51 protein-coding genes, 1 pseudogene and 2 riboswitches are annotated in these 47669 nt (G+C 39.4%); of the genes and pseudogenes, 41 read left to right on the top strand and 11 right to left on the bottom strand.

Annotated elements, in window-relative coordinates; translation table 11 throughout:
* Positions 1 to 217: 217 nt before the first annotated feature.
* Complete coding sequence (locus tag BN2425_RS16600) at positions 218 to 1000, bottom strand: undecaprenyl-diphosphate phosphatase (RefSeq protein WP_042461805.1); 783 nt, start codon at positions 998 to 1000, stop codon at positions 218 to 220.
* 207 nt (positions 1001 to 1207) lie between these two features.
* On the opposite strand from BN2425_RS16600, the gene BN2425_RS16595 reads away from it, so the two are divergent.
* The 3 genes from BN2425_RS16595 (at position 1208) to BN2425_RS16585 (ending at position 3552) form a co-directional block, all read left to right on the top strand.
* On the top strand, positions 1208 to 1981 hold the full coding sequence (locus BN2425_RS16595; RefSeq protein WP_042461803.1) for a DUF4931 domain-containing protein: 774 nt from the start codon (positions 1208 to 1210) through the stop codon (positions 1979 to 1981).
* A gap of 132 nt (positions 1982 to 2113) precedes the next feature.
* Positions 2114 to 3283, top strand: coding sequence for an FtsW/RodA/SpoVE family cell cycle protein (locus tag BN2425_RS16590; RefSeq protein ID WP_042461801.1), 1170 nt, complete (start codon positions 2114 to 2116; stop codon positions 3281 to 3283).
* Positions 3284 to 3300: 17 nt separating this feature from the next.
* A complete protein-coding gene (locus BN2425_RS16585) occupies positions 3301 to 3552 on the top strand; it encodes a DUF2573 family protein (protein WP_042461799.1) in 252 nt (83 codons plus the stop codon).
* Positions 3553 to 3576: 24 nt separating this feature from the next.
* On the opposite strand, the gene BN2425_RS16580 is transcribed toward BN2425_RS16585, so the two are convergent.
* Positions 3577 to 3708, bottom strand: a complete 132-nt coding sequence (locus BN2425_RS16580; RefSeq protein WP_074433077.1) for a YuzL family protein — start codon at positions 3706 to 3708, stop codon at positions 3577 to 3579.
* Between the two features lie 519 nt (positions 3709 to 4227).
* Here BN2425_RS16580 and BN2425_RS16575 point away from each other — a divergent pair.
* The 8 genes from BN2425_RS16575 (at position 4228) to BN2425_RS16540 (ending at position 11855) form a co-directional block, all read left to right on the top strand.
* Complete coding sequence (locus BN2425_RS16575) at positions 4228 to 6615, top strand: 3-hydroxyacyl-CoA dehydrogenase/enoyl-CoA hydratase family protein (RefSeq protein ID WP_042461797.1); 2388 nt, start codon at positions 4228 to 4230, stop codon at positions 6613 to 6615.
* An 81-nt stretch (positions 6616 to 6696) separates the two neighbouring features.
* Positions 6697 to 7872, top strand: coding sequence for an acetyl-CoA C-acetyltransferase (locus BN2425_RS16570; RefSeq protein ID WP_042461795.1), 1176 nt, complete (start codon positions 6697 to 6699; stop codon positions 7870 to 7872).
* Between the two features lie 60 nt (positions 7873 to 7932).
* The gene (locus tag BN2425_RS16565) at positions 7933 to 9714 is read left to right on the top strand and encodes an acyl-CoA dehydrogenase family protein (RefSeq protein ID WP_042461793.1); all 1782 of its coding nucleotides are present in this window, start codon (positions 7933 to 7935) and stop codon (positions 9712 to 9714) included.
* Positions 9715 to 9888: 174 nt separating this feature from the next.
* Positions 9889 to 10248: an arsenate reductase family protein gene (locus BN2425_RS16560; RefSeq protein WP_042461791.1), complete on the top strand. Its 360-nt coding sequence runs from the start codon at positions 9889 to 9891 to the stop codon at positions 10246 to 10248.
* Between the two features lie 58 nt (positions 10249 to 10306).
* Positions 10307 to 10690, top strand: coding sequence for a glycine cleavage system protein GcvH (gene gcvH / locus BN2425_RS16555; protein ID WP_042461789.1), 384 nt, complete (start codon positions 10307 to 10309; stop codon positions 10688 to 10690).
* A 128-nt stretch (positions 10691 to 10818) separates the two neighbouring features.
* Complete coding sequence (locus BN2425_RS16550) at positions 10819 to 11058, top strand: YusG family protein (RefSeq protein WP_042461787.1); 240 nt, start codon at positions 10819 to 10821, stop codon at positions 11056 to 11058.
* Between the two features lie 125 nt (positions 11059 to 11183).
* Positions 11184 to 11543 carry a toprim domain-containing protein gene (locus BN2425_RS16545; protein ID WP_042461785.1) on the top strand — a complete coding sequence of 120 codons (360 nt, stop codon included), beginning with the start codon at positions 11184 to 11186 and terminating at the stop codon, positions 11541 to 11543.
* Between the two features lie 3 nt (positions 11544 to 11546).
* Complete coding sequence (locus BN2425_RS16540; protein ID WP_042461783.1) at positions 11547 to 11855, top strand: thioredoxin family protein; 309 nt, start codon at positions 11547 to 11549, stop codon at positions 11853 to 11855.
* Positions 11856 to 12208: 353 nt separating this feature from the next.
* Here the strand turns inward: BN2425_RS16540 and BN2425_RS16535 are convergent, their stop codons facing one another.
* The 3 genes and pseudogenes from BN2425_RS16535 to BN2425_RS22320 all read right to left on the bottom strand — a co-directional run bounded on the left by BN2425_RS16535 (position 12209) and on the right by BN2425_RS22320 (position 13116).
* Positions 12209 to 12715 carry a hypothetical protein gene (locus BN2425_RS16535; RefSeq protein WP_052352916.1) on the bottom strand — a complete coding sequence of 169 codons (507 nt, stop codon included), beginning with the start codon at positions 12713 to 12715 and terminating at the stop codon, positions 12209 to 12211.
* A 30-nt stretch (positions 12716 to 12745) separates the two neighbouring features.
* A pseudogene (locus tag BN2425_RS23560) lies at positions 12746 to 12892 on the bottom strand (nuclease-related domain-containing protein); the annotation flags it as partial.
* Positions 12889 to 13116, bottom strand: coding sequence for a hypothetical protein (locus tag BN2425_RS22320; RefSeq protein WP_052352915.1), 228 nt, complete (start codon positions 13114 to 13116; stop codon positions 12889 to 12891). The gene BN2425_RS22320 and the pseudogene BN2425_RS23560, both read right to left, overlap by 4 nt.
* A gap of 191 nt (positions 13117 to 13307) precedes the next feature.
* Between BN2425_RS22320 and BN2425_RS16530 the strand changes: the two genes are divergently transcribed.
* The 10 genes from BN2425_RS16530 to sufB all read left to right on the top strand — a co-directional run bounded on the left by BN2425_RS16530 (position 13308) and on the right by sufB (position 23706).
* On the top strand, positions 13308 to 13658 hold the full coding sequence (locus tag BN2425_RS16530; protein WP_042461781.1) for an SCP2 sterol-binding domain-containing protein: 351 nt from the start codon (positions 13308 to 13310) through the stop codon (positions 13656 to 13658).
* Positions 13659 to 13736: 78 nt separating this feature from the next.
* A riboswitch (SAM riboswitch) is annotated at positions 13737 to 13838 on the top strand.
* Positions 13839 to 13908: 70 nt separating this feature from the next.
* The gene (locus BN2425_RS16525; protein WP_042461779.1) at positions 13909 to 15225 is read left to right on the top strand and encodes an O-acetylhomoserine aminocarboxypropyltransferase/cysteine synthase family protein; all 1317 of its coding nucleotides are present in this window, start codon (positions 13909 to 13911) and stop codon (positions 15223 to 15225) included.
* Positions 15226 to 15349: 124 nt separating this feature from the next.
* Positions 15350 to 15454: riboswitch (SAM riboswitch) on the top strand.
* Positions 15455 to 15565: 111 nt separating this feature from the next.
* A complete protein-coding gene (locus BN2425_RS16520) occupies positions 15566 to 16591 on the top strand; it encodes a methionine ABC transporter ATP-binding protein (protein ID WP_042461777.1) in 1026 nt (341 codons plus the stop codon).
* Positions 16584 to 17258 (top strand): methionine ABC transporter permease, encoded by a 675-nt coding sequence (locus BN2425_RS16515; RefSeq protein WP_042461775.1) that lies wholly within the window; start codon positions 16584 to 16586, stop codon positions 17256 to 17258. The genes BN2425_RS16520 and BN2425_RS16515 overlap by 8 nt, the downstream gene beginning before the upstream one ends.
* A 15-nt stretch (positions 17259 to 17273) precedes the next feature.
* The gene (locus BN2425_RS16510; RefSeq protein ID WP_042461773.1) at positions 17274 to 18113 is read left to right on the top strand and encodes a MetQ/NlpA family ABC transporter substrate-binding protein; all 840 of its coding nucleotides are present in this window, start codon (positions 17274 to 17276) and stop codon (positions 18111 to 18113) included.
* 362 nt (positions 18114 to 18475) lie between these two features.
* Positions 18476 to 19261: a Fe-S cluster assembly ATPase SufC gene (sufC, locus tag BN2425_RS16505; RefSeq protein ID WP_042461771.1), complete on the top strand. Its 786-nt coding sequence runs from the start codon at positions 18476 to 18478 to the stop codon at positions 19259 to 19261.
* A 22-nt stretch (positions 19262 to 19283) separates the two neighbouring features.
* The gene (gene sufD / locus BN2425_RS16500) at positions 19284 to 20594 is read left to right on the top strand and encodes a Fe-S cluster assembly protein SufD (RefSeq protein WP_042461769.1); all 1311 of its coding nucleotides are present in this window, start codon (positions 19284 to 19286) and stop codon (positions 20592 to 20594) included.
* Positions 20595 to 21824: a cysteine desulfurase gene (locus tag BN2425_RS16495; RefSeq protein WP_042461767.1), complete on the top strand. Its 1230-nt coding sequence runs from the start codon at positions 20595 to 20597 to the stop codon at positions 21822 to 21824.
* A complete protein-coding gene (gene sufU / locus BN2425_RS16490; protein WP_042461765.1) occupies positions 21814 to 22251 on the top strand; it encodes a Fe-S cluster assembly sulfur transfer protein SufU in 438 nt (145 codons plus the stop codon). Before BN2425_RS16495 ends, sufU begins: the two co-directional genes overlap by 11 nt.
* Positions 22252 to 22308: 57 nt before the next feature.
* On the top strand, positions 22309 to 23706 hold the full coding sequence (sufB, locus tag BN2425_RS16485; protein WP_042461763.1) for a Fe-S cluster assembly protein SufB: 1398 nt from the start codon (positions 22309 to 22311) through the stop codon (positions 23704 to 23706).
* Between the two features lie 90 nt (positions 23707 to 23796).
* Here sufB and BN2425_RS16480 read toward each other — a convergent pair whose 3' ends face one another.
* Together BN2425_RS16480 and BN2425_RS16475 are read right to left on the bottom strand one after the other, a co-directional pair.
* Positions 23797 to 24960 carry a tyrosine-type recombinase/integrase gene (locus BN2425_RS16480; RefSeq protein WP_042461761.1) on the bottom strand — a complete coding sequence of 388 codons (1164 nt, stop codon included), beginning with the start codon at positions 24958 to 24960 and terminating at the stop codon, positions 23797 to 23799.
* A 16-nt stretch (positions 24961 to 24976) separates the two neighbouring features.
* Positions 24977 to 25381: a helix-turn-helix domain-containing protein gene (locus tag BN2425_RS16475; protein WP_052352914.1), complete on the bottom strand. Its 405-nt coding sequence runs from the start codon at positions 25379 to 25381 to the stop codon at positions 24977 to 24979.
* Between the two features lie 162 nt (positions 25382 to 25543).
* Here BN2425_RS16475 and BN2425_RS16470 point away from each other — a divergent pair, with 162 nt between their 5' ends.
* The 6 genes from BN2425_RS16470 to BN2425_RS23360 all read left to right on the top strand — a co-directional run bounded on the left by BN2425_RS16470 (position 25544) and on the right by BN2425_RS23360 (position 30045).
* Positions 25544 to 25834 (top strand): helix-turn-helix domain-containing protein, encoded by a 291-nt coding sequence (locus BN2425_RS16470; RefSeq protein ID WP_042461759.1) that lies wholly within the window; start codon positions 25544 to 25546, stop codon positions 25832 to 25834.
* A gap of 370 nt (positions 25835 to 26204) precedes the next feature.
* Complete coding sequence (locus BN2425_RS16465) at positions 26205 to 28025, top strand: DUF5906 domain-containing protein (RefSeq protein ID WP_042461757.1); 1821 nt, start codon at positions 26205 to 26207, stop codon at positions 28023 to 28025.
* 709 nt (positions 28026 to 28734) lie between these two features.
* Positions 28735 to 28923, top strand: coding sequence for a hypothetical protein (locus BN2425_RS16460; protein WP_042461754.1), 189 nt, complete (start codon positions 28735 to 28737; stop codon positions 28921 to 28923).
* Positions 28910 to 29446, top strand: a complete 537-nt coding sequence (locus BN2425_RS16455; RefSeq protein WP_042461752.1) for a hypothetical protein — start codon at positions 28910 to 28912, stop codon at positions 29444 to 29446. Before BN2425_RS16460 ends, BN2425_RS16455 begins: the two co-directional genes overlap by 14 nt.
* Positions 29447 to 29554: 108 nt before the next feature.
* On the top strand, positions 29555 to 29905 hold the full coding sequence (locus tag BN2425_RS16450) for a P27 family phage terminase small subunit (RefSeq protein WP_042461750.1): 351 nt from the start codon (positions 29555 to 29557) through the stop codon (positions 29903 to 29905).
* A gap of 14 nt (positions 29906 to 29919) precedes the next feature.
* Positions 29920 to 30045 carry a hypothetical protein gene (locus BN2425_RS23360; RefSeq protein ID WP_264757813.1) on the top strand — a complete coding sequence of 42 codons (126 nt, stop codon included), beginning with the start codon at positions 29920 to 29922 and terminating at the stop codon, positions 30043 to 30045.
* A 312-nt stretch (positions 30046 to 30357) separates the two neighbouring features.
* Here BN2425_RS23360 and BN2425_RS16445 read toward each other — a convergent pair whose 3' ends face one another.
* Positions 30358 to 31746, bottom strand: a complete 1389-nt coding sequence (locus tag BN2425_RS16445) for an MrcB family domain-containing protein (protein ID WP_195891960.1) — start codon at positions 31744 to 31746, stop codon at positions 30358 to 30360.
* A gap of 209 nt (positions 31747 to 31955) precedes the next feature.
* On the opposite strand from BN2425_RS16445, the gene BN2425_RS16435 reads away from it, so the two are divergent.
* The 5 genes from BN2425_RS16435 (at position 31956) to BN2425_RS16415 (ending at position 36787) form a co-directional block, all read left to right on the top strand.
* Positions 31956 to 32576, top strand: coding sequence for an MrcB family domain-containing protein (locus tag BN2425_RS16435; RefSeq protein ID WP_042461748.1), 621 nt, complete (start codon positions 31956 to 31958; stop codon positions 32574 to 32576).
* 168 nt (positions 32577 to 32744) lie between these two features.
* Positions 32745 to 33083, top strand: coding sequence for a nucleotide pyrophosphohydrolase (locus tag BN2425_RS16430; protein WP_042461746.1), 339 nt, complete (start codon positions 32745 to 32747; stop codon positions 33081 to 33083).
* Positions 33084 to 33086: 3 nt separating this feature from the next.
* Positions 33087 to 34847, top strand: coding sequence for a DUF2075 domain-containing protein (locus tag BN2425_RS16425; RefSeq protein ID WP_042461744.1), 1761 nt, complete (start codon positions 33087 to 33089; stop codon positions 34845 to 34847).
* A gap of 115 nt (positions 34848 to 34962) precedes the next feature.
* The gene (locus BN2425_RS16420) at positions 34963 to 35301 is read left to right on the top strand and encodes a YolD-like family protein (RefSeq protein ID WP_042461742.1); all 339 of its coding nucleotides are present in this window, start codon (positions 34963 to 34965) and stop codon (positions 35299 to 35301) included.
* Between the two features lie 82 nt (positions 35302 to 35383).
* Positions 35384 to 36787, top strand: coding sequence for a PDDEXK family nuclease (locus BN2425_RS16415; protein ID WP_052352912.1), 1404 nt, complete (start codon positions 35384 to 35386; stop codon positions 36785 to 36787).
* 97 nt (positions 36788 to 36884) lie between these two features.
* Here BN2425_RS16415 and BN2425_RS16410 read toward each other — a convergent pair whose 3' ends face one another.
* Entirely contained in the window at positions 36885 to 37181 is a 297-nt protein-coding gene (locus BN2425_RS16410; RefSeq protein WP_042461740.1) for a hypothetical protein, read from the bottom strand.
* A 148-nt stretch (positions 37182 to 37329) separates the two neighbouring features.
* Here BN2425_RS16410 and BN2425_RS16405 point away from each other — a divergent pair, with 148 nt between their 5' ends.
* The 3 genes from BN2425_RS16405 to BN2425_RS16395 all read left to right on the top strand — a co-directional run bounded on the left by BN2425_RS16405 (position 37330) and on the right by BN2425_RS16395 (position 39171).
* Positions 37330 to 38301, top strand: a complete 972-nt coding sequence (locus tag BN2425_RS16405; protein WP_042461738.1) for an HNH endonuclease domain-containing protein — start codon at positions 37330 to 37332, stop codon at positions 38299 to 38301.
* Positions 38302 to 38314: 13 nt separating this feature from the next.
* Positions 38315 to 38632 (top strand): nucleoside triphosphate pyrophosphohydrolase, encoded by a 318-nt coding sequence (locus BN2425_RS16400; protein WP_074433076.1) that lies wholly within the window; start codon positions 38315 to 38317, stop codon positions 38630 to 38632.
* A gap of 287 nt (positions 38633 to 38919) precedes the next feature.
* Complete coding sequence (locus BN2425_RS16395) at positions 38920 to 39171, top strand: hypothetical protein (RefSeq protein ID WP_042461735.1); 252 nt, start codon at positions 38920 to 38922, stop codon at positions 39169 to 39171.
* Here the strand turns inward: BN2425_RS16395 and BN2425_RS16390 are convergent.
* On the bottom strand, positions 39168 to 40211 hold the full coding sequence (locus BN2425_RS16390; RefSeq protein ID WP_042461733.1) for a hypothetical protein: 1044 nt from the start codon (positions 40209 to 40211) through the stop codon (positions 39168 to 39170). The two genes, BN2425_RS16395 and BN2425_RS16390, sit on opposite strands and share 4 nt — an antisense overlap.
* 607 nt (positions 40212 to 40818) lie before the next feature.
* Here BN2425_RS16390 and BN2425_RS16385 point away from each other — a divergent pair.
* The 5 genes from BN2425_RS16385 to yunB all read left to right on the top strand — a co-directional run bounded on the left by BN2425_RS16385 (position 40819) and on the right by yunB (position 45176).
* Complete coding sequence (locus tag BN2425_RS16385) at positions 40819 to 41670, top strand: DUF72 domain-containing protein (RefSeq protein ID WP_042461731.1); 852 nt, start codon at positions 40819 to 40821, stop codon at positions 41668 to 41670.
* Positions 41671 to 41713: 43 nt separating this feature from the next.
* Complete coding sequence (locus BN2425_RS16380; protein ID WP_042461729.1) at positions 41714 to 42538, top strand: sulfite exporter TauE/SafE family protein; 825 nt, start codon at positions 41714 to 41716, stop codon at positions 42536 to 42538.
* Between the two features lie 6 nt (positions 42539 to 42544).
* Positions 42545 to 43894, top strand: a complete 1350-nt coding sequence (locus BN2425_RS16375; RefSeq protein ID WP_042461727.1) for a bifunctional metallophosphatase/5'-nucleotidase — start codon at positions 42545 to 42547, stop codon at positions 43892 to 43894.
* Between the two features lie 66 nt (positions 43895 to 43960).
* The gene (locus BN2425_RS16370) at positions 43961 to 44263 is read left to right on the top strand and encodes a YunC family protein (RefSeq protein WP_042461725.1); all 303 of its coding nucleotides are present in this window, start codon (positions 43961 to 43963) and stop codon (positions 44261 to 44263) included.
* Positions 44264 to 44384: 121 nt separating this feature from the next.
* Positions 44385 to 45176 (top strand): sporulation protein YunB, encoded by a 792-nt coding sequence (yunB, locus tag BN2425_RS16365; RefSeq protein ID WP_042461722.1) that lies wholly within the window; start codon positions 44385 to 44387, stop codon positions 45174 to 45176.
* A 290-nt stretch (positions 45177 to 45466) separates the two neighbouring features.
* Here yunB and BN2425_RS16360 read toward each other — a convergent pair whose 3' ends face one another.
* On the bottom strand, positions 45467 to 46405 hold the full coding sequence (locus BN2425_RS16360) for a M23 family metallopeptidase (protein ID WP_319922083.1): 939 nt from the start codon (positions 46403 to 46405) through the stop codon (positions 45467 to 45469).
* A gap of 290 nt (positions 46406 to 46695) precedes the next feature.
* On the opposite strand from BN2425_RS16360, the gene lipA reads away from it, so the two are divergent.
* Positions 46696 to 47613: a lipoyl synthase gene (lipA, locus tag BN2425_RS16355; protein WP_042461718.1), complete on the top strand. Its 918-nt coding sequence runs from the start codon at positions 46696 to 46698 to the stop codon at positions 47611 to 47613.
* The last annotated feature ends 56 nt before the right edge of the window (positions 47614 to 47669 follow it).

Raw genomic sequence — 47669 nt, 5'->3', positions numbered from 1 at the left:
CGCCGAGGAGGCTCCCCGGCACGCCCGCGGAAAGCGAAGCACCTGGAGCGGAAATCAATAGGCCCCATTGCAGGCGATAATCAATTCTAAAAATCATATTTTAATTCAAGTAAAATGAAAAATTGCCGAGAAAAATAACCTTTCTCGACAATCTGACGGCTCGAACTAGTTGTTCGAGCCGTTTTTTCGTTTACCCAAATTTCAACTGAAATGGCCATTAGAATTTACCGGTGAATTGGAAGAATAAAACGACAAGACCCAAAATCCAGACATAGACGGCGAACGGCTTTAATGAATGCTTCTTCAAATAGCCGACCATCCATTTGACAGCCACATAACCGAAGAAAGCAGAAGAAATAATTCCCACCAGCAACGCTGACAAGGAAATTTCCTCTCCGCCGCCGCCTAACAAATCCTTTGCTTGCAGGACAATTGCACCGGCAATCGCTGGAGTGGATAAGAGAAACGAAAAATAGGCTGCCGTCTCACGGTCTAGTTTTCGCCAGAGAGCGGCAACAATGGTCATCCCTGACCGGGAAATCGCTGGCATGATGGCAACTGCCTGAAATGTTCCAATCACGAAAGCATCCTTGTAGCTGATATCATCCATTTTCTTATAACCGTTTTTTGCTGAATCCGCGAGCCACAAGAATAAACCAGTGACTAAGAATTCCCAGCCAATTGTCACACCAGTTTTGGAGATTTCGTCAATATAATCTTTAAAGGCAAGTCCAAAAATGACAGCGGGTATCGTTCCAACAATTAATAAAAAAGTCAATTTACTGAATGGCTTTTTGATAATCTTAATAAATTCATCCTTGTAAAAAACAAATACCGCAAGCAGCGTTCCGACATGAAGCATGGTATCCAGCAAAAGTCCTGCTTCCTGCAATCCAAATAAGTTTCTCCCGAGATATAGATGACCAGTGCTGGAAATCGGCAAAAACTCTGTCAGCCCCTGAATGATCCCAAGGATAAATGCTTCTAGTTTCGTTAACATACTTTCCCTCACATTCTCCAATTTTTTGGCAGTCTGTCCTATGATAAAAATATGCCATCATTTACAAAATCATGTACATCTCTCAATTTTAGGTAACTGCTTCAAAATCGGTCAATTAAAATTGAAGTCTATTAGAACAAAAAAGGTGCAATCGCGGTAAGGCCTGCCATAAAATAGAAATATACGCATTTGAGGGGAGAAACGGGTTTGGAAAATAAACATCTTCATTTTAATACAGCTATTGGTGTCAAAAAACCTGAGAACTATCGTAACAAACAGACGGCATGTCCATTTTGTGAAACGGATAAACTGACAGATTTAATTGAAGTCGACGGCCCAATTATTCTATTGAAAAATAAATATCCAGTATTAGAAAATGCGTATCAAACGGTACTTATTGAAACTGACGATTGTCATGCTGAATTATCGACTTACACAAAAGAGCACCTGCATAGACTGATTCAATTTGGCATCCGACATTGGCTGGAAATGGAGCAAAAGGGAGAATATCGCTCGGTTATCTTTTTCAAAAATCACGGCCCGTTATCAGGAGGCACAATTGCCCATCCACATATGCAGATTGTCGGATTAAAAGACCTCGACTACATGGAACATGTGGTGCAAGATATGTTTGAAGGAATCCAGATTGCCTATGAAGAGGGTGTTAGGTTTACATTATCAAGCAAACCAAAGGTGGGATTCTATGAATTTAACATTAGTATGGAAGACAACCTTTATCAGCCAAAGTTTGCTGAATACCTACAAACAGCAGTCCATTATATATTGAACCATTTTCCTTTTAAGGCTTCGAGTTATAATGTATTTTTTTATCATGTAAGTAAAAAGATTTATGCAAAAATTGTTCCCCGATTTGTTACTACACCGCTATACATCGGATATGGCTTGCCACAGGTGCCTAACAATTTGAATTGGATGGCAGAAGAAGTGGAAAAATTATATTTCAAAAAAGAGGTTATATAAGGTGTGTTATGCCATGGAGGGAACTTCCATTAATATGTAATTCCATCCATAGGCCTTTTTGAAGTTGTGATTTTGTTTGTAAAAAAATATAATGAAGGAATGTACAAGTTTAATGTAAGGTGGAGACTTCACATGACTTCCAATAAAACGACAACTTCCAAACTGGATTATAGTCTCGTTCTCATAGTATTATTACTGTTTTTAGCAAGCTGTCTAGCGATTTATAGTGCCCAGACAACTGGGCAATATGACCGTAATTTTTTAATTATGCAAATTGCCTGGTATGGTGTTGGCTGTGGCATTATCGCAGGAGTAATGACATTGGATTCCGACCAGCTCCGGAAAATCTCCTGGTACGCTTATGGATTGGGGCTTGTGCTCCTGATCTTGTTGATTCTTGCGCCTGAATCGATTGCACCAAGAATCAATGGGGCAAAAAACTGGTTTCGGCTTCCCGGGGTTGGGACGATCCAGCCATCGGAATTTGTGAAAGTATTCCTGATTTTAACCTTGTCACGGGTTATAGAGGATCACCAGCAAAAAAATTTGTTAAAAACGGTTCAAACTGATTTCTGGCTGTTAATAAAGTTAGGATTGGTTACTCTCGGCCCATTGGTACTGGTTATTAAAGAGGACTTGGGAACATCACTCGTGTTTTTAGCCATTTTATTAGGCATGATTTTTATCTCGGGAATTACTTGGAAGCTGCTAGTGCCAATTTTTTCTGCCGGCATCCTCCTTGTTTCCACAATTTTTTATTTTGTATTATGGCAGCCTGATGTGCTGGAAAAATATTTGGGTGTAAAGCAGTATATGTTCGGGCGGATTTATTCCTGGCTTGATCCGTATAACTACCAAAGCTCAACCGGGTTTCAGTTAACGAAGTCAATGCTGGCTATCGGATCGGGCCAAACAAGCGGAAAAGGTTTTGGCAACCGTGAAGTGTATCTGCCAGAAAGCCAAACAGACTTTATTTTTAGTATTGTTGGCGAGGAATATGGATTTATTGGCGCCAGTGTGCTGATTAGTTTGTTCTTCCTATTGATATACCATATTACCAAAGTAGGCATGGAAACCAAAAATCAATTTTACACCTATATTTGTGTCGGCGTAATCAGCATGATTACCTTCCACGTGTTCCAAAATATCGGGATGACCATTGGCGTTTTGCCAATCACAGGGATTCCGCTGCCGTTTATAAGCTACGGAGGAAGTTCCTTAATGGGGAATATGATGGGACTGGGCTTAATCTTCTCAATCCGTTACCATTATAAAAAATATATGTTTTCGACAACTGCATAGGGATGGAAGGTGGCACCATGGAAGATCAATTTGTTGAGCAATTCGAGGCATTACTCGAAAAATATAGTGAATTATTAGTTGGTAAAGCAGATAAAGAAACAGTACAAAAGGTAAAAGCTTGGGCGCTTTATACGCATATTGCGAAAACCATGCCGGCGTTAATCAGTCATTGGAGTGCGCTTTATCCGGATGCCAGAGCTGAAATGAAGGAGCTAATCCAGGAAATTAAGGTCCTCAATGAACAACATCGAAATCAACAGAAAAAATAAAAACAGGCATCCCAGCCTGTTTTTTTAGCGTTTATACTGACTGTTTTGGCTGTTTTGTTTATCGACACCGCTTGCTTCACGGCCAGGACCTGCATTCCCTTTCACACTGGCTGCACTAACCCCAGCTTTAGAAGGGTTCTTCTTCATTTTCGCCATTATTATCACCTCATCTTGTAGATTGCCCATTACTATTGGACTTTATATATTGACTTTAAGAATTGTCCTGCACCAAGGGAAGCTTGGCAGCTTAGAATTGCACGAAGAAAAAGCGATAGCTATTTCGAGGAACGCCCTAGCGTCCTTCGGTCTCCGTCCTACGATAAGTCAAGTACGAATGCACCTTCTGCTCTTCGTGTTTCCTTTAGCTAAATAGGAGTTTTTTTCTCAAAAATTCCGAACACATAAGTTCAACTAACTACGCCTCTGCATTCGCCTAACGGGTTGCCAGTCAGCGAGCTTTCACTTATCAGAGTTGGAGCCCTCCAGCTCATACGGCGCTGACCGGAGCGTTTCCGCTTTTCTTGCATTTGTCAAAAAAATTTCAATTTTCCACATTTACCGATTGCACAATTTTTTGAAATATTTTATAGTTATTAGTAGTAAAACTCATTCAGCTTATTTTTTTTAAGTAAAAAATGAATGAGTATTCATTCAAAAATTCTGAAGGGGGAGACAATGTTGAACCAACTAATTAAAAAAGCGGCTGTACTAGGATCCGGCGTAATGGGATCAGGAATTGCTGCCCATCTGGCCAATATCGGTATTCCGACACTGCTGCTCGATATTGTTCCACGGGAATTGACAAAAGAAGAAGCGGCAAAAGGACTCACTTTGGAGGACAAACAGGTACGCAATCGTATCAGTGCCGCCAATATTCAAAAACTATTGAAGCAAAAGCCTGCACCCCTGACATCAAAGAAAAATATTGCCCTAATTGAAGCAGGCAACCTGGAGGATGACCTAGTTAAGCTGAAAGATGTCGACTGGGTAATCGAAGTGGTGGTTGAAAACCTAAATGTAAAAAAACAAGTATTTGAGAAAGTAGACCAATTCCGGAAACCTGGAAGTATTATAAGCTCCAACACCTCTGGAATTTCAGTGGAAGCAATGGTGGAAGGCCGTTCCGAAGACTTTCAAAAGCACTTCCTTGGCACACACTTCTTTAATCCACCACGCTACCTAAAATTGCTTGAAGTAATCCCAACTCAATACACAGACCCGGAAGTTCTATCCTTTATGAAAACCTTTGGTGAAGATGTATTAGGTAAAGGAGTAGTTGTAGCAAAAGATACACCAAACTTCATAGCGAACCGCATCGGTACCTATGGTCTTCTTGTCACTGTTCGAGAGATGATGAAAGCCGAGCTAAGTGTAGGTGAAGTTGATTCGATTACAGGCCCGCTGATCGGCCGTGCAAAAAGTGCTACCTTCCGAACATTGGATGTAGTCGGGTTAGATACGTTCTATCATGTCGCCGGCAACGTATACGAAAAGGTTGAAGGCGAAGAAAAAGAAGTCTTTAAGGTACCGGAATTTTTAAATAAGATGATTGAAAATGGCTGGCTGGGAAGCAAAACTGGCCAAGGATTCTTTTTGAAAAAAGGCAAGGAAATTTTAGAACTAGATCCAAATACATTAGAATATGGCCCTCGTAAAAAACTGTCTGCACCTTCCATTGAGCTTGCCAAGCAAGAAAAAGGTACAGCCAATAAATTGAAGGCGCTTGTTTATGCAAATGATAAGGCTGGACAATTTTTATGGACTACATTTACGCAAAATATCGTTTACTCAGCAAAGCTGTTAGGCGAAATCGCTGATGATATCGTCGCCATCGACCGCGCTATGAAGTGGGGCTTTGGCTGGGAGATGGGTCCATTTGAAACATGGGATGCGATTGGTATAGAAAAGTCAGTCCAAAAAATGCAGGAATCGGGTATAGATGTTCCAGCCTGGGTTTTAGAAATGCTGGAAAAAGGTTTTACTTCCTTCTACAAAGAAGAAGATGGTGAGCTTTACTTCTACGATCACGGTGAATACAAGCTGGTCGAATTTAATCCAAAAGTCATTGATCTTAAAAAGCTTAAAAAGCAAAAAGGGGTTATTAAAAAGAACAGCGGTGCGAGCCTTATTGATATTGGCGACGGTGTAGCGCTGCTTGAATTCCATTCCCCTAACAATGCGCTTGGTTTCGATACGATTCAAATGATTAACTTTGCCATTGATGAAGTAGAGAAGAATTATAAAGGCTTGGTTATTGGTAATCAAGGCAAAAATTTCTGTGTCGGTGCTAACCTGGCAATGATGCTGATGGAAGCCCAAGACGACAATTATGACGAGCTCGATATGGTTGTACGCCAGCTTCACAGTGCGATGCTGAAAGTAAAATACAGCTCAAAGCCGGTGGTTGCAGCACCATTTTCCATGACACTCGGTGGCGGTGCGGAAGTATGTCTGCCAGCATCCAAAATCCAAGCTTCCTCCGAAACCTACATGGGTCTTGTCGAAGTTGGAGTTGGATTGCTTCCGGGCGGCGGTGGAAACAAAGAATTATATATTAAACACTTAGAAGGCCTTCCAAACGGAGTGCAGGTTGACCTGCAGGCAGTCGCCAACAAAGTATTTGAAACGATTGCTACAGCTAAGGTTTCCACTTCAGCAGCAGAAGCACGGGATAATAATTTCTTAAGTGCTGCTGATGGAATCAGCATCAACAGCGATCATCAGCTATATGATGCCAAGCAAGCTGTACTTGCCTTACATGAACAAGGCTATAAACCAAGAGTACGCCGAAAAGTTCCTGTTGTTGGTGAACCAGGTTATGCAACCCTGCTGTTAGGCGCGGAAGGAATGCGGCTTTCAGGATATCTATCCGATCACGATATGAAAATTGCTAAAAAGATTGCCTATGTCATTGCCGGCGGTAAGGTCCCATATGGCACTGAAGTCGATGAGCAGTACTTATTGGATCTCGAAAGAGAAGCATTCCTAAGCTTAATCCGTGAGCCGAAGACACAGCAGCGGATGCAGCACATGCTGTTAAAAGGCAAACCGTTAAGAAACTAGGTCAGGTCAGGGGCAGTAAATTGCCCCTTTTGAAAAATAGATTTGTATTTTTTAAACATGATAGAAAGAGAGGGAACTTTCATGAGAGAAGCGGTAATCGTTGCCGGTGCAAGAACCCCGGTCGGCAAAGCGAAAAAAGGATCGCTTGCGGCGGTCCGTCCTGACGACCTCGGTGCATTGGTCGTGAAGGAGACGTTGAAGCGTGCCGGAAATTACGAAGGAAATATCGATGATTTAGTCATAGGCTGTGCCACCCCAGAAGCTGAGCAGGGGATGAACGTAGCCAGAAATATTGGGGCCCTTGCAGGACTGCCTGATACAGTTCCCGCCATCACGGTAAACCGATTCTGTTCCTCCGGCCTGCAGGCCATTGCCTATGCAGCGCAAAGCGTCATGTTGGGCCATACCGATACGGCAATCGCTGGCGGGGTTGAATCGATGAGCCTGCTGCCAATGGGCGGACACGTACTTCGGCCAAATGCAAAATTAGTAGAAACAGCTCCCGAATATTATATGGGAATGGGGCATACAGCCGAAGAAGTGGCAAAAAGATATGGCATCAGCCGTGAAGAACAGGATGCCTTTGCAGTAAGAAGTCATCAGCGCGCCTATAAAGCGATTCAAGAAGGGAAATTCGTAGATGAAATTGTCCCGGTTGACGTGACCATCCGCTCGGTTGGAAGGGACAACAAGCTGGTTGAAAAAACATTCCAATTTTCACAGGATGAAGGGGTTCGTCCGAACACCAACCTGGAAACGTTAGCCAAACTGCGCCCGGCCTTCTCTGTAACAGGCTCCGTAACAGCGGGTAACGCCTCGCAAACAAGTGACGGTGCTGCAGCTGTGATGGTCATGGACCGAGAAAAAGCCGAATCGCTTGGTTTGAAGCCATTAGCTCGATTCAGATCCTTTGCCGTTGGCGGAGTGCCGCCTGAAGTAATGGGAATTGGACCAATCGTAGCCGTGCCAAAAGCATTGAAGCTTGCTGGACTCGAGGTTTCCGATATCGATTTATTTGAATTGAACGAAGCCTTTGCTTCCCAATCTATTCAAGTCATTCGCGAATTGGGACTGGATGAGGAGAAAGTCAATGTCAATGGCGGTGCCATCGCTCTAGGTCATCCGCTAGGATGTACGGGAGCGAAGCTGACCTTAACACTTCTTCATGAATTAAGACGCAGACAACAGCAATTCGGTGTGGTCACCATGTGTATTGGCGGCGGAATGGGTGCCGCTGGCGTATTTGAATTATTGTAAGCCTGGAGGGGTGTTCCTCTGAGGAGCGCCCCAATCTAAATAAATTAGGAGGAATTATTCATGACAGAAACAAAAAAAGTTGTCAAAGGCGGAAGCTTTTTAGTTGAGGATATTACGTGCGATCAACTGTTTACTCCAGAAGATTTCACTGAAGAACATTTAATGATTGCCAAAACGGCAGAAGATTTTGTTGAAAAAGAAGTCCAGCCCGTGCTTGAAAAATTAGAAAACCATGAGTTTGACATTACGGTTAAACTTCTAAAAGAAGCTGGAGAACTTGGCCTCTTAGCAGCCGATGTTCCAGAAGAGTACGAGGGATTAGGTTTAGATAAAGTTACTTCTTCTCTTATTACTGAAGCAATGGCTGGCGGCGGCGGTTTTGCCCTGTCCCACGGCGCTCATGTAGGAATAGGTTCCCTGCCTATCGTTCTTTTCGGAAACGAGGACCAAAAGAAACGCTACCTTCCAAAGCTTGCTTCTGGTGAAAAATTAGCAGCTTATGCATTGACCGAGCCAGGTTCCGGTTCAGATGCACTTGGCGCTAGAACGACAGCTAAATTGAATGCAGAAGGCACACACTACATCTTAAACGGTGAAAAACAATGGATCACCAATGCTGGCTTCGCTGATGTTTTCGTTGTTTATGCAAAAATTGACGGCGAACAATTTACAGCGTTCATTGTTGACCGTGATCTTCCTGGCGTATCGACTGGTGCTGAAGAGAAGAAAATGGGGATTAAGAGCTCCTCTACTCGCACACTTATTTTAGAAGATGTCCCTGTGCCTGTAGAAAACCTATTAGGTGAAATCGGCAAAGGCCACGTCATTGCTTTTAACATCTTAAATATTGGTCGTTATAAGCTAGCTGTCGGTGCTGTCGGCGGTTCTAAAAAAGCTCTTGAAATGACGATTAAATATGCCAATGGCCGTCAGCAGTTTAAAACACCTATTTCACAATTCAATTTAACAAAAGAAAAATTCGGTACACTGGCATCCGAAATATATGCTGCTGAAAGCTCTGTTTACCGGACAATCGGTTTATATGAAGAAAACCAAGGCAAGCTTTCAACAGAAGAAACAAAAGACATTAAGAAACTGGCTAATTCTATTGCCGAATATGCAATTGAGTGCTCGCTCAATAAATTCTTCGCCAGTGAAGTATTAGCTCATGTTGTGGATGAAGGCGTGCAAATTCACGGCGGATACGGCTTTATGCAGGAGTATCCAATCGAAAGAGCCTACCGTGACGCCCGCATTCAGCGTATTTTTGAAGGAACAAACGAAATCAACCGCCTGCTTGTTCCTGGCACACTTGTGAAAAAGGCAATAAAAGGTGAGCTTCCACTATTCCAAAAAGCAATGGCACTTCAAGAAGAGTTGATGATGATGATGCCAGAAGAGCCAGGCGATGAGCCGCTGGCACAAGAAAAATATCTTGTAAGAAATGCCAAGAAAATTACCTTACTTGCAGCAGGTCTTGCTGCCCAGAAATATGGCAAAAAGCTAGAGCAAGAACAAGAAGTCTTGGCTAACATTGCCGATATTACATCCTTTGTCTATGCTATGGAATCTGTTGTGTTGCGGACGGAAAAAGCGATTGCCAAAGATGGATTAGATAAAAATAAACAAAAGCTTCTTTACACACAAATTTTCTGCCAAGAAGCTTTTAATAATATTGAGGCGATTGCCAAAGAATCTCTAGTAGCCGTTGAGCAAGGCGACACATTAAGAATGATGTTGACTTCATTGCGCAAATTTACCCGCCATACACCAATTAATGTAATTGCTAAGAAACGCGAAGCAGCTGATGTATTAATCGAAGCTGAACGCTACATCGTTTAATTGATTACGGTCCCTTTCCATGTGAAAGGGACTTTGTTCATTTTGAATAGAGGGATTTTTAATGATATTGTCGAAAAATAATCATAGAACAAGTTTTGTTGAATAGGAATTTGCAAATCGTTGTGGTAAGATTTTAGTGTTGTAGGTGATAAAAGGTAAAAGGCGGTGAACGAATTGTCTTTGACGTTTTACTGGTATCCGAAGTGTGGCACATGCCGAAACGCTAAGAAGTGGCTGGATGAGCATCAACTGTCATATGAGGCTATACATATTGTGGAGAATCCGCCATCCCGAGAGAAGCTACAAGAGTTCTATCAAAAAAGCGGATTGGAACTGAAAAAGTTTTTTAATACGAGCGGTTTAAAATACCGTGAACTTGGTGTAAAGGACAAACTCAAGACCGCTTCTGAAGATGAATTGCTCGATTTACTTGCCTCCGATGGGATGCTAATCAAGCGACCAATTGTAACAGATGGAAACAAGGTCACTTTAGGTTTTAAGGAAGAAGAGTTTGAAAAAAACTGGTTACAATAACGATGGTTATTTTTAGATATCGTTTTAGATATCTTATTTATAATGGAGGGATCAACCAATGAGTGTACCAAAGGACTTACGTTTTTCTGAAGAACATGAATGGGTAAAAGTGGAAGGAAACCGCGTCCGTATTGGAATTACCGATTTTGCCCAACATGAATTAGGAGACATTGTTTTCGTTGAGCTTCCTGAGGCCGGTACGGAATTAAAAGCAAACGAACCGTTCGGAAGTGTAGAGTCTGTTAAAACGGTATCCGAGCTATATGCTCCAGTAAGCGGCAAAGTTGTGGAAGTGAATGAGGAGTTAAATGACAGCCCAGAATTTGTCAACGAATCTCCATACGAAAAGGCATGGATGATTGTCATAGAGCCAGCTAACACCAGCGAAATTGACCAACTGCTAACTCCTGAACAATATGAGGCAATGATTAACGAAGAATAACCCTGCCCTTGAGAAAAGCGTCCTTTTAGGCGCTTTTTTCTTTTGCCGTTGATAGGCTTTATTTTCCACGTTTTCTCCAGTTATTCTGGGAAACCTAAGGATAAACATGCTTTAGGAAGGTGGAAAAAATGGTGTTAAAACAACAGAAGAAGGATGTAACGAATCAGGTTGTCGGGAAGCTGCGAAATGGTGAAATAGAGCTGTTTTTGGATAATGAGTCAATTGGCAAGATTAAGTTGCAAGAGAACCTTGATGCTGAATTGTCACATCATTTTGAAGTGGACCAGAATAAAATTTATCAGCATGTTACGGTAACCGAGGGCCGTGATGCAAAATATACAGACTGTGATGATGGTGGCTGGTGCTAGTCTGAGCAAAATCCTATTTTTTACCAGACAATAATGATATAGTTAACATACTTAGAAGAAGGCACACGATAATATATCTTTTCGAATATGTTAACAGTAAACCACTTCTTTTACAGGTGATGGAAATGAATGATGCGTATGTTGACAAAGTTCTTATTGTCGAAGGAAAATCAGATAAAAACAAAGTAATGAGCATTATCAAAGAGCCATTGGACATAATTTGCACGAACGGAACAATTAGTCATTCCAAGTTGGATGAGTGGATTGATCTCCTTGAAGACAAGGATATTTATATACTGGTGGATGCGGATGAATCGGGTGAGAAGCTCCGCAAGTTGTTTAAACGCGAGTTTCCGAATGCAGAGCATTTATATATTGACCGGATGTATCGCGAGGTGGCAACGGCCCCAGTGCAGCATCTGGCAACTGTGTTATTGGGCGCAAATATTGACGTCCACAAGGAATTTTTAGAAATGGGATTATGATGTATGAATGAATGGAATCGAAATAACTTGGAATTGTTCTTCGATGATAAGGGGACGGGATTAGTTTATTTTTATACTCCAATGTGCGGGACTTGCCAGTTAGCCGGTAAGATGCTCCGAGTAGTCGAGGAACTGGTGAATACCGAAATGGGAAAAATGAACCTGAACTTTTACCCGGACTTGGCAGAGCAATTTAGGATTGAAAGCGTCCCTTGCCTGCTGTTTGTAAAAAAGGGAGAGGTCATTGAAACCTTATACGCATTTCATTCAATTCCTTATTTATTGGAACGAATTCAGCAGAATTTTCATTAGTAAAGCAGATGCTCGAGGGGCATCTGCTTTTTATAATTTATTTGAAAAAACTAACTAAAAAAGCATAATGACGGCAGTCAATGGAGAAGTTTAAAATACCCGTGAAAGAGAAAATGCGGGTCACGCGGTAACTAAGAAGGGCTCTAAATGCCCGCGAAGGAAAAAATACGGGTCTCGCAGTAACTAAGAAGGGCTCTAAATGCCCGCGAAAGAGAAAATGCGGGTCACGCGGTAACTAAGAAGGGCTCTAAATGCCCGCAAAGGTGAAAATGAGGGTCTCACAGTAACTAAGAAGGGCTCTAAATGCCCGCGAAGGAGAAAATGCGTGCCACGCGGTAACTAAGAGAAGTTGTTTACTCAAAATAGGACCATCTCCTTTTATTTATGAATGTATTGCTACTTTGCTTCAAAACTCTTCTAATAGTCTTTTTCGAGACGGTTTCCCCACACCACTGATAAACCCCAATTGTTGTAATTATTAAATCAGGAAACAGCAATCTAAGCTCTTCAATGCTCCTTAAAACAGCAGAATCAATCTCTTCTTTGTAGCCACACTTTGTACAAGTGCAAAACCCATCGGAAATTACGATAGCTAATGACCGGCAACATGAACTTACAATCCCTTTTTCCAATATAGAGAAATCATAAAAAGTTAAACGAGAATATGGGTCTTCTTCTTTATGCAGAGACATTAATAAATCAGCAAGCTTTTTATCAGAAGCAGTCAACTTGGCAGGTGTCGCAGCCAATTTGCGAATAAAAGGGTTTACCTGTGTTGGGAGGATAATCGATTTGTGAGGCTTTGGAAGATAAAGCGTAAATTCTGGATTAATAAAAACGACGAAGTATTGGATTGGCACCTTGTGTCCTTTAGAATGCAGCAGTTGCCGAAGCAAAATCTCGCAGCGCTCGGCTTGGTGGAGGGGATTCGTTATTTCTTGATTATACCGGGAAGTAAATTTATCTGTTTCAGGATCATAAAAATAATCACCTTCATAATTTTTGACTTCGTATAAAGAAAGCGTCCCTTGGGTTATAAATGTTGAATCAATTTGAAAGGAACCAGCAACAAATCATTCAGGATATACCGATCGGTTGCAAGCTCTTCCGCTCTAGCATCAAACATCACTTCCCCTTCATAACCTTTCTCCAAATTCACATAACGCTTGCGGTCTTTTTCCGGTAAAACTATTCGGGGCTTTAGTGCCCGGAGGATCTTTAACTCCTTCGGAACAGGCCGCTGTTTCATAAATGTCTCCATTTTGTACCTCCTTTAAATATGCTAACTATATTTTACAAAAAAGACTTAAAATTCCCCGGCAAAAATATGAATATTTTCTGAATCCGACATAATTCTTAATACTGTTACAAGAATTGTCGAGTCTTTTTAAAAGGAATTCCTCGGCAATTGCTGAATAGTAATGATAAAGAGACAAGATCGGAGTGGTGATTATGTTAGATGTCATTAACACCTTTTTACTAATCGTTAGAGGGCGGACAGATATATTACCCTTGATAGAACAAGCAGATATTCAGTTGCAAATTAACAGTGAACAGCAAACCATCTTGCTGAAAATAAAAAACGGGGCAATCTCCATTGAGGCCGAAAAAGACAATCTACCGAACGTTACAATTAGCGGCCACCAATCTGCCCTCACCTTGCTGTTTGAAGGAAAAGAAAAACTGCGGATTCTCCAAAAAAATGGCGCATTAAAAGTGACAGCCCCATTACGCACAACACTGATGTTGGAATCACTGTTTTATTTGGTAAAAGCAGACCCGCAGCTCGCAAAAATAATTTAATCATAGGTATTGACTCGGAATTAGACATCATGTAAGATAATTTTAAACATTCAAGAGATTATGACATTCATATACAAATTCTTATCAAGAGAGGCGGAGGGACCTGGCCCAGTGATGCCCGGCAACCGGTATGACACACGGTGCTAATTCCAGCAGAGCACTTGCTCTGAAAGATAAGAAGAGACGCCCCCCTCTTCTTGCGAACTGGGGGTGTTTTTTTATAAGAAAGTGATTGAGAGGAGAGAGAACAATGGGAGAAAATCAGAAAAAATATCGGTTGGAAACACTCAGTGTCCACGGAGGGTTATCTCCGGACCCGGTGACGGGAGCTCGAGCGGTACCAATTTATCAGAACAATGCCTATCAATTTAAAAATACCGAACATGCGGCTAACCTGTTCAGCTTATCGGAGCCTGGTTACATATACACTCGGATTCATAATCCTACCACAACGGTATTTGAAGACCGTGTTGCTTTATTAGAGGGCGGAGTTGGAGCACTTGCGGTAGCGAGCGGCATGGCGGCCATCACACTGGCCATTCTCAATATTGCAGAAGCTGGGGATGAAATCGTTTCGGCAGCTAACCTATATGGCGGAACATATAATTTATTTGCCGTTACGTTACCGAAATACGGTATTAAAGTGAAATTTGTTGATGGGGAAAATCCCGAGAGCTTCCGAGAGGCCATCACGGATAAAACAAAAGCGGTCTTTGCTGAAACAATCGGTAACCCAAGTCTGAGGGTACTGGATATCGAAAAAGTGGCGGAAATCGCCCATGAAGCTGGAGTGCCGCTCATTATTGATAACACATTTGCTACCCCATACCTGTGCCGGCCAATTGAGCATGGGGCCGATATTGTGGTGCATTCCGCAACCAAGTGGCTGTTAGGGAATGGCACCACCACTGGCGGTATTATCGTAGATGGCGGTAAGTTCGACTGGAATTCTTCACGGTTCCCGGGCTTTACCACTCCGGATGAAAGCTACCATGGCCTTGTCTACGCTGAAGCTTTGGGTGCGGCTGCCTATATCATCAAAGCTCGTGTTCAACTGCTGCGTGACCTTGGACCGGCATTAAGTCCGCAAAATGCCTTTCAGTTCACTCTCGGCCTTGAAACCCTGCATGTCCGGATGAAAGAGCATGTTGCCAACACGAAGCAAATCGTCGATTATTTATTAAATCATCCTGCTGTTGATTGGGTTTCCTATCCAGGACATCCCTCACATCCTGATTATGAGTTATCGAAAAAGTACATGCCAAAAGGTGCTGGCTCCATGGTTGTTTTTGGCATTAAGGGTGGTAAAGAAGCGGGAGCGAAACTGATCAATTCTCTTTCCCTATGGGCACATGTTGCCAATGTTGGGGATGCAAAAAGCTTAATCATTCATCCGGCAAGCACCACTCACCAGCAATTGGATGCTGAGGGACTAAAAGCTGCCGGTGTTTCAGAGGATCTAATCCGGCTATCGATTGGAATTGAAAACGCCGAAGACCTGATTGAAGATTTAGAGCAAGCCATAGAAGCGGCAACAGGTTTGTCCTCTTTAAAAACAAATGCCTAATTTTACCACAAGTAAATAGGTAAAAGGATAGAATATTTTTATTGACACCTGCTTTTTTCAGTGATAGCATTGCTTTTGTATTAAATTTCAGAAATGAATTTAAATTAAATTGAATATAGGATTGCTCTTATCTAGAGAGGTGGAGGGATGTGCCCGATGAAGCCCGGCAACCGTCAATTTATTGAAATGGTGCCAATTCACACAAAGCATTGGCTTTGAGAGATGGGAGAAAGGATTTTAATTTTTCATGCCTTTCTGCCTGCGCAGAAAGGCTTTTATTTTTTCTAATAAAGTATCCTTTACTGTTAAATCCTATATTTAAGTTGAAGTAGGTGATTAAATGATATCCATTAAGAACGTCAGTAAAATTTTCCCCTCAAAGCAGAAGGATTTAACTGCGGTAAATCACGTCAACCTAGATATCCAGGACGGCGAAATCTTTGGGGTCATCGGATACAGTGGTGCCGGGAAAAGTACCTTGATTCGCATGTTGAATGGTCTTGAGCTACCAACAGAAGGAACCGTTACGGTAGCAGGACGGGAAATATCTAAAATAAAGGGCAGTGAGCTTAGGAAGGCTCGCCAGGAAATCAGCATGATTTTCCAACATTTTAATTTACTCTGGTCAAGGACGGTTAGTGATAACATTGCTTTTCCACTTGAAATTGCCGGAGTAAGCGGACCTCAAAGAAAGCAACGGGTCGCAGAGCTAATTAAGCTGGTGGGTCTTGAAGGAAGAGAAAATGCTTACCCTTCACAGCTCAGCGGCGGACAAAAGCAACGGGTCGGAATCGCGAGGGCTCTGGCTAACAACCCTAAAGTGCTGCTTTGTGATGAAGCAACTTCCGCGCTTGATCCGCAAACAACCGACTCTATCTTGGATTTATTGGTTGATATTAATAAGCGGCTTGGGCTAACCATCGTGCTAATCACCCACGAAATGCATGTGATTCGAAAAATCTGCCATCGGGTAGCCGTGATGGAAAGTGGCAAAATCGTGGAACTGGGTTCGGTGTTGGATGTGTTTAAAAATCCACAGCAGCCGATCACCAAGCGGTTTGTTAAACAGGTGACTGAGCCGGAGGAAACAAATGAAACGGTTGAACATTTGCTATCACGATACCATTCGGGGCAAGTGGTGCAGTTGACCTTTATTGGCGAATCTGCCGAACTGCCGCTGATCACAAACCTAATACGTAATCATGATGTCACAGCCAACATCCTTCAAGGCAAAATTTCGCAGACCCGAAGTGGTTCTTACGGGACGTTATTCATTCACCTTGATGGGGCAGAAGAGGAAGTCAATAAAGCGATTGACTATATCCGTTCCCAGCAAGTTGGAGTGGAGGTGGTCAGCAATGGATAACAGTGGTAAATGGCTTGAGAATGTCGATTGGCTGGTCATGTGGGAAGCAACCAAACAAACCTTATATATGACAGCCATTTCGGTTGTGGCTACCTTTATCCTCGGGACTTTGTTGGGAATGCTGCTATTTTTGACATCTAAAGGAAACCTGTGGGAAAACAAACCAATAAATACAGTCATAAGTGCTGTAGTAAATATTTTCCGGTCTATTCCGTTTATTATCCTGATCGTCTTATTAATTCCTTTTACTACCTTTTTAGTAGGATCCATGATTGGAGAAACGGCTGCCCTTCCGGCTTTAATCATTGGGGCGGCACCGTTTTACGCTAGGTTAGTGGAGATCGGCCTAAGGGAAATTGATAAAGGTGTTATTGAGGCGGCAAGGTCTATGGGAGCGACCACAGGTACGATAATCTGGAAGGTGCTTCTGCCTGAATCATTGCCAGCACTTATATCTGGAATAACGGTTACAGGTATCGCAATAGTGGGATACACGGCAATGGCTGGAGCGATTGGCGCAGGCGGCCTGGGGAATCTAGCATATAATCTCGGCTTCCAGCGGAACCAAAACGACGTCACCTTTGTGGCCACAGTCATTATTCTTATCATTGTTTTTGTCATTCAATTTATTGGTGATTTCATCACTTCAAAAATAGATAAAAGATAAAAGGAGATCATGAAAATGAAAAAGATACTTTCGATATTAGTTGCTTTAACTGTGCTGCTGACACTGGGAGCTTGCGGCACTTCTGAGGAGAAGGAAAAATCTTCTGGGGATAATGAAAAAACAACTAAATTAGTTGTTGGGGCATCAACTGTCCCACATGCTGAAATACTTGAAAAAGCAAAACCAATTTTAAAAGAAAAAGGCATTGACTTAGAAATTAAAACTTTTACTGACTATGTACTACCAAACAAAGCATTAGATTCTAAAGAATTGGATGCTAACTACTTCCAGCACATCCCTTACTTAAATGCACAAATTAAAGAGTTTGGTTATGACTTTGTTAGCGCTGGCGGCATTCATATCGAACCCATCGGAGTTTACTCCAAGAAATACAAAAGCCTAAAAGACCTTCCTAATGGCGCACACTTAATCATGAGCAACTCTGTAGCAGACCATGGCCGTCTTCTTTCACTATTAGAAGCACAAGGATTAATCAAGCTTAAAGAAGGCATTGATAAAACAAAAGCAGAAGTTAAAGATGTTGTGGAAAATCCAAAGAACCTTAAATTTGATGCTAACTATGAAGCAAAGCTTCTTCCGCAAATTTACAACAACAATGAAGGCGATGCCGTGTTAATCAACTCAAACTATGCGATTGATGCAGGATTAAATCCAGTTAAAGATTCCATTGCCATCGAAGATGAAAATTCACCATATGTTAACGTCATTGCCGTACGTAAAGGCGATGAAAACAAAGAGGCCATTAAAACATTAGTAGAGGTGCTTCACTCTAAAGAAATTCAAGATTGGATTCTTGAAAAGTATAAAGGTGCCGTTGTACCGGTTTCAGAATAATGATTCTAAAGTATAAGCAAAAGCCAGTGAATTCACTGGCTTTTGCTTTCTTTGTACATTAAATACTATGTTTAGGTAAAAAATACATGTGGAATTATTGAGGATTTTCTTGGTTAATGACGAAAAATGCGGTATGATTTTTAACAGATTGTAGTTACATAGGATTTGGTTTTTTTAAATCCCACCTAAAAATAAATCTATTCTCATTTAGGCTATTCAGAGTGAAAATAGTCACGAGTTTTCACTGCATAAAAGTTGATAATAAATTCTATTTGTTATAAGATTGTAATGAGAATAGATTGAGAATAGAATCATATTGATTCTTTTTTTATAGCGTACTAAACATATACGGAGGTATAAAAATGGCTGGATCAACTTTAACAATCAAAGATCTGCACGTTGCTATTGATGGGAAAGAAATTTTAAAAGGGGTTAATCTTGAAATAAAGGGTGGAGAAATCCACGCTATCATGGGTCCTAATGGAACAGGTAAGTCTACTTTATCCTCTGCCATTATGGGTCACCCGAAATATGAAGTAACTAGTGGAAGCATCACTTTGGACGGGCAGAATGTCCTAGAAATGGAAGTTGACGAGCGTGCACGTGCTGGTCTTTTCTTGGCTATGCAATATCCAAGTGAAATCAGCGGTGTAACGAATGCTGATTTCCTTCGTTCTGCTATTAATGCTCGCCGCGGTGAAGGAAATGAAGTTTCCTTAATGAAATTTATCCGTCAAATGGATAAACAGATGGAGTTCCTTGAAATGGATCTTGACATGGCACAGCGTTATTTAAACGAAGGCTTTTCCGGCGGAGAGAAGAAACGTAACGAAATTCTGCAATTAATGATGCTTGAACCAAAAATCGCTATTCTAGACGAAATTGACTCTGGACTTGATATCGATGCCTTAAAAGTCGTATCGAAAGGTGTCAATCAAATGCGCGGCGAGGACTTTGGCTGCTTAATTATTACTCACTATCAACGTTTGTTAAACTATATTACTCCTGACCATGTACATGTCATGATGCAGGGCCGTATTGTAACATCAGGCGGACCTGAATTGGCACAGCGCTTAGAAGCAGAAGGTTATGAAGGGCTTAAAAAAGAGCTCGGAATTGAAGATGAAACAGTAGAGCAAGAAGCATAAGCGTAGAGTTAGGAGGATAACCATGACAACCGAAACAAAATTACCTTTCGATAAAGGGTTTGTCAGTTCAATTGCTAAGCAAAACAGTGAACCCGCTTGGTTTGAAGAGCTTCGCTTAAAAGCTCTTGAGCAGTTAAACATTCTGCCAATGCCAAGACCTGATAAAACGAAAATTGATAAATGGAACTTTACTCAATTTGATCAGCATACTGTTAAAAGTGAATCTTTTTCTTCTATTGAAGGTTTACCAGAGAATTTAAAAGCTCTTATTGATGTAAATGCTGCAAACGCTAATTTATATATCCAGCGCAACCAAACCCCTGCTTTTCTTTCTCTTTCAGAGGACCTAAAAGCAAAGGGTGTTATCTTTACGGATTTATTGACAGCAGTAAAAGAGCATGGCGACCTTGTGAAAAAATATTATATGACACAGGCCATCAATGCTGATGAACATCGCCTTACTGCATTACATGCAGCGCTCGTTAACGGTGGCGTATTCTTATATGTACCTAAAAATGTAGAAATTACAGAACCAATTCAGTCTGTGTTTTTACATGATGATGCTAATGCTAATCTGTTTAACCACGTTTTGGTTGTCGCTGAAGATAATAGTTCTGTGGTATATGTTGAAAACTATATTTCTACCGTTGAAGAGTCAGCGGGGCTGGTCAATATCTTAACAGAAGCGATCGCTAATACGAATGCCAGAATCCAATATGGTGCTGTTGACCACCTTGCGAAAGGCATGACTACCTACGTCAACAGACGCGGGGCTGCCGGTAGAGATGCACGCATCGAATGGGCTCTTGGATTAATGAATGAAGGAGATACCATCTCTGACAACACCACCAATTTATTAGGGGATGGTTCCTATGGTGATACCAAAACCGTGACAGTTGGACGCGGAGATCAAACGCAAAACTTTACCACAAAGGTCGTTCATTTTGGCCGTAATACTCAAGGTAACATATTAAACCATGGGGTGGTAAAAGATAGCGCGACAATTATTTTTAACGGAATAGGCAAAATTGAACATGGCGCTTCAAAGTCTGATTCAGAGCAAACATCCCGTGTGTTAATGCTAAGTGAAAAAGCTCGCGGCGATGCCAACCCTGGTTTGCTAATCGACGAAGATGACGTAATGGCCGGGCATGCTGCATCTGTTGGACGAGTTGACCCAGTTCAGCTTTATTATTTAATGAGCCGGGGTGTTCCAAAAGTGGAAGCAGAACGGTTAGTGATACACGGTTTCCTTGCCCCAGTGGTCAATGAATTGCCAATTGAAAAAGTGAAAGAGCAATTGGTTGAAGTGATTGAAAGGAAAGTGCGTTAAATGAATATCCAAGATATTCGCAGCCAGTTTCCTATACTGCACCAAGAAGTAAACGACCATCCGCTTGTTTACCTAGACAGTTCAGCCACTTCGCAGAAGCCTGTACGGGTCATTGAGACCATAGAAAAATATTACAAAGAATATAATTCAAATGTGCACCGCGGTGTGCATACATTAGGTACAAGGGCAACCGATGCATATGAAGGTGCTCGTGAGAAAGTCCGTAAGTTTATCAATGCCAAATCGATTCAAGAAGTGATTTTTACAAGAGGAACGACCACTTCTCTGAACTGGGTGGCAGCCAGTTATGCAACGGCTAACTTAAAGCAAGGCGATGAAATCGTCATTACTTACATGGAACATCATAGTAATATTATTCCATGGCAGCAGGCTGCAAAACGTACTGGCGCAACACTGAAGTATATTCCGCTTCAAGAGGATGGAACGATTTCATTAGACGATGTCCGTGCCACTGTGACGGCTAATACCAAAATCGTATCAGTTATGCAGGTTTCAAATGTTCTCGGTGTGATTAACCCTGTAAAGGAAATTGCCCAAATTGCCCATGAAAATGGAGCAGTAATGGTCGTTGATGGGGCACAAAGCGCGCCGCATATGAAAATTGACGTTCAGGATTTGGATTGTGATTTCCTTGCTTTTTCTGGACATAAGATGTGCGGTCCTACCGGCATTGGCGTTCTTTATGGAAAAAAACACCTGCTTGAAAACATGGAACCTGTTGAATTCGGCGGCGAAATGATTGACTTTGTTGAATTGTATGATTCAACGTGGAAAGAGCTGCCTTGGAAATTCGAAGGCGGTACACCAATCATCGCCGGTGCGATTGGTCTCGGTGCAGCCATCGACTTTTTAAATGAAGTTGGAATGGAAAAAATAGCAGAGCATGATCATAAATTAGCTGCCTATGCATTGGAAAGAATGGCTGGGATTGAGGGGATCAGCATTTATGGACCGCTAGACCCAGCAAAGCGTACCGGCATGGTGACGTTTAACCTAGACGATGTCCATCCACATGATGTGGCAACAGTTTTAGATGCAGAAGGAATTGCAGTTCGGGCAGGACACCATTGCGCTCAGCCTTTGATGAAATGGCTGCAGGTTTCGGCAACAGCACGTGCCAGCTTTTACCTATATAATACTGAAGAGGATATTGATAAACTCGTTGAAGGGCTTGTCAAAACAAAGGAGTATTTCAGCGATGTCTTCTAATTTAGATGCACTCTATCGAAGAGTAATAATGGACCATTATAAAAAACCTCGTAACAGAGGGGTTCTAGAGGATAGCAGTCTTACGATTAATATGAACAATCCTACCTGCGGCGACCGAATCCAACTAACGATGAAAGTTGATGAAGGAATTGTAAAGGATGCCAGGTATGATGGAGAAGGCTGTTCCATATCCATGTCATCAGCTTCCATGATGACAGAAGCAATTAAAGGCAAAAAAGTCGAAGATGCGTTAAAGATGGCAACGCTCTTCTCAGATATGATGCAAGGAAAAGACTTAGACGATAATCTCGATTTAGGTGATATCGAGGCGTTGCAGGGTGTTTCTAAGTTTCCTGCAAGAATAAAATGTGCAACCCTAGCATGGAAGGCCATGGAAAAAGGATTAAAAGAGGACGGCCAACATTAATAAAAATGAATGGGGCACTTAATAGTCCCGTTCATTTAGGAAAGGGAGGAATCGACGATGGCGAAAAAAATGCCGGAAATCGGGGATTATAAATATGGTTTTCACGATAAAGACGTTTCCATATTCCGTTCAAAACGCGGTTTAACACGTGAGATTGTCGAAGAAATTTCCAAAATGAAGGGCGAGCCTCAATGGATGCTGGACTTTCGTTTGAAGTCATTAGAGATTTTCTACAGCAAGCCAATGCCACAATGGGGCGGAGATTTGAATTCGTTAAATTTTGACGAAATTACGTACTATGTTAAACCATCTGAAAAGTCAGAGAAATCATGGGACGAAGTGCCGGAAGAAATTAAAGCAACTTTTGATAAACTTGGGATTCCTGAAGCAGAACAAAAGTATCTTGCCGGGGTATCCGCACAGTATGAATCTGAGGTTGTTTACCATAACATGAAGGAAGACCTTGAAGAAATGGGAATTGTCTTTAAGGATACCGATTCCGCTCTAAGAGAAAACGAAGACATCTTCCGTGAGCACTGGGCGAAGGTAATTCCGCCGACTGATAACAAATTTGCTGCCTTAAATTCTGCTGTATGGTCTGGTGGATCTTTCATTTATGTGCCACCGGGCATTAAGGTTGATACACCATTGCAAGCCTATTTCCGGATTAACTCAGAAAACATGGGTCAATTCGAAAGAACATTGATCATCGTGGATGAAGGCGCAAGTGTCCATTATGTAGAGGGTTGTACAGCGCCTGTTTATACAACCAATTCCCTGCATAGTGCGGTAGTTGAAATCATTATCAAAAAAGGTGCCTATTGCCGTTATACAACCATCCAGAACTGGGCCAACAACGTGTACAACTTGGTTACCAAGCGTGCAGTTTGTGAAGAAAATGCCACGATGGAATGGATTGACGGTAATATCGGTTCTAAGTTAACGATGAAGTATCCTGCTGTTATTCTAAAAGGTGAAGGCGCTCGCGGTTTAACATTATCGATTGCGATTGCAGGCAAAGGACAGGTACAGGACACTGGTTCCAAAATGATTCATTTGGCACCTAATACTTCTTCTACAATTGTTTCGAAGTCGATTTCCAAGCATGGCGGGAAAACAACTTACCGCGGTTTGGTATCATTTGGTCGTAAAGCTGATGGTGCTCGTGCCAATATTGAGTGCGACACCTTGATTATGGATAACTTATCAACTTCTGACACAATTCCATACAATGAAGTTTTAAACAATAACATTTCGCTTGAGCATGAAGCGAAGGTTTCAAAGGTATCAGAAGAGCAATTGTTCTATTTAATGAGCCGCGGAGTTTCTGAACAGGAAGCTACTGAAATGATCGTAATGGGCTTCATCGAGCCATTCACTAAAGAGCTCCCAATGGAATATGCTGTTGAGATGAACCGCTTGATTAAGTTTGAGATGGAAGGTTCTATTGGTTAACAAAGAAAAAACCCTTGTAAATCAAGGGTTTTTCTTATGATTGGCACGTGCCAAATTTCGGTTCGTGCCAACTTTTTGCCAAGTTCATATTTATCTTAATGTGTAAGAAGCGAATTTTGCAAGTTCATCTTTTTCGATTTTTTCCGTGATATGCGAATAAGTTTCACTTGTTGTTTTGGTATTTTTATGACCTAATCGTTTTGATACATATAACAGGCTTACACCTGATTCAAGCATCAAAACAGCGTGTGTGTGTCTGAAAGCATGTAAGCCCCTATATTCGACCCCTGAAGCCTTATGATACTTTTGAATCGTTTCACGGATAACAGATGGTGTGAGATAATGCCCATTATAATTTTGAAAGATAATTCCATCACTGTTTTTGCGGAATCTTGGATTTCCAAGAATCAATTCATTTTGCTTTGCCTTGAATTTTTTTAGTTCACGAATAACTTCTTCATCAATGCTTATTTTTCTATATGACGTATCATTTTTTAACGTTGTAAGAATTACATTGTTATTATCATCACGGCTTGTTTGCTTCTTTATATCAATCAGATTTTCTTCAATATCATCCCATCTTAATGCAAGGGCTTCAGATATCCTTAAACCTGTTTTATATAAGAACAAAATCAACATATAATACAACCTATATTCATGAAATCTTTGATGCTTGTATGTCCTTAAAAAGTCCAATAATCGGTTCATTTCATCAAGGCTAAAATATTTAACCTTTTCATCTTCTTTTTTCAAAGCAACATTATCCTGTACTTCAATCTTCAGCCTATCCGCTGGATTCTTTTCAAGCACTTCAAGTTCTTGCACAGCATAGAACAAAATACTTTTAATAACTGATAGATATTTGCGCCTTGAACCAATTGAATATTTTTGCTTTCCATTTTCATCAAGTTCATTAAATTTGGCAAGCCAATCTTTCACGTGGCTTCTATTCACTTTTGCAATTTTCATATGTCCGAATGGGGGCATTACATGATTTCTTATAATCACTTCAAGCTGCCTAAAGGTTGAATCCTTTGTTGATTGCCTTTTCCATTTCAACCATTGTTCCACAACATATTCAAAAGGCATATTTCTATCAGTTAAAGTTTGATTATAATATTTTCTTTCTTCAGCTTTTGCTGCTGCAATTTCAGCTTCCTTTTTAGTTTTGAAGGTCCCAAGGCTTACTAATTTTCCATCCTTGTGAACACGTGCCTGATATTTTCCGCTTGATAATTTTCTTATATTAGCCATCTTTTCTTTTCCCCTTTTAATCCCTTAAAAAAATCTCTATAAGGCTTTTTATTTTTGCTCTTTCTTCCTTTGTCAAAAGCCTTTCCTGAAAAAATATTGGATGATTGGATTCCAGTAAATAATCAAGGGAGAACGGCTCCTGTTCTTGATCTGCTAGTGACCATTCTATATCTTCTTTTTCGTTTTCTATTTTAATAAAATCAATTGGATCAATATATCCTGCTTGTACTAGTAAATCAATAGAAGGAATATTAAGTCCCGCAGCAATCTTTTCAAGCGTATCTACTTTTGGGATTCCTCGTTTTCCATTTTCCACTTGAGATAAATAGGAGTGTGCAACCCCTGATAACTCACTAAGTTTTCTAATGGTAAGTTTTTTTTCATTTCTTAATTGCCGTAATTTTTCCCCAAACTTGTTCAAATCTCATTCCCCCTCTTTCTTTTTAAACACTTTATATTATTTTAATCCTAATGGTTGCAAAAGTAAATCTTTTTTAATGTAATTTGCAAAAGTAAAACATGAAGTGATATGATATACGTGTGGTTGCAAAAGGTAAACATAAGATGAAAGGATTGTTCGCTAATGTTAAACATATCGGTCAATGATGATGAATTAAAAAAATTATATTTGGAAGAAGTACGTAAACGTGTGGATGAAATTGAGGAACAAAAGTTGCTTATAGATGTCAATGAGCTTTGTAGTATGCTTTCGTTAAGCAGACCAACGGTAGAAAAATTGTTTATATCCAATCCGAATTTTCCTTCTTTACGAGTGGGTAAGAAGTGGTTATTTCCTCGTAAAGAAGTAGAGGAATATATCAAACGTTGGTCAATTGATGTTAGAAAGAAAGGTGGTGTTGTAGAGTGCAAATAAGAAAAGAATAACCTCAGCATGGAAGCACAAACCATGGGATAGGTATTTATGAGAACGCTCATTCGATCGATTTCACTTTCAGATTTTTAGTTAATATTAAGGATTATAGGGTTTGACAAAAAGCAAGGAGACCCATAGCGTATAGCTATGAGCCTTCTTTGTAGTTGCATGCCAATGTGATTAATCAACCTTCCTTTTTGTCATAGCCTATTTATAACCTTTTGCCAAGGTTGAAATTATAATCAAAAAAGAAGTTCATTAATCATTATGCCACCTATAGACAAGTTTAAGCATAATAATGTCACTCTTTTGTTTTTGTAATTTCATTTCCTTGGTGGGATGGGAATCATAAATAAAGGAGTTTTTATTTTTGGTAAAAAAAACAGAAAAGAAAGCAATGCTTACAAAAACAGATGATTTAATAGCGGTGGATGTGTCAGACAAATTTGCCGAATATGTACGTGATTACTTGGATATTGATACAGAAATATGGTGGACAGATAGCGGTAGTGCTCTAATGTGGTTCAAAAAACCTGTTTTTTATAAGCATGAACCGAAAGGGATTTGTGCTTTAGGTTTTGAAGTCGAATGGAAAATAATTAAATATGCTGACTATGAAATGACAGAAAAAAGTGAATGGGTTGATAATGAGGGTATCTTAAAAGAACTGCCAGAATGTTTAACCCATATTAAAGATGCAAAGGATTGTTATAACTTTGCAGATGATTCAGATTATCAGGAAATGGATCAAGAAGAAATCAATTCTAGTGAAATAAATCAAAAAAAGGCGATGTTATTCGCTCATAAATTTAAAATTAGGCATTTAAAAAGTTATGAGAAAATGATGAGATTTATAAACGAAAATGCAGATGGGAAAATATTCGCGGCTATATTAACACAAAAGGAATTAGACATAATCATTCAAGATGACAAAATCAAGGCTGAAAAAAATAACGAATATCAGGTAGCTAGGCTTTTGATTGATAAATTAAAAATTGTAAAATTTCAAGGCTGCCTATATGTTTACATTCAAAATCATTATCGTACAGGTGATGTTGTCAAACTCGCCATCGCAAAAGAACTTGAAGGGCAAAAGACTCGGTATGTTAACGAAGTAATCAGACAGATTGAATTTTGTGCGCCATCAGTTAAAGCACCATCAGAAGGATGGGTTATAAAATTTAAAAATGGGTGTTTGTATGATGGACAATGGCTGGATAGGGATTATACAGATTTTACGCCTTATTACATCGATATTCCGTATTACCCGAATGTTGCACCTGTATCAATCGTGGATGATTTCCTCATGACGTTTACTGAAAATGATGAGAGTTACATTAAATTCATTCTGGAAACCATTGCGCACGGTTTGATTACCGATCTTAATGTAAAGCGCCATGAAGATTTCCAGCGAGCAACATTTTTCAAAGGCGACGGCAAAAATGGGAAAGGTGTTTTAATGAATGTCATAAGATGTTTGTTAGGGGCTGAAAATGTTTCATCCATTTCATTGGAACGTATCACGGATGAAAAGTATTTGTTTAGTATGCGAGGGAAACTTGCTAATTGCAGTGATGACCTTAAAAACAAACCGATTAACGAAAACCAAATGAAAACCCTTAAGAATTTGGCGGCGTATGACGACATGGAATTGCGAAAGTTGTATGAAGTGGCTATAAATGAACCCATTTCTGCATCTCAGATTTTTACAACGAACCATATATTGAAATCTAATGAAAAAGGTGAAGCTTGGAAACGAAGGGCTGTTTGGTGTCCTGCTCTTGCAAAGCCAAAGGTTAAAGACCCAGACATTCAAAAAAAATTAACATCGCCAGAAGCTTTGGAATATTGGCTGAAGCTTGTGATCGATGCTTATAAACGGTTATACAAAAATCGGAAGTTCACGGAATGTAAAAAGGTTAGGGATTATACGGAATCTTATCATGAAGAAAATAATACGGCCCTTGCTTGGGTTCGTTCTAAAGGTAAAGAGTATTTTATCAATAAACGTTCTCCTCAAGTTTATAATGACGATAACGGGAATGATTATCTAACATGGCATAAAGAGAATGTTGGCGGAACTCCCCTAACCAATAAGCAATTAAAAGAAACTATATTAGAAGTTCACAGCTTAGTTTTCAAGAATACATCAGTCAAAGGAAAATCAGACTGGTTATTCAGAGAAAAGTAAGTTATTAAACCGCAAAAACCACAATTTCTTACTAAATTATGGTCGATGTGGTTTTTTTGTGTTCAGCCCAATTCCTACTCTCTCAAGAGGTTGAAAGAAAAAACCACAAAACCACAATTTTTTTTCAAAAAAAGTTAAATAAAATTATTTAAAGAATTAATTTTAAAATTTTTATATATTTAATATTGGTACCCTTTTTTATTTTAAAATAAATAAAGATTATCTTGTTGATAAAAAAATATAAAAAAATAACTTTAGGAAAAAATTGTGGTTTTGTGGTTATTTGATATGAAAACCTTGGGGCTGTAAGGTTGAAACCAACCATACAAAAACCATATTCGAACAATAAATGTATGGTTTTTGTGGTCGTTCTTTGGAATAAAGATTAGAATGATTAAACAAAATGGGGCGGATTATAGAATTCTTTTGAGTATAAGGTCTCGAATTTTTTATAATAGCGGCAGATCATTTTTATAAACAGTATCGGCTTAAACTTGTTTAGAGCAGGTGATGTGGTACTGGAAAGCGGTCTGTGTTGAAGGGTAATTGATTTCATAGAAATATGGGTTGATTGGTTAAGAAGATACTTCGACGCTATGAACCCCTAAAAGGTCTAATGGTTCATTTTGTTGTAAACAAAAGTATATAGTATGCGTAAATATTAACTGAATTACACATAATAAAATAAATAAAAAATTAAAGAAGTGCGGTGAAATTAGTGAAAAAGGATGCCGAGATTCAAGCGCTGATTGATGAAGGACGGAAAGCGTATTATCGCAAATATCGGCAGAAACCAGAAAACAAGGCAAAAGCTCGACAATACCAGGATAACTTTTTTCTCAGAGTGGGTTTAGAACAATTAAATGCTAAAGGAGACAGACTAAATGAGAGTAATTGATTTGAATGTTTCAGAGCCACGGGCAACTCAATATATGATTCCGCCAGAAGAAAACCTACTTCCAATATTTTTGGGAAATGCCGATGTGCAAGCTTTAGGTAGATTAAGAAGCCGCTGGAATCTGGATAATCATGAGGAAACGATTAAACGAGCAATAGAAGAGAGGCACAGCCTTGAAGGATTGACATTGACTAAGACAGGCAGACATGTTAACCAAGGCACGATATGGCTGGAAAAAGATTTACGGAAGACAGTAATAAAAGAAGCTGCTGAAGAAGGGCTGGATATAGGTGATTATGTTCGAGGAATCCTTTATAGCCTTGATCAAAAGTTAATGCTTGAAGCTATCGCAGATCGTGAAAGGCAAACTAAAATCAAGCATGATAATCGAGTTCTTTCTTTTTCGGTTCCAGTGCAGAAAGAAATTCGAGAAAAGCTTTATAAAAGGTATGGAAAGCTTAATGATCGTGATTTAATGGCAGCACTCCAACAGGATGCTATGGAATGGCTACGACTGATTTAAAATAAATCCCCCCTAGGTCTAAGATTAAATTAAGCTCATGGGAAGATCGGCGCCAAGGGAGGCTTTTCTAAATACGCGGTACATTTGAAAAAAGTTGGAGGTGACATTATGTGCAAGATTGAAAACCAGACCAAAGTAAATATGCAGCGACTGGGAATCTACAGACCAGAATTTGACCAGTCCATTCAAATTTATTCTGGCTTAATCGAGCAATATAATGACCTCTTAAGAGAACTGAAAAAGTCGAAATTTAAAGTGGTTGAACCCACAACAAGGAACAATGACAGCATGAAAAAAAGTCCTCTCATTGGTGTCTTAGAAACCTTACGAAAAGATATTTTGACTTATTCAAATTGCTTGGGGTTAACTCCTGTTGGGTTTAAAAAGATCACTGATGATATGAAGAATGAAAATAAGAAATTAAGCAAATTGGAAGAGGCACTAATTAATCTTCATTGAAGGAGGTGTACAAAATGGTGGCGTACCAAGTTCATCGTTCAGCTGAATATCATGACTATCGGGAATCACGGTTAAAGGTATTTGAAAAAAAGAAAGGCATCTTGCAAAAGCGGCTGCAAAGATTAAAAGCCCAGACTTAAAAGCTGACGTTTTATTTTCAAGTGCTTTTTGATTTTAATTGCAAAAAAATCCTCCAATCTTTTAGCAGCTACAGTAGATGTAGCTGCTCTTTTTAGTTCTACCTGTTTATGTATAACTTTTGCATACGATATAAGTCCTAGTGAAAATAAAAAAGACTGGGAATTTACCCAGCCTCGGGGTTTGATTTACGCATACCTTACGCAACCGAATACAACCATCTGGTAAGGCGACGATATGGGATAACGGGGTTAATTCTGGTATCATCGGCCGTGTTCATTATGTCGATCCTATTTCGCATGCGTTCCGATTTATTAATTATCCATTTGGTAAAGCTTTTTCAATTCAGGTAATGGTAGATAGATTTTTTTATTGGACAAGCCGTTAACCATTTTGTCGTAGAGTGCTTCTATACATTGTTCTTTCTCGTGGTCTGCCCCATGATGTAGTAAGCGGTGACATGTAGGGCATAAGCTCGCGATATTTTCCAAACAGTCGAGCTCATATTCGAAATTACCTTGTGTAGACATATGAATGAGATGGTGCGCTTCGACGTAAGGTTTGCCACTAGATTTATTTGTAAATGTGGTATGGTTTTCGTCGAGTGCACATTTATAGTGTGCCTTCTTTAATGCAGCGGCAGCAACTTTAACACGGCGTGTATATTTTGGTTTTCCACCTTTTTGAATAACTGGTTGTCGAGCTTTTTTTGCATCATTCTCTTGATTCATATCCGCTTCTTCGTCTAAATTTGTTAGCTCTTTTTGCACATTTAGGTTGAAGTCTTCATCCTCATCTACGTCAAAAAATAGTCCGTCTTCAAGTAATAGTAGAGATTCCGTGAATTCATCAACAGATCGTTTCCCACGCAGCAAATTAATTTCGTTGTACGATTGTAGTAATGTATAGAAATCTTCTTTAAATTGTGTGATGCTCGGCAATTCATTAAAATAATATTTTTTTGCAAATATGTTTCCTGCTTCGTATCCCTTCGCTAAAATACCATGCGCTTGTAAATCGATTGGTCCAGTGATCCATTCGTTTTCATTAAGTAATAATTCTCCTTTTAAGTTTTGTGCAGCAACCTGGATTTTTTTTCGTGCAACCTTTGTGCCGTATTTTTCATGGAAGAATGTCCAACCCTGATTCAAGCTCATGTAGACACTTTGCCCATCCGTACTGAATAAAAAAACGATGTAATAACCTTTCGTTGCGCTTTTCGTGATGTCCTTTAAGAACACGCAAAGCCATGGTACCTCCGCAAATTGGCCTTTTCCGATACTACCTGTAATCTTATAGTCGTTTTCATCTAAAAAGAATGCTTTGGTAATGAGCACTGGCAGTTCGTCTACGACCATTTCTTTTAGTGGATTTCCTTTGAAGGGTTCTTCGCGTAACTTTGGAAAGCGCTGCATAATTTTATTTATTTGATTAAGTGTTTTTTCCACGTACTGATCATTTGTGTACATCGGTAAAGATGTTTTGTTTGAATCTTCCATTTCTTGAAGTGATGGAGAAATATTAAACAGGTGCATCAAACGTAGAAGAGTTTCAGCATCTACTTGGCGTAACCCATTTTCAATTTTTGATAATGTAGTCAAGCTGATTTTTAATCGCTCAGCCATTTCAGATGAAGTAAGTTGATTGTTTAATCGAGTTTTTTTGAATAATTCATTTAATGATTGTGTATTTATCTGTGTCAAAACCATCATACCCTCTCGTTTTTGTTATTCTAATTATATTCGAATTTTCCATTTTGGAAAAGTGTTTTTTTTGTGTAATTTAAAAAAAACCTAAAAATACAGCATTTTATTAATTGACATTGTAATTTTTGGAAGATTATAATGAAAATAACTCACGGATATTTTAAAATATTCTTATGGGTTTATAACAAAGGTGGGGGGATATAGTTATGTTACAAGTATTATTTGAACAGGTATTGGCGGACAAAGCACATGGGATCAATAATCGACTATTATTAAAAGGGGATATTCCAAAACGATTAAATTATTTGTTAGCTGGTAATTCTCCACGAACATTACACATCTATGGCTCGTCAGGGCAAACATTTGAGTCAGATGTGCCTTGGGACGCAATTTGTTTTAAACAATATACGACGACAACAAGATTTCACTTATTTTGCGTATTTTTACTGGCCAAGGATGGGTCTGGCATGTATTTATCTTTAAATCAGGGAGTTGATTATTTAAAGGGACTGAATTCAGTTAAGAAAGTACCTTCATCTCGTCGTCAAAAGCACAGCCGATATTTAGAAAGTTGCTCTTGTGAATTGCTGGGAAAATTAGGGGACACTACTGGGTATATTACTGGGCCAATTGATTTGCGAATTAATAAGCCAACCTCTACAGGCTGGTTTTATCAATATTCCAATATTGCTGCGAAATATTATCAAGCAGGAGCAATTCCGACTGAAGCACATCTATTACAAGATGTCTTGGACTTACTTGATAAATATGATGAACTCATTACCTCTGTACCGAATTATCCAAGTTTTGTTTACGCGTTATTATAATAAGTTTGACTAATCGAATTTTTGCCACAGGCTGAGTGGGCGAACGGTTTAGCTGACGGGGTCAAGCCCCACGGGCAGATACGTTCTCCCCTGGCTACTGTTATAATAAAACCATATAAAAAATGGTCAACCAGAAATATTTTCTGGAAGGTATGAAAGGAATTTAATATGAGTGAATCAATGAAGCGGATTAATCAATTTAGAGATGAGCGCAACTGGCGGCAATTTCATAATGAAAAAGATTTGGCCATTTCCATCTCTCTAGAAGCAAATGAATTATTGGAATTATTTCAATGGAAAACACCAGAGGAATCCAAGGAAAATACTGAGCGACTAAAAGAAGAACTGGCAGATGTGCTGATTTACTCTTATATGATGGCCGATAATTTAGGATTTGATATTGATGAGATCATCACTGAAAAATTGATTAAAAATGCCCGAAAATATCCAGTTCCCAAAAGCTTTGGTCAAAAAAAGAAATATAATGAATTGGATGAGGTGGATTAAGCAGTGGCTAAGTACAACTGTATAACATTGAAAGTGAAAAATGGAGAATTGGAAGGTTTCTATAAACTTCGCCATCCTGAACAAAATATTCTTAGAAATGGCAATGTCGTTTATATCTACAAAGGAACGAAGTCGAAAAAGATTTACATTGGTCAAACGAAACACTTTACTGAGAGGAATAAGCAGCACTACAATGGTCAAGAGGAAAAATTTAATATAGCAGACTTCGACCAAGTAATTATTCTTATTTCATCCTATTTCAACGGTTCAGCCTTAGATGATGTCGAAAGCAAGCTGATAACCTACTTTATGGCCGACAATCCAAAATCTAAAAAGCAGCTGGTTCAATATGATAATGATGAGATAATTAATCGGACCAATGGAAACAGCGTCAATGACTACCGAGAACGAGAAAAGGTTGCATCAGAAGTCATTTTGCCTTTTTGGGAAAAAGAGCTATACCCTAATGGATGGGTAAGCACACCGACTTTAGAGGAGTTGCGCAATGGAGCGCTGGTCAAATATAGCCCAATCAAAGAATTAACAATCCAGCAAATGGACTTTCTTAAGGAGATTGAATCGAATCCTGATAAAAGCTTTGTGATTAATGGCGATGCAGGGACTGGCAAAACCGTATTGATGACTCATTTGGTAGCTAAGCTGTTGAAAGAAAAACCTAATAAGCGAATAGCAGTGGTTTTGCAGCCTAATTGGATTAAAACGGCAAATGATATCTTTAGAGTATATGGAATGAACAACAGTAACCTGACACTTGCTACCTCGACACAGCTGATTAATGCCGATGAAAATTATGATGTTGTAATTGTTGACGAATCTCATAAGCTTTCTAGAAAATTTTCCAAGCAAATGGCATCTTTCAACAAAGTGTATAAGGGAAGATTTGCCCAGGATGAGAACCACTTGGAGGCTTTAAAAAAATTAGGCCGTCAAATCGTGTTAATGTATGACGTATTGCAAGCTATTCGCCCTGCTAATATGACACGTGCGCAATTCAATGAAGCAACCAAAGACTTTGAAAAGTTATACTTAACAACGCAATTTAGAATCCAAGCTCCAGCAGGAAAGAGCTATACCTCAGAAGATTTTGTAAATGGCATAAAATATCTTTTGTATAAGGATACAGGTCTATTAGAACAAACAAATTTTAACTCGAAATTTGACAGAGCTGTGTTCCAAGATAGTGATGCTGATGCTTATTTTGGATATTTTGAAACAGAACCTTTAAAGAATTTAATTGACTGGGTAGAAGAAGACAGAAATTTCAATCCTGAACATATAAACCGCGTGCTAGGTGGATTAGTTGAACCTTGGAAGCAGGCTGATGGCAAAGACCCGTCAATCACTCATTGGCGTGAAGGAAATATCAAACGAAGATGGAATTCCACTCAAGAAAATTGGATTAATTCAGAGGATGCCGATGCTGAGGAGCAGATTGGCTCCGTCTTTGCAGTTCAGGGAATCGATTTGAATAAAGTCGGCGTTTTAGTCGGCAATGATCTTCAAGTCGACGCACAGGGCCGATTATTCGGCAATCCAGAGAATTTTCATAATGTAAACGGCAAGTTCTCCAAAGACGATGAAAGCCCAGAAAATGCACAAGAGTTTACCTTGTTTGTGTTGAATATTTACTATGTTCTGATGACTAGAGGAATTGACGGGATTCGGTTGGGATTCTGGAAAAATGATGCATTTAAAAAGTATATGAAGGAAATATTGGGGATACCTAGTTTAACCCCCAAATAGGAAAAACTTCAAGGAGAAACTATTTTGTCAAAGACCGCTGTAAATGTGGTCTTTAAATTTATTCACATACAGAACGTTAGTTCGTATATAATGGTATCAAAGGAGATGATTCATTATGACAATACGTGACCGTGGTAAAATGAAATGGCAGACTGCTTCTTTTATACCGCTAGCATTCGAAATGACCAGTAAAATGTTCAAGGATCAGGCTCGAACTGTTAAGCCGTTATTAGACGAAAATCAGACTGAGGAGTTTGACCTGCGGATAGCATACGCAACAGAATACAATCAAGCGGTAAAGCTTACCGTATGGCATAAGGGATTTACTCACGACATTTCTGGTCGTGTCCATTACGTTGATCCGATAACTCATGAACTTCGGATAGAGGTGAAGCCTTGCGAATTTGAACGGGTGGCATTCGATAGTATAGTCGGAGTAAAGGTTTTGAATTAAGCGACATCATGCATTGGTCAGCCTTATATGGGTTGGTATTTTTTTATTAAACTGCACTAAATAACATAGGAGGTGAATCGGAATGGAACAGCAACAACAAGAAAACAACACATACAGAGGGATTAAATTAGCTGATAGTGTTAAGTTGTATAAGAAGGATGGTAGTTATGTGTATAAGGTTAAACGTGGTTTGGATGAGTTTGCAGAATTGTTAGAACAAAATGGTCACGAATTATTAAGTAATTACATTAATTCTCAAACTAAAGTTCTTGTTGACTTCAAGTGTGGACATGATCCTCACTGGTTAAAACCTAATCATTATATGCGAGGGATTGGTTGTCCAAAATGTAGAGGAGAGCACTTATCAGAGAAGTTTACATCCAGAGGTAGAGAAGTTTTCAAACTATTAGTTAAATCCAATGAGCATGAATTACTTAGTGAGTATACTAACAGTAAAAATAAAGTGCTGATTGACTTTAAATGTGGACATGATCCACATTGGATTAAACCACCTGAATATAAAGATGGTCATGGTTGTATGGCGTGTGGAAGGAAAAGGACTAATCAAAGTGCTAAATTGAAAAGTGATAATTCTAAAATTGAATTAGAATACCTACTCAAAGAAAATGGTCATGAATGGGTTGGTGGTGATTATGTAAGTGGTCATACAAAAATTCTAATTGACTTTAAATGTGGACATAAACCAAATTGGATTTCACCTAGTGGTTATAAAAATGGTAACAGGTGTCGCAGGTGTCTAGGAACATCTTCAGAACAATCAAAAGAGGATCTAATTGAGGTTGTCAAAGAGAGAGGTCATGTTTTGTTAAGTGAATACACCAGTGCAAAAGGTAAAGTCTTAATTGACTTTAATTGCGGACATGAACCTTATTGGATAGGGCAAGGAAATTATAAAAGGGGCTTTGGGTGCCCAAGGTGTAGCGGTAAGAGTCTAGAACAGGCAAAGGAAAAATTAATTGAATTGGTAAATAAGAAGGGTCATACACTATTAAGTGAATATATAACTTCTGGAACTAAAGTCCTTATTGATTTCAAATGTGGGCACGAAGCACATTGGATTACCCCAAGAGATTATAAGTCGGGATATGGCTGCCCAATATGCACTGAATCAAAAGGTGAAAGGATCATTCGGGAATATCTTGAGAAAAAAGGTATCAAATTTATACAAGAATACAAGTTTCCCGACTCCAGAAGACGCTATGACTTTATGCTTCCTTTTGAAAATACAATTGTAGAAGTGCATGGCAAGCAACATTACACCCATGAAAGCTTTTTTAGTGGAGATAAAAATAAACATGGTAGACGCACACTGAAGCAAGAACAAGAGAATGACCGAATTAAACAAGAATATGCTGAGTCATTAGGATATAATTACATTATAGTTGATTACAGAGAGCATGACCCAGAATTAGCATTAGGAAGATTTGTAGAGGCTTTTAATAAAGTAAAATCAGAATCAGAATAAAAACAGTCACCTAAGATGGGTGACGTTTTTATTTGACCATTTTAATAATAAGAGTCGGTTTAAATGGAGATTAGAGTTGATTTGATTATTTTTACGATCAGTAAAGTCTCTCTTTTTTAGGTTTCAATCGTGCGAGGTAGCCAGACCTTAACATTCTGTGAAGCTCGTCACTTGCCTTTCCTTTTAAAACGGATTTTGCATAAGTTTGGTCAAGAGCCAATCCTTTGGCATTTGCCCTCTTAACAACTTCTGTAATGCTGTTCGTGTAGGCATATTCCTTGATAATCCATTTTTCCAAGGTATCTGCTTGATATTCTTCTACCAAAGTTATGTATTGTTGCAGCCTTCTTATTTCTGCTTCCGCTCTTGGAACAGTAATTAGTTTTGTTGCCATAAATTCACCTCCTATTAGTGAAATTTCGACTAGTTTCTATTTAATCCTTTCGACAAATTTATGAACAAATTTGCTCTATATAAATGTTAATATAAATGGAAATATTTGATATAATTATTTGACTAGAATAACGGGGAATGGTTTAACAATGGACATTTACATTAAACAGTGGAATGACCTTATTTTGAATTGCAGCTTTGATAATACATATAAAATGGCGTGGTCAAAGGCATTAGTTGAATTAATAGTTAATACTAACGAACCTATTGAAGATATTGTTGTATTTGATTTTAACGATATTGCAAAACTTTGTTTAAAGTATTATTGGAATCAAACAATTTACTTTGATTTAATACAAAGTCCAAACTTAAAGAAACCACCTGGAATTATTACTTATTCTAAAGATTTAATAACGCTATTCTTTAATAAAAAGCAGTCTGTACAGCCAATAAGGTTTGAAAAGATAGACTTTAAAACAATCGGATTAGCCCGTGAATATGAATTCACGCTAAAAAACATTGTTAGAACACTTAAACAAGATGTTTGTTGGCGTTTTAAAAATCTTAACCGTGAAACATACGAAATATATGAATTGGACCGTAATGAGGGCAAGGTATTTTTTAATAAAACCAATGCGTTAGCTCTTAAAGAGTACAGTGATTTTTTATTCACCGTAATCAATTACCGTTGGACACAAATGTTAGAGGGTTTTAATTATAGTCCACGGATTTCTAGAAAAGTAAGGGCAATAGATGAAAATAACATTAGACGGACTTCATTAAAGAAGTTTCATCAATACCTTGATTTAATGTCTGAGGGCTGCAAAAGAGAGTGTTTTTATTGCGGTGAAAACATAGCTGATAACGAGGTTTCGGTTGACCATGTTATACCGTGGTCCTACATGTTTTCGGATGATTTATGGAACTTGGTCTACTGCCATAAAGGGGAAAACTCCGAAAAGTCCAACCGTTTGCCTTCAGAAGAAGATATAAATCGTTTGGAAGAGCGAAATAAACAGCTGTTAGACCGTATGAAAAATAACACGAAGGACTATGATCAATTACAAATTGCCATAGAAAAGGATTACGTTAAAAGGTTTTGGATTTCATTTAAGGGATAGGGGCGTTATGTTAGTGGGTGAAAAAATTTATAACAAATTAGTACGGGATAAAATTCCGCAAATCGTTAAACAGGATAACAAAGTACCGTTTACACACGTTGCTACCGAACAAGAGGTTAAGCCGTTGTTGCTACAAAAATTAATAGAAGAATTGGAGGAGTTTAAGGCTACTCCTAACGAAGAAGAGTTAGCGGATATATTAGAAGTAATTGAAGGTATAGCATCTGCATTTAACTTTGAATTGGATAAAGTATTAAAGATAAAGGCTAAGAAAAAGGAGGAACGAGGGGGATTTAATGATCGTATTGTTTTAGAATATGTTATTGATTAATTTTGGCGGAGTAATGTAAGATTCCCGATAATAGTAAGTAGCAGTAAAAGTTTAATATTTAAATAAGAATATTCTTGAATTTTTTAAATAAAAATTGGTGTTAAAAAAATGGGACTCAATGTGGTACTGGCTGTCTCCACAGTCATCGTAATGAGGTGGGATATACAAACGCCTATTTTTCCATAATATTGCTTTTGTATTTAATTGGGTATAATATTAGAATATACTACAGCAAATTTTGTTCTTTTTTTAAATAGGAATCATAACATGAGAAAGGAGAGAGGCGTATGGAAAGGGAGGTTTTAAAAATCAACCCGCATGCAAGAAAGGTCCTACATGTTCTTTCTTTAATAGGCACTTTTATGATGGTTTTTGGTTTTCTTTACCTCGTTCAAAAATACACCATCGGTCTCCTTTTTAGATTAAATAAAGTGACATTATACGGATTTCCAATCCATATGATAATTTACACTTGTACTTCGCTTATATTTATGAAGAAATTCATTAAGCTTTCTTCACCATATAAAGATGATGACTAATCTTCCTGCTTATCCTTAGGAAGATTTTCTGTTTCTTCTGGTAATTTAATTTTAAGATTATTAATGGTTTTCTTGTTTTCTTCTTCAAGTTCTTTTAATTTTTGTTGATTGTTTTCTTTTTTATGCTTTAGAAGTTTTTCAATTAGCCCTTCAGAGGAAGCCTCTATATCTGTTTTTTCCTTAGTAAAAGTGGCCTTAATTTTACCTCCAACTACGTAAGTTAAAACAACACCAATCCCAATTACCGCCCAAGGCGCAATGTTTGAAGCGAACTCCATTATTCCAGGCGACTGTACCCTCAATTTAATGTCTATAACTCTTTTATCAAAAGATTCTTCAGGATTATCTGGATTTTCAATAAAAGGTACTATTTCTAAAATGTTGTTTATGCTATCAATTAAATCTATGGCTGCAATCTCTTCTTCCTTTTTTACCTGTAAAACGAGATGTGCTCGTCCATCTTTCAAGTAGAAGGAATGAAGTGTTCTATCGATGGCATCAGCATATTCCCCTGCATTACTAATTGTTAAATGAGTTTGCATCATCCGATATAGGTAAGGATCAAGCTCTTCTCTAGCAATGGTTTTTTCCCATTTGATTTTTCTCCTTTTTTGAAATGGACATGCCCCTTCCTCAATATCACTTTCTTTCACTTTTTGAACAAAAGGATGGGATTCAATTACACCAAACGAAATGTGAGTTGAATTTGTACTTGGTATCATGACAACGTCACCTGGCTTCATTTCGTACAAAAAACGACTTATCTGGCTGTAGATTAATCCAGGCTTTTTATTTTCAGGATATATAACTTCCATTTCCTTTACAATAATTGATTTTTCGGTTGTCCTGATTTTTTCCAAATCATTAAATTCATCCCAACCGATAGCAATAAAATTATCAAAATAAAATTGCTGGTAGTAATCCCCTGCTTGTGTTCTAACTAACCAGTAGTTTCTCTTCTCATTAATTTTAACAATTGGAATTTCGTAATCTTCAATTAACTCCATTAGTTTCTCCTGTTGCCAGTCTTGACCTACCATGTAGATTCCTCCCTTAATTACTTCATTATAATTTTACAATAAATTACTAAAAAATACAGGAAAATATAAAATTATCCACAAATGGAAGGAACTTTAAAGATTATGTAATAAACAAAAGGAACTGGGAGCAATGTAAATGTTTAATTAATGTTTGGACTGAAGATTTGTGAGTATATGAAAAGAACCACAGATTGTAGTCTGAGGGTTCTCTTTTTTCCATCTTGGCAAAGCGCCGATATAGCATTTTGAAACCCTGAAAAGACTTATTTTTGCGGCTTCAGTCCTTCCCGATTTTGTGCCAACTCCGTGCCAAGTCCGTGCCAAGTCCGTGCCAAGTTTAGTTTATTACGGGTTTTAGGTTATTTGAAGAAGTTCCTTTATATCAAGGGTTTGAAGGCTTTTTTTGGATTTGATTTCATGACGTTTTTACAACAATTAATCAAGTTCGAGATGGAAGGTTCCATCGGTTAACACTATGAAAAAAGACCCGCTTGCTAATGATGGCAGGCGGGTTTTTCTATGATAATGGATTAAATACGATCGATTATATACCAAGTTACCGATAGTAAAAAGGTTATGCTATTATTAATGAATGGAGGTGAGCCGGATGATTTACATTGGTTTAACAGGCTGGGGAGATCATGAAAGTTTATATCCAGGCAAGATCGCCTCGAGGGATAAACTAAAGGAATACGCCGGCCATTTTCCGATTGTCGAGGTGGATACGTCATTTTATGCAATCCAACCTAAGCGCAACGCATTGAAATGGGTTAACGATACTCCCCCCAGCTTCCAATTTATCGTCAAAGCCTATCAAGGAATGACTGGCCACATGCGCGGAGAACTCCCCTTCGGTACCAAACGTGAAATGTTCCAAGCATTCAAAGACTCATTGGAACCATACATAATAAAAGATAAACTCGCTATGGTCCTGTTCCAATTTCCACCCTGGTTTGAATGCAAACGAGAGAACGTGGACTATTTACGCTGGTGCAAACACGAAATGGAAGATATCCCTTGTGCGCTTGAGTTCCGGCACCAATCATGGTATGCTCCACCCTATCGTCAGAATACCCTAGAGTTTATGGAAACAGAAAAGTGGATTCATAGTATTTGTGATGAACCCCAGTCAGGTGAGGGCTCTATACCAGCAGTTTTGCATACCACCCATCGGGATCAAACTCTTGTCAGATTCCATGGACGTAACGTGCATGGCTGGCAAAGACAGAAACGGAGTAGAGAGGATTGGCGGGATGTTCGTTATTTGTACAAGTATAATCAGCAAGAACTAATGGAATGGGTAAACCATATTCATCATTTAGAACAACAATCTGCCAACATTTATTTGTTGTTTAATAACAACTCTGGCGGGGATGCAGCCGGCAATGCCAAACAAATGATAGACCTTTTGCAAATTCAATATCATGGATTAGCCCCAAGGCAGCTCGATTTATTTTAAACATGTAAAAAGATTTTATTAAACCAGAAGGTGAAGACATCAAATGGAATGGGTTTTATTAGTATTAATAGGGATCGCCGGCAGTTCTGTCGGTTCGCTGATTGGCATGGGGGGAGGAATTATTGTTGTTCCGGCTTTACTCTATTTATCTACCCTTACAACATCGTTTAGCCATCTTACGCCCCAGATTGTCGTCGGGACATCATTGTTTACCATGATTTTTACTGGACTGTCCTCGACCATGGCCTATATGAAGCATAAGACAGTCGATTACAAGAGCGGTTTGATTTTCCTTATCGGCAGCGGGCCAGGTAGTATTCTTGGAGCATGGGTGACCGAAAAGCTCGACTTGGACTCATTTAGTATCTATTTTGGAACTTTTATTTTGTTTGTATCTTTTGTTTTAATCATTAAAGATAAGTTTCGGCCGCTTCCTTACAAAAAGGATAGGGGAATTACTCGGACGTTTACTGATAACAGTGGCAAAACCTTTGAATACGGCTTTAACCCTGCTCTAGGCATCATTATAGCCCTTGTAGTGGGATTTTTATCAGGTATATTCGGAATTGGCGGCGGTTCTTTAATGGTACCGACCATGATTTTATTTTTCTTCTTCCCACCGCATGTCGCTACTGCCACTTCGATGTTTATGATCTTGCCAACTTCCATTCTTAGTTCAATTACACATATTGCATTAGGAAATGTGAACTGGCTTTATGCCCTGGCATTGGTGCCAGGAGCGTGGATTGGAGCTAAGGTGGGTGTGTTCTTAAATACCCGGTTAAAAAGTAAAACCATCGTTTTGCTCATTAGAACCATACTAATTATCGTCGGAATTCGGTTAATATATCAAGGAGTGACAGGGTAGGTCGAAATGGAAACGATACATATTTATCACACAAATGATCTTCATAGCCATTTGGAGAACTGGCCGCGAATTCAACAGTTTCTAAAACAAAGCAAAATCAGGCATCAGCAAAATGGAGATGAAGTGCTTATATTTGATATTGGCGACTTCATTGACCGATGGCATCCTTATACGGAGGCCACCATGGGTAAGGCAAGTATTCACCTTCTCAATGACAGCCAATATGATGCGGTTACGATTGGCAACAATGAAGGAGTGAATTTGCCTCATGATGATTTGCATCATCTATACGATGAAGCAGAATTTGAAGTTCTTACTGCCAATTTTTATTTAGAAAATGGAGAATATCCATCATGGATTAAGCCTTATACCGTTATTCAAACAAAGCAGGGTACCCGCATCGGTGTCTTGGGGTTGACCGCCCCTTTTCCTCAGCTTTACCAACTGCTGGGCTGGAAGGTGACAGACCCCCTATTAGAGCTTAAAAAATTGCTTAACACTCTAAAAAAACAAGCAGACATGATTGTTTTATTATCTCATCTTGGCATTCGCGAGGACGAAAGGATTGCGGAACTCTATCCGGAAGTTGACGTTCTGCTTGGCGCACATACCCATCATGTGTTTGAAAATGGGAAAATCGTCAATCACACATTTATGGGGGCGGCCGGTAAATATGGATATTATGTTGGTGAAATAACGTTAAAGCTAGATGAAGAGAGAAAAATCATTAAAAGAGAAGCAATTGCCCATGACATTCAAGAGCTTCCATCAGTACAGGATGAAATAGAGCAGGCGGAGAGCTATTTTGAAAGAGGCAAAATGTTGCTGAGTCAAAATATCACGTTTTTACAACAGCCTTTAAAAGCAGATCCTTTCAAAGAAACAGAACTGTCAAAGCTTCTGTGTCAGGCACTTAAAGAGTGGTGCAAAACCGACTGTGCGATGATCAATGCTGGCCTTTTGTTAGGCCCACTAGCAGGTGCTGTAACAGATTTCGATTTGTTGACTATTTGTCCCCATCCCATTAACCCGTGCGTAATAGAACTGACGGGCCAGGAGTTGCTGGCCATTCTCCATGAGACGAAGCAGGAAAGCCTGCAGCAAATGCAAATTAAAGGTTTAGGATTTAGAGGCCACGTGATTGGAAAATTTATCTATGCAGGTTTACAGTTCAATAATGAAATTGTAGGTATAGATGGGAAAGAATTGGAGTTATCAGCCATATACACGTTGGCATTGCCGGACATGTTTACTTTTGGACATTTCTTTAAGGATGTGTTAGCTGCTAAACAAAAGCATTATTTTTTACCAGAGTTCCTAAGAGACATTTTAAAATGGAAGCTTCAGCAGCTATAGGTGCCTGCATTACACGCTTTCTTGACTCTTATCATAATGTGGTATAGAGGAAAGGAGTGTAGAAAATTGATTAATCTGTCACCGGTCGAAATAGGCGCTCATACCTTTTTGGCTGTTACGGTTTTACTGCCAAAAACCACATTGCTGGTTGTGACAAGTGATAAGGGATATATTATGTGCGGTGCTTTAGATGTCGGGCTATTAAATGAAAAGTTAAAGGACAGAAATATTATTGCGGGGCGGGCTGTAGGAGTAAAAACAATCGAACAGCTTCTGGATGCTCCCCTGGAGTCGGTTACCGTAGAAGCGGAAAAGCTAGGAATTCATAAAGGCATGATTGGCAGAGAGGCCATGCTAAAAATGATTTAACCATTTTTGGGTGCTATTAACTCTACGTATCCAATGTACAATACAGCGTGATGCTTTTCTCAATAAACAGGGCTAGTTCACTTCTTCCAAGCATACATATAGCTTGAAGGGGTGATTTTTTTTGGCTAAATTTCGTAAACATCGCCGGCCTCGAGGACCACTGCCATTTCGGTATATATTATTGTTAACCTTCGTCTTCTTCCTTCTTACCACTGCAATCGGAGTCTGGCTAGTCAATAAAGGCATCGAACCCACTTTGATGAGATATGCCGAAACTGAAACAAGAAACATTGCTTCATTAGTCATAAATAGAGCAATCACCAAACGGACCACAAATGTCGGGGATAATAATGAGGTCATCAAAATTTCTCCCGGACAAAATGGTACCGGACAAAATGCACAGCTGAACACCGACTTAATTAACAGGGTATTAGCTGAAACAACTGCTCAAATACAAAAGAATCTGAAGTCGGCAAGGCAGGGTAATATTGCATCACTTGAGCAATTGACCGACGTGGAAATTGAAACAGAAGATACAGGAAAGGAAGATGGGATTGTTTGGTATGTTCCGTTAGGTCAAGCCACTAATATTGCGTTATTGGGGAATCTTGGTCCTAAAATCCCGGTAAAATTTAATGCTATTGGTGAAGTCGAGCCGGATGTGCACATTGAATCCGAAAATATAGGAATAAATAATACCTGGATTAAAGTTTCAGTCGAAATTGAGGTCTCTGTACAGATTATTACTCCATTTGCTACGAAAATTACCAAGCTTAAACAAAGTATTCCTGTAGGCAGTGCTCTAATTTATGGAGATGTACCACAGTTTTATAATGGGGGCGGGGGCACATCACCTTCCATTCAAGTTCCCGACAAGAAAACGGATACCAATAAAACAGGTAATGAAAATTAATCCATAAAAATGCTGTTGATTTGCAACTCAACAGCATTTTTTATGGCTCTGTTAAATTAGGCTGTTGATTTTCGCTCCAGTCGCTCCTGAACCCGCGGGCGTGCCGGGGAGCCTTCTCGGCGATGAAAGCACCTGCGGGTCTCCTCAGTCCCTCATACTCCCGCAGGACTTTTTGAAATTCATCCTCGAATTCGCCCACGCATGAATTCGAGGAGTCGAGCGCCTTCCCCTCTATAAAGAGAGTTAATACATGCAACTATCATTTAACAGAGCCTTTTATAAATATATGTTTATTTTTTTCGAAGGCTCGCTCTTTCTAATCGTTTCCATTTGGCCAAGTGTGGGTAAGGATCAAATGACCATTCGGTTAAGCCATTGTCTTTATACATTCCATAATGCAGGTGAGGCGGGAATTTGCCTGAGGTTCCCGGCGGACCATATCCTGTACTTCCAACACCGCCGATCACCATACCTGGTTCGACTATCTGGCCCACATGAAGGCCTTTGGCAAAACCGCTTAAGTGGGCAAAATAGTGATAGGTATTATTGATATCACGAATGCCGATTCTCCAGCCGCCAAATTTGTTCCATCCCTTCATCTCAATAATCCCATAACATGTGGCTCGTACTGGCACACCATATCCGGCAAAGATATCAGTTCCCTCATGAATCCTGCGGCCGCCCCAACCGCGTGCATCACCCCAAGTACTTCGATAGCTGTGATTGCTGCGCAGAGGAACGGGAAAAACATTTTGATCAAGATTCAGCCGGCCAAAATGCCTGTACATTTTTGCCTTTCCAGTAATAATCCCAACGGATTTATCACGATGGTAATAGTTCCATAGACCAATTTTTATATTTTCGTCGTCTACCCCATAGGAAAGAAGGTAATTGGCAAATGCGTATAAAACATCCTCATCATTTTTTAGGCTGGCTTTACCATCCCCGTCCCCATCTACCCCAAATCCATTAAAAAACTGAATAATAGCTGGATTTTCATTTTCGGGATTGGGATTGGTTAAGCCAGCCCATTTTTCAGGCGGAAAATAAATCGCAATGACACTGTCAGGCTTTGGCAAATCCCGGCGGACTTGGCGGATGCTTCTTTCATATTGGTCAACAGCAGCCAAGTAATACCAAGGAATTTGCGTCACAGTTTCCACTTTCTTATATAGTTTCATTCTTTCCAGATAGGGGTCTGCTTCCTGCTGGTTGGCTGACACATCCATGGCCGCCCATTGCAAGGATAGAAGCAGAAACGCTGCAAGTATCATAACAGTCCGCAAGGAAATTCTCCTTTCCAGTTATTGTACGAACTTAGTTTATGAAATCTTGCATAAATCATTATCACTAATAATTGGTAACAGAAGAAGCCAACCTAAGAAAGAATAAATGAAAGTGCAATTATGTGCTTCTGAGCATAGTGAAAGGTCTAATTTGCTTGTGAATTTTAATTGCTTTATGTTAAAGTGACAAAGGATACTTATTATACATAGATACCAAGCAAGGAGGGAACCAAATGAGTAAGGATGAGGAAAGAGTCAGAAAACCAGACTGGTTGAAAATAAAGCTCAATACAAACGAATCGTACACAGGTTTAAAAAAACTCATGCGGGAAAAGAACTTGCACACGGTTTGCGAAGAGGCTCGCTGCCCTAACATTCACGAGTGCTGGGGAACGAGAAGAACAGCCACTTTCATGATTTTGGGGGATGTTTGCACACGTGCTTGCCGCTTTTGTGCCGTAAAAACGGGTCTGCCAACAGAACTAGATTGGAAAGAACCGGAGCGCGTGGCGGACTCTGTTCAAATTATGAATTTAAAACATGTTGTCGTCACTGCTGTTGCCCGCGATGATTTAAAGGACGGTGGCGCTGCTGTATTCGCAGAAACTGTTCGAGCCATTAGACGGAAAAATCCATTTACCTCAATTGAAGTCCTGCCTTCAGACATGGGCGGAAAGGAAGAAAACTTACAGACATTAATGGATGCCAAACCAGATATTCTTAATCACAATATTGAGACGGTACGGCGGTTAACTCCAAGAGTAAGGGCTCGCGCTAAATATGATCGGTCTCTAGAATTTTTGCGGCGGGCAAAAGAAATGCAGCCCAGTATTCCCACTAAGTCGAGTCTGATGGTGGGGCTTGGTGAAACTAAAGAGGAAATTTTAGAGGTAATGGACGATTTACGGGCTAACCATGTAGACATCATGACGATCGGCCAGTACCTGCAGCCGACGAAAAGCCACCTAAAAGTAGTAAAATATTACAGCCCGGATGAATTTAATGAACTTAGGGAGATAGCTCTCAGCAAGGGATTTAGTCATTGTGAAGCTGGTCCGCTGGTGCGCTCAAGCTATCATGCCGATGAACAAGTAAATGCCGCAGCTAAGCACCGGCAGCTGCTTGGCGAACAAAATGCCCAAGAGGCGTAAAAAGAGTTTAGGCCACTGGCCTGAACTCTTTTTTTTCGTGCGCCCAGCATGGGTGC

This window comes from Neobacillus dielmonensis (assembly GCF_000612665.1).
In the GTDB taxonomy this organism is placed as follows: Bacteria; Bacillota; Bacilli; order Bacillales; family Cytobacillaceae; genus Neobacillus; species Neobacillus dielmonensis.
The sequence above is the reverse complement of the archived record's forward strand: the minus strand, read 5'-3'. Positions and strand labels throughout refer to the sequence as shown.

What these genes read in the sequence shown, in the direction of transcription:
- sufC (WP_042461771.1), top strand. Translation starts at nt 18,476, where the DNA reads ATGGCTGGATCAACTTTAACAATCAAAGATCTGCACGTTGCTATTGAT.
- BN2425_RS16495 (WP_042461767.1), top strand. Translation starts at nt 20,595, where the DNA reads ATGAATATCCAAGATATTCGCAGCCAGTTTCCTATACTGCACCAAGAA.
- BN2425_RS16405 (WP_042461738.1), top strand. Translation starts at nt 37,330, where the DNA reads ATGGACATTTACATTAAACAGTGGAATGACCTTATTTTGAATTGCAGC.
- BN2425_RS16435 (WP_042461748.1), top strand. Translation starts at nt 31,956, where the DNA reads ATGTTACAAGTATTATTTGAACAGGTATTGGCGGACAAAGCACATGGG.
- BN2425_RS16380 (WP_042461729.1), top strand. Translation starts at nt 41,714, where the DNA reads ATGGAATGGGTTTTATTAGTATTAATAGGGATCGCCGGCAGTTCTGTC.
- sufB (WP_042461763.1), top strand. Translation starts at nt 22,309, where the DNA reads ATGGCGAAAAAAATGCCGGAAATCGGGGATTATAAATATGGTTTTCAC.
- BN2425_RS22320 (WP_052352915.1), bottom strand. Translation starts at nt 13,116, where the DNA reads ATGGAGACATTTATGAAACAGCGGCCTGTTCCGAAGGAGTTAAAGATC.
- BN2425_RS16550 (WP_042461787.1), top strand. Translation starts at nt 10,819, where the DNA reads ATGGTGTTAAAACAACAGAAGAAGGATGTAACGAATCAGGTTGTCGGG.
- BN2425_RS16590 (WP_042461801.1), top strand. Translation starts at nt 2,114, where the DNA reads ATGACTTCCAATAAAACGACAACTTCCAAACTGGATTATAGTCTCGTT.
- lipA (WP_042461718.1), top strand. Translation starts at nt 46,696, where the DNA reads ATGAGTAAGGATGAGGAAAGAGTCAGAAAACCAGACTGGTTGAAAATA.
- BN2425_RS16450 (WP_042461750.1), top strand. Translation starts at nt 29,555, where the DNA reads ATGTGCAAGATTGAAAACCAGACCAAAGTAAATATGCAGCGACTGGGA.
- BN2425_RS16520 (WP_042461777.1), top strand. Translation starts at nt 15,566, where the DNA reads ATGATATCCATTAAGAACGTCAGTAAAATTTTCCCCTCAAAGCAGAAG.
- BN2425_RS16565 (WP_042461793.1), top strand. Translation starts at nt 7,933, where the DNA reads ATGACAGAAACAAAAAAAGTTGTCAAAGGCGGAAGCTTTTTAGTTGAG.
- sufD (WP_042461769.1), top strand. Translation starts at nt 19,284, where the DNA reads ATGACAACCGAAACAAAATTACCTTTCGATAAAGGGTTTGTCAGTTCA.
- BN2425_RS16570 (WP_042461795.1), top strand. Translation starts at nt 6,697, where the DNA reads ATGAGAGAAGCGGTAATCGTTGCCGGTGCAAGAACCCCGGTCGGCAAA.
- BN2425_RS16420 (WP_042461742.1), top strand. Translation starts at nt 34,963, where the DNA reads ATGACAATACGTGACCGTGGTAAAATGAAATGGCAGACTGCTTCTTTT.
- gcvH (WP_042461789.1), top strand. Translation starts at nt 10,307, where the DNA reads ATGAGTGTACCAAAGGACTTACGTTTTTCTGAAGAACATGAATGGGTA.
- sufU (WP_042461765.1), top strand. Translation starts at nt 21,814, where the DNA reads ATGTCTTCTAATTTAGATGCACTCTATCGAAGAGTAATAATGGACCAT.
- BN2425_RS16395 (WP_042461735.1), top strand. Translation starts at nt 38,920, where the DNA reads ATGGAAAGGGAGGTTTTAAAAATCAACCCGCATGCAAGAAAGGTCCTA.
- BN2425_RS16410 (WP_042461740.1), bottom strand. Translation starts at nt 37,181, where the DNA reads ATGGCAACAAAACTAATTACTGTTCCAAGAGCGGAAGCAGAAATAAGA.
- BN2425_RS16430 (WP_042461746.1), top strand. Translation starts at nt 32,745, where the DNA reads ATGAGTGAATCAATGAAGCGGATTAATCAATTTAGAGATGAGCGCAAC.
- BN2425_RS16575 (WP_042461797.1), top strand. Translation starts at nt 4,228, where the DNA reads ATGTTGAACCAACTAATTAAAAAAGCGGCTGTACTAGGATCCGGCGTA.
- BN2425_RS16600 (WP_042461805.1), bottom strand. Translation starts at nt 1,000, where the DNA reads ATGTTAACGAAACTAGAAGCATTTATCCTTGGGATCATTCAGGGGCTG.
- BN2425_RS23360 (WP_264757813.1), top strand. Translation starts at nt 29,920, where the DNA reads ATGGTGGCGTACCAAGTTCATCGTTCAGCTGAATATCATGACTATCGG.
- BN2425_RS16375 (WP_042461727.1), top strand. Translation starts at nt 42,545, where the DNA reads ATGGAAACGATACATATTTATCACACAAATGATCTTCATAGCCATTTG.
- BN2425_RS16585 (WP_042461799.1), top strand. Translation starts at nt 3,301, where the DNA reads ATGGAAGATCAATTTGTTGAGCAATTCGAGGCATTACTCGAAAAATAT.
- BN2425_RS16530 (WP_042461781.1), top strand. Translation starts at nt 13,308, where the DNA reads ATGTTAGATGTCATTAACACCTTTTTACTAATCGTTAGAGGGCGGACA.
- BN2425_RS16480 (WP_042461761.1), bottom strand. Translation starts at nt 24,960, where the DNA reads ATGGCTAATATAAGAAAATTATCAAGCGGAAAATATCAGGCACGTGTT.
- BN2425_RS16470 (WP_042461759.1), top strand. Translation starts at nt 25,544, where the DNA reads ATGTTAAACATATCGGTCAATGATGATGAATTAAAAAAATTATATTTG.
- BN2425_RS16540 (WP_042461783.1), top strand. Translation starts at nt 11,547, where the DNA reads ATGAATGAATGGAATCGAAATAACTTGGAATTGTTCTTCGATGATAAG.
- BN2425_RS16580 (WP_074433077.1), bottom strand. Translation starts at nt 3,708, where the DNA reads ATGGCGAAAATGAAGAAGAACCCTTCTAAAGCTGGGGTTAGTGCAGCC.
- BN2425_RS16510 (WP_042461773.1), top strand. Translation starts at nt 17,274, where the DNA reads ATGAAAAAGATACTTTCGATATTAGTTGCTTTAACTGTGCTGCTGACA.
- BN2425_RS16545 (WP_042461785.1), top strand. Translation starts at nt 11,184, where the DNA reads ATGAATGATGCGTATGTTGACAAAGTTCTTATTGTCGAAGGAAAATCA.
- BN2425_RS16385 (WP_042461731.1), top strand. Translation starts at nt 40,819, where the DNA reads ATGATTTACATTGGTTTAACAGGCTGGGGAGATCATGAAAGTTTATAT.
- BN2425_RS16415 (WP_052352912.1), top strand. Translation starts at nt 35,384, where the DNA reads ATGGAACAGCAACAACAAGAAAACAACACATACAGAGGGATTAAATTA.
- BN2425_RS16525 (WP_042461779.1), top strand. Translation starts at nt 13,909, where the DNA reads ATGGGAGAAAATCAGAAAAAATATCGGTTGGAAACACTCAGTGTCCAC.
- BN2425_RS16390 (WP_042461733.1), bottom strand. Translation starts at nt 40,211, where the DNA reads ATGGTAGGTCAAGACTGGCAACAGGAGAAACTAATGGAGTTAATTGAA.
- BN2425_RS16455 (WP_042461752.1), top strand. Translation starts at nt 28,910, where the DNA reads ATGAGAGTAATTGATTTGAATGTTTCAGAGCCACGGGCAACTCAATAT.
- BN2425_RS16360 (WP_319922083.1), bottom strand. Translation starts at nt 46,405, where the DNA reads ATGGATGTGTCAGCCAACCAGCAGGAAGCAGACCCCTATCTGGAAAGA.
- BN2425_RS16515 (WP_042461775.1), top strand. Translation starts at nt 16,584, where the DNA reads ATGGATAACAGTGGTAAATGGCTTGAGAATGTCGATTGGCTGGTCATG.